The sequence below is a fragment of the Carboxylicivirga sp. M1479 genome, from assembly GCF_007097485.1.
Classification (GTDB): Bacteria; Bacteroidota; Bacteroidia; order Bacteroidales; family Marinilabiliaceae; genus Carboxylicivirga.
In genome coordinates this window covers 1-57,671 of sequence record NZ_VKDE01000008.1, presented here as the reverse complement: position 1 = coordinate 57,671, position 57,671 = coordinate 1, and the positions used below count along the sequence as shown (strand labels likewise).

The following is a 57,671-nucleotide window of genomic DNA, read 5'->3' as shown; positions in this document are numbered from 1 at the left end:
CAGAATCCTATATTTTTGTTTCGACAAAAAAACTTAAATAATATGGGACTCTTCAGGCGAAATAAAAATACCAATAAACCAATAATCCGACAAATACTGGATTTAGTACCACCTTGGCTGTTTAAAAGTTGTACCAATACTTACAAAACCGACAAGGGCGTTAGTAAATACCGCACGTACGACCAATTTGTTGCTTTAACTTTCGGACAGCTTAATAAGTGCCAGGGTTTGAGCGATATATCATCAGACATAGGTGTAAGTGAGATTTTTATTCAAGACCTTGGGTTAAGCCAAAGCCCTGCACGCTCAACTATGAGTGATGGTAATAAGAACCGTGACTGGCACGTATTTGAGAGTTTGTATTATCGTTTATTAAGTCATTACAAATCAGTACTAAAACAACACCATAATACCCACATCATAAAGGAGATTAAAGGCAAGGTGGTTAAACTGGTAGATAGCTCAACCATATCCTTGTGCTTGTCTATGTTTGATTGGGCAGAGTTTCGGACGGCAAAAGGAGGTATCAAATTACATACAAGCTGGGATTACAATTTAATGATACCTGATGTGGTAAATATTACAGGAGCAAAGGTCCACGACAGATATGGCTTAGAGCAACTAATCTATCCTAAAGATACTATTGTGGTTGAAGATAGAGCCTATTTTGATTTTGCTTTAATGCTCAACCGAATAAAGGCAGAAAACGTATTTGTTACCCGGATCAAAACAAACACCTTGTACAAAACAGTTGAAGAATTGGAGTTGCCAGAAAATATCGACCAAAACATATTAAAAGATGAAATAATCCAGCTTACTTCCGCAAAGGCAATAGAGACTGGTATTTCAGAGCATAAATTAAGATTGGTACATGTTTATAAAGAAGACGAAAACAAAGTTATAGCCGTTATTACAAACCAATTAGATTGGGAGTATAATACGATTGCAGAGTTGTACAAGAAACGTTGGGATATTGAATTGTTCTTTAAGGCGCTAAAGCAAAATCTACAAGTCAAAACTTTCTGGGGAACAAGTGAAAATGCAGTAAAGTCACAGATTTTTGTGGCTCTTATAAACTATCTACTATTAGAACTCATAAAACGAACAATTTCGAAAATATCAGTTGCTTTTTCAAATTTATCAGAGAAAATAAGATTCTGTCTGTATCACTATCTATCATTGGATTATGTATGCAACCAAGTCAGGGAGGGTGTCCGCAAAGTTAAACCGCCGAATCAAATGAAAATGACCTTTGAGCAAAACTTATTTTCTGGATAATCTTTGTTTTTTAACCTAAACATTGGGCTTCTACTATGTTTTTGTACGTTTTATTAAAACTTTCGGAGGCTAGTGATTTTATGTGATCCGCTCCTGTTGTCTCTTAAAAATAATGCTTTCGTAAATGCTATCATATAAATTCCATTTGCTAGCATTGTTACCACCAAATTCTTGATGAATTGTGGTCACTTGTGTTGGCACATGAACCAGCTCATCCACACTAAACTTCTTCATTTTAGGATTATAAAAAAACACCCATAGCAAGTACTCATCCATATATTGTCCATCAATTAAGTTGATGTCACACTGCCCATCAGGACGCAATGCAGCATTTATTTTCCACTCCCAATAGCCGTGCGTAACATTGCGCAAGACCCAAATTACCTGACTATCAACATCCGATAAGGCACTCATATTTCCAGGATGCCAACACAATGAAAAATGATTGGAGCTTCGCTCAATTGTAACAGATCGTACTCCTGCTCTACTGCCCCTTGACCAATGCAGGTTCTCATACACTTTTTTCGCATCAAGCCTGGCCAATCGAATGAATTGCTTGTGAAGGCCTATAAAGGCATTGTGTGAGTTCTTATAGCTGGGTGTTCCTTTGTAACAAAACTGCCTTAAAACTTTGGTTTGAGCACTAATCAAATTCAACTCTCTATGCAAGTTACGGTCTTGTACCTGCTTTTCTGTTTTAGGGTCTTTAGGCTTTGTATAACTTTTAACACGCATTTGCTCACCTGTCAAATTAAAAATAACATTGCCATCGCGCCCCACATTAATGTGTGTTAAACACTTGTGTTTTCTCATTTTGTTTCGCTTTTAATTCGTAAACACAAGTTAATACCGCAATCAGGCGTTTCAAAATCTCTGAATACGAGTGGCCTTAAGCCGATTAAATACGGCTGATTTTCGTTCGGCAATGTTCGGCAGAATTTTCAATCAAAAAAGTTTTATGATATCCTTTTCGGGCAATATTAAATAATGGCTTAAAACACCTTCAAATGGTTTATTTGCTTTTTTCGGCATTATCCAACAATCAACAGATACGCTTTTTATTGACTTAGCTAGCGACCTGCTCCCTACCAACCAGGGGACTGCTGCGGCTTAAGCTCGCTGGGAGCGTTGTTGTACCGATGCAGGTACGAAGAAGACTCGGAGAAGACACGAAGCCATGTCGAAGAAGATGCGAAGAAAGATCAGATAAAAGCCGAACAATAGACTGTAGACTCACTGCCACTCACTTGCATTAACTAATTATTTTCTTAATTTTAAGAACGTAAAACACCCAAACCAAACTTGTTATGATGAAACGACCAACGAAATGTAGCATCCGATATTTATACAAAAAAAGATGACAACATTTACTTGGAAGTTCCATCTGATAAAAAAATAACCTTAAACAGATGAGATACCCTTGTTTAAAACACCTGCTCCTACATTTAACCTGTCTTTTACTACTGTCCTTTGATGGCCCTATTACCTTAACCATCAATATTACTCAGCTCGAAAATAGCGATGGACACATCCTCTTGCAAGTAACAGATGCTGAGTCGAACGCCGTTGCCGAATCAATTCAGGCCATCGATAATAAAACATGCACCATTGTGTTTGACAAACTCAAGCCAGGTAACTATTCCTATAAATACTTCCACGATGCCAACGGCAACAAAGAACTAGACACAAACATGATTGGTATTCCCAAAGAGGGTTATGGTTTTTCGAATAATGCCAAGGGTACTTTTGGTCCTCCCTCATTCGAGAAAACAGTATTTACCTTACAAAATGATACCACCCACAACTGTGTGATCACTTATTTCTAATACCTAAGCCTCATTTATGGAATTGACAGATGCCGTTAAAATAGACATAGAAGATCAGTCAATAAGGAGCATTGAAACCGTTCAACTCCTTTGGTCACAAACCTATAACACTGATGGTAAACCCGACTGGTCGCATATTTTACCATTTTACGATAACACGATACTTTTTCGGGACTCCATTCAGCAGCTGCAAGGCATGGATGATTTTAAGGCCATGACGGAGCGCCTCACCAAACGCTCATCAGATTTAAAAATGAACTTAACCCACTCCTTGTTGCAGGATAATATCGTATTTATTGAGTGGGAAATGACCATCGGCTTTAAAAAATACCCCAACTCCATAATGTATGGTGCATCACGCCTGACATTGAATCAGGCAGGCAAAATCATTGAGCAGCGCGATTACTATGATTTGTGGGGAGATATTTTTGACAACATCCCCCGTTTTGGAAAAGCCTATCGTCGCTTTATGAAAAAAAAATTCGGCTAATCATCAAGCGAATATACACCCTAAACCCTTAAGGTTATTTTATAAACTAATATTAAACTAAATCTCCTAAATCATCCACTATGAGAAAAACCCTTTTGACCATCTTAACACTGGTAAGCATTGCCTTAACCATAAAATCACAAGATAAAACCGGCATTCGATTCGGTATCAAAGGCGGTTATAACATTGCCACCCAATATGGCATTACCCCGCCTGATTTAACCTACGATGTTAGTTCTGATGCTCTCAATGGCTTTAGCGGTGGTATCATGCTACTTTTCCCTATTACCACATCCTTTGCGGTACAGCAAGAATTTATATACAGCAATAAAGGATCGGTACAAAACATTAGCATGACACTGTCTCCTGAAATGGGCAATACCTTGGTTAACACATCAACCGAGTACCAAATAAACTATTTTGAGATGCCTATCGTATTCCGTTACACTTTTGCACGCATTGGAAATGTCGGCATTTACGGCTGTAGTGGCTTTGCTCTATCCATGTTGTTGAATGGCGAATACACTTTGAATGTGGACACCAATACACCCACTTTCACCACCACCGATGGTATTAATTTTGAACCAGGCCCGGATGTAACAACAACACAGCAATCAACACAAGACATTGAAGGATTAGATGAGTTTGATTACAGCTTTATTTATGGCCTTGGAGCGCATTTTAAACTGCTCAAACAAAACTTTTTTATCGACTACCGACAAGTTATTGGTTGGAACACCTTACAAATGCCGGTAGCGCCAAATGAGCCAGACACAGCACCATTGAGAAACCAAAGCTACACCATTTCCTTGGGAATGTATTTTTGGTAGTCCATTAACCTGAGTTCGACGTGAAATTTTGAACTCAGAACGCTCAAAAATAGCAAGTTTCAAGTGTGTGTCGAAGAAATAATAGCGGGCTATTTTGAGTCGGCCACACGAAGAAAATTGCTGTTTAGTTCTTGTTTATTGCAACGCTCAACATAACGAAAGCAAACTTTATTTCTGTTTTCACTTAATGCAATAATTGTAAGTGGAATTATCAAGCTTTGAATAAAAAACTGATCTACTACGTCAAATTTTATAGAAATAGTTCACTATTCCAATAAAATTATTACTTGTATATCAGCTTTTTATTTCAATCTGAGTTTTAAAATTTAAATCGAACTCAGGTTATTATTCTGTTCTTTCAAAAAATTAAAACTAAGCATTAGAGGATTGATGAAAAACAAAAACTTTAAGAAATATTTTAAGCAATACGAGTTTTCTAATGTGTGGGCCATGCTTAAAAACAACCAGCGCGATCCGCATATCTGTAATGCCCATTTCAAGGATAAATTAGTGGTGATAACAGGTGCCACATCGGGTATTGGACGCATAACGGCACACAAATTTGCTTCACAAGGAGCCCATTTACTTTGCATTAACCGCAACCTACAAAAGTCGGAGCAGCTAAAGCAGGAGATAGAAGAACAACACATGGTTTCCTGTAGCTACAAAATTGCCGATCTCAGTATTCTTGCAGACATTCATCGGGTGGCCGATGAACTGGCACAGCTTAATAGCCCCATTGATGTGCTCATTCATAATGCTGGCGTTTATTTAACCAAGAAAGAAGTAACAGGCGATGGTCTGGAAAAGGTATTGGTGGTACACTACCTCTCTTCCTTTATCATCAATTATAAGCTACGACAAAAGTTAAAACAGCAAAAGCAAGCACGTATTATTTTAATCAATTCAGAAGGGCATCGTTTTGCCGCCTGGGGACTTCAAGTCTCGGATTTAAACTGGGATAAACGTCGATATTCGGGCCTTAAGAGTTATGGCTCTGCTAAGTTAGCCCAGCTACAGACCATGCTCCTTTTCAATGAGCAATTCAAAAACTCAGGCGTCAGCATTGTGGCCATGCATCCTGGTGCTGTTAAGTCTGATACGGGTCAGGAGAATGGTGTTATATATAAATGGTTTAAACGAAATATGCTCGACAAAACACTTAAGCCTACCAACATATCGGCTGAAGCCATTTATTATTTGGGAGTATCTGATGAACTTGATAATATGGGTGGAAAGTTCTTCAACCTTACCACGCAAGAAGAGCCCGCTCCTCCTGCTCTTGATTATGAGGAGGCTAAACGCTTATGGCCAATTAGTTTGAAACTGGCACAATTAGATGAAGACAGAACTGACAGTAGCATTCCTAAGTAAAAAAAGATGACACAAAATAAATATGATAGCATAGTGGTTGGCGGAGGCATTGCTGGCTTAACATCGGCCACCTATTTAGCACGCGCTGGTCAAAAAGTATTGCTCATTGAAAAAAACAAAGAAGTTGGTGGCTTGGTAAACACCTTTTCGCGCGATGGTTTTCAGTTTGAAGCAGGTGTTAGAGCCCTTGAAGATGCAGGTGTCATTTTTCCGATGCTGAAAGAATTAGGCATAGAGCTCGATTTTGTAAGAAGTCCTGTATCTGTGGGTGTTGAAAATGAAATCATCAACATCAAGGACATCAATAGTCTCAAGGACTACCAACAAATGCTTATCAAGCTTTTTCCCGACAATGAAGATGAGATTGACAATTTGATGGTCATCATTCACAAAGTAATGAAACACATGGAAGTGCTGTATGGGCTAGAAAACCCCGCCTTTAAAGATCTTAAAAACGACACCAACTATCTCTTTAAACAACTTCTACCGTGGTTACCTAAATTCATTTTTACCATGGGTAAAATCAACCGCATGAACATGCCTATTGAAGACTACCTAAAAGACATCCTCACCAATGCGTCGTTAAGAGATGTGCTGGCCCAGCATTTTTTTAAGAACACACCCACATTTTTTGCCCTTAGCTATTTCTCTTTATACCTCGATTATTTTTATCCTCTTGGTGGTGTGGGCAAACTGGCCGAAGCAATGCATAATAAGTATTTAGAATATGGAGGTGAATTATTAACGCAAACTAGCGTTATAAGCGTTGATGCTGGAGCAAATGAAATAACAGATAACACAGGGGCATGCTTTACCTATAAAAATTTGGTGTGGGCGGCAGACTTAAAAACCTTTTACCAACAAACAAATACCAATAAGCTAAGGCCCAAAGTAGTCCTCGCTTTTGAAAAGCAGAAAAACCCAATTTTAGCAAGCCGTGGAGGCGATTCAGTCTTTAGTTTATACCTGCAAATTGATGAACCACTCGACAGTTTTCGTCAAGTTGCTCACGGTCATTTCTTCTACACTCCTTCAAAGCAGGGCCTTGGCGATACCCATTGGGAAGAACTAAAAACGATGCTTAAACAGTGGACAGAAACCAGTAAGCAAGACGTATATAAATGGCTTGATAAATTCACGGCCTTAAACACCTATGAAATATCAATTCCGGGTTTAAAGGATGAAACCTTGGTTCCAGCAGGCAAAACAGGTATGATTGTTAGCTTCTTAGCCGATTACGACTTATTTGAACAGATTAAAAAAGATGGCTGGTACAATGAATTTAAAACAGAGTTAGAGAACAGAATGATACAGGTATTAAGCAATAGCATTTATCCAATGCTAGCTAACAAGGTAATGAAACAATTTTCCTTTACCCCACTTGGCATTAAAGAACGGGTTGGCAGTTCTGAAGGTGCCATTACCGGATGGTCGTTTCAAGAGGCCATTCCTGTGATGCATAAAATCCAATATTCCGACCGCTCCACCTTTACGCCTATTCCAAACATATTCCAAGCTGGTCAATGGGCTTTTAGTCCGGCTGGCGTACCCATGTCAATATTAACTGGTAAGCTAGCAGCCAACAATGTGATTAAGTATGTGAAAAAGAATAAGGCATAAGGCCTATAAAAGGATCAATTAACACAAAATATTCTAAAAACTTTTCGCACACCTTAAGTGTTAAACATTAGAACTAAATAATCATTAATAACCCATTAAAAAAATACTATGAATTATAAAACATTTATTCTCGCTGTTTTATATTACTTTCAACTTCATTTAACAGTTGGGCACAAGACAAACCCAATGTTGTCATAGTTTTCCTCGATAATTTCGGTTTTGGCGAACCAGGCTTTAATGGCGGAGGCATCTTAAGAGGTGCTGCCACGCCACGAATGGATCAATTGGCTAGTGAAGGATTGCGGCTAACAAACTTTAATATTGAAGTACAATGTACACCATCAAGATCAGCATTAATGACCGGAAGGTATGCTATCAGAAGTGGTAATGCTACAGTTCCATTAGGAGAAGGTGTTTACGGTTTAGTGCAATGGGAAGTGACCATGGCTGAGATGCTTTCTGACCGAGGCTATGCCACAGGAATGTTTGGCAAGTGGCACCTTGGCAGAACCAAGGGACGATTTCCAATAGATCAAGGTTTTGACGAGTGGTATGGCATTCCCAATTCAACGGATGAGTCGGTTTATTCTTCCGTTGAAGGATTTGCTGAAAGCAACCTACCAGAAACCTTTGTGATGGAAGGGTACAAAGGAAAAACACCTAAAAAGGTTCGTCCTTACCGACTAGATTATCGTCCATTAATAGATAGAGATTTAACCGATAAGGCCAAGGCCTTCATGGAAAAATCTGTTGATAAGAAAAAACCATTTTTTGTATACCTTCCCTACACAGCTACACACTTTCCAACCATGCCTCACCCCGATTTCAAAGATAAATCAGGCAATGGCTTATGGGCTGACCTACTAATGCAGATAGACAGCTATACTGGTGAGTTAATAGACAAAATTGATGAGCTAGGCGTGGCTGATAACACCATATTTATTTTTACGGCAGACAATGGCCCTGAAGCAAATCAGGCAGGTGGCACCAACTTTACTGTTGAGGCTGCTTTTCATGGTTCTGCAGGACCTTGGAGAGGTACTTTGTTTACTGGCTTTGAAGGTGCATTACGTGTACCTTTTGTTATCCGTTGGCCCAATAAAATACCAGCTGGTAAGTCAAGCGATGAAATAGTTCATGCCATGGACTTATATCCTACGCTGGCTAAACTAACTGGCGCCACAGTACCTAATGATAGAGTAATTGACGGTATTGATGTTAGTGATTTTATGCTTGGCAAGAAAGAAGAATCAGGGCGAGAAGGCTTTATCGTTTACATGGGCAACAGTATTTTTGGTGTTAAATGGCGAAACTGGAAGCTTCATTTTAAAGAGCAAGAAGCGTGGAATAGCGAAATGAATACTTATACAATGCCACGCATCTACAACTTGTATACCGATCCACAAGAACGCGACAATGTGCTCTTTCCGAATACATGGGTTCCTAAAGCTGCTTTAAAACAGTTGGTTGAACATAAAATATCATTACAGCAACATGCACCTATTAAGGCAGGTCAGGTAGATCCTTATCTGCCGAAATAAAGCTTCCTTTATTACTCACAGTTAAGATATTTTAGAATCGCACCTTATAGACCATTGAGCCTATAGGTGCGATTCTTTTTGTGAATTTGATAGAGTTAATACCGTTAAATTATTGCCTCTCTTTCAACTCCTTATATTTATGCTTGATTAGGTTTATAATCGTTTTTTTTAATCTCTGGATCAAGTATGCTCTTTTGAGCTCTATTATCCACCCTTTTCTTTATCTTTACTCAAAAGGTACAGCATGCACACAAAGCCACTATCTAACTATTTAATTAAAAAAGCCTCGGGCGATCAGGTCTACTTCGATGGACAAAAACTAGTGGATTCATTAATGCGCTCAGGTGCTGATGAAGCATTGGCTAATCAAATACTACAAGCCATTAGCATGGAATTACACGATGGCATGCTTACCAGCGACATTTACACCAAAGCCTATCGCATACTACAAAAACAAGAACGTAAAACAGCAGTTAATTACCGACTTAAACAGGCGGTATTGCAGTTGGGGCCATCGGGTTATCCTTTTGAGCAGTTTGTAGGCGAACTATTTAAAGCACGTGGTTTTGAGGTTGAAGTGGGGAAATTAGTAAATGGTTATAGTGTACGCCACGAGTTAGATGTAGTGGCCACCAGCGAGCACAAACATATTTTTGTTGAATGTAAGTTTCATAATTACCAAGGCACCAAAACCAATGTCAAAGTACCTATGTACATACGCTCACGCTTTGATGATTTAATTCGGGCACGCCATTTTAACAATGAACTGAAAGAAACCAATACACAGGGATGGATTGTGACCAATACACGCTTTACAAGCGATGCCATTAAATTTGGTCGTGATTACGGATTAACACTTTTAGGCTGGGACTATCCAAGTAAAGGAAATCTCAAAGACTGGATCGAATTGGAGAATTTACACCCGCTTACCTGTTTATCATCCATTACGCGTAAAGAAAAAAAACAACTATTAGAACGGGGCATTGTAATGTGTCATGATTTGTACAAACGAATTACTGAGCGCGAACATTTACCCATTAAGCCACGTAACCTGAGGGCTTGCAAGCGTGAATTAAGGGACTTTATTGAGTAAATAGGCTTATTTTCTTAGAGCTAATCGAAAGCGGTTTGAGCTTTCTTCCCTCTCGAACCCAATCTTATGTAAATACTTAATGTGCAATTTATTATCCGAAACACTTACCAAGTATTCAGTCCCTTTTTTAATTAATGTGCTACTAAATTTCTTTAGCAAGTGTTTACCGGTTTTATAATCGCGATATTGTGGTATCACGTAATCTAATAACACCTCACTCTCACCACCTTTGGGCTTTGTGGCAATCATAATTCCCGCTATCTTCATATCGCGCATGGCCATCAATACCATAACCTCATCCAATGCTGTGCGATTAAAATCTGGAAAAAACCTTTGTATATCCCTCCGATGGAAGGTTAAAAATTTTTGGGTGTAGGCATCTATATCATCCAGGTACAAACCATCGAACAACTCCTTTTTAAATACCAATGATCGCAAATAGTAAATATTAAAAAAGCAGATAACCAGGTTCATAATTCCCACCGGTAAGGCATCAATATAGAAGCCATAAAAAGAGAAAATGGCTGCCCCAATCAAGTTGTAAATTCGAAGTTTTACGATGGATGAAAGGCTTAATGAAATCAACACCAAGGTAGATGCTGCATAACCGATCCATTCAATTAAAGGTAAATCAAAATAGAGTGTAGACATGTTGGTATAGCTTTTGAGGTTCTTCAATCAAGCTGCAAAATAGCAATTCTTTGTTAGCTCTGGTCTTTTTCCAAAGAACGAAGAAATAAAAAGATGCTTGAGCCTGTGAGCACCATAAATATTAAGCCAATAATGATAAAGGCCTGACTCAAAGACAAGCGATCAGTCATGTAACCAAACAGCGGCGCTAAAATTGAAAAGTTAGCCCTGATAATTAAACTACGAATGGACAACACAGTCGCACGCATATCGGAGGCTGTAATACGGTTGATATAATCTTTGAGCACAGGCGTAGCAATTCCCCGCGAGAAATAAAAGAAGGCCAGCACTGGCAGCACGTACAGTGAGTGCAGCCAACCTGCCGCAATAAATGCACCTGTAATAACTAGGGTTGTTCCCCAAACAGTAGACTTGGGTCGTAACTTTCGCTCAATCTTATAAGCGAATAATGTGGTCATACCTACCACAAGATTCAAGGCCATACTCGCTGAACCAATGTGGATTTCTCGAAAACCAATTTCTTTGAGGTAAAGCGGATACACCCATGCCATGGTTAATGTTGCGGAGCCAATTATGGATGAGTAAATAATGTTATAGCGTAAACTTTTATTCTCCACCATGGCATATTTGATTACCCTAAAGATGTCGCCCCAAGTGGCCTTTTGTGTTCGTGTATACAACTGTGGTTCAACCAACATAAAAGCGGCCGGTATGGCAATAAAAGCAATTCCAGTTTGAAAAAAGAAGGGTGTACGTAAACTAATTTCGGCCAGAGCACCTCCCATAAGACCGGCAATGGCTTCGCTAAAGTTACCGACAGAAAAATTACGTCCTTCAAACTTGAGGTAATCATTCTCACGACCATCAGCTTTAAGGCTATCATACAACAAAGCTGAATCGGCACCACTAATAAAACTTTGTCCTATACCCAATATAAGTTCTGCTGCTAAAAAGGCGTAAAAACCCGATGTGGTGGAATAAATAGCAAAACCCAGGGTACCCAAAATACTTCCAATAATTAGTGTGCGTCGGCGTCCAAGAACATCGGCAGCATATCCCGAGGGAATTTCAAATACCACAATAGCAATACTGTAAATAGCTTTCAGCTGAAACGATTCCTCAACGGTAAAACCCAAGTCCTGAAAAAATAACATCAGAATAGGCATGGTAAGCATAAACCATTTGGCTATTTTAATCAGATAGAGCCTTGTTATATTGCCTGAATACATGGGTTTCTTACGTTTAATGTTTTTAGTGTTTACGAATTGTTTGTTTTACGGAAGTATTTTTCGGAGTAAATCATTAAGCCAATGGCCATTAGTAATAATATTACCCCTACCCCATAGGTAAAGCTAAAACCATACAACTCATACAGTTTAATACCTATAATGGGTGCAAACAAAGCCCTGAATCCGGTTAAGAACAGGTGTACCGATTGATAATCGGCTGCCTCGTGGGGTTTGCAAAAATAACTACTACCGATGCCCCACAATATGGGCATACTCCCCATAAAAACACCATTAAAAAACAGGGCTACTAAAAACAAGTAGTATAGTTTATAATTTCCTACTTCAAAATAAAAAGGATAGTACTCTGTTAAAGCCGTGAAAACAATAAACAGCATTAATGAACCAAAGGTTAAGATCCCAAAACGTCGGGGATCACGCTTACCTATTAACTTGCCAAACAAAGGCAATAAGAGGATGGCCACCACATTAAACAGTATATTATAAAGTGCTACCGTTGGGTAATTAACATCAAGAGCCTCTTTGTAAAAAATGGTTACCACTGCATGGGTACTCATCCATGCAAAACCATAAAGAATAAAGCCTATTTCCAAATGACGAAATGGTTGATTATTCTTTAAAATCTGCAGAATGCGGCGAAACGAATTGCCAACTGCATGCCAAACAGGTGTAGTTACCAACTCTGCCCTTTGTATGAAGTTAATTTTAGTGAGCTGATAAACAGAAACAACTCCCAGGACACCCACAACCGGATAAAACACCTTGTATGAGTTGGGGTTAAAATGCAATAATTCTCCCACCGCAAAGGTTGATATCAGTACAAATATTTTATTGAGCGTGGTCGAATAACCAAATAACTTACCAAATAACTCATGCCTGTAGTTCCCTTTTAGGTATTGATTGATGGAAGGAACAACGGCTATTTTAGAGGTGTGAAATAACAAGAATACAGCTAAGAATATAAGGTGGTAAGTGGAACTCAAACCATTGTCGCCAGTAACATTGGGAAAAAAGGCAAAACCCACCAAAGGTAAACGGGTAATAATACCAGTAATACGCAAAAAACGCTTTCGGTTGGTCAAGCGGCGCATCACCTCATTGGCCACCATGGCGAATAAAAACACCACCATGCTAAACTGGAACAAAAAAGCCAGCTGTACATTGGTTCCTTTCAACGACTTGATAAAGATAAACTCGTTAAGAATCAAGGCCCCGCTTGCAATCCCATCTATACTACTATAGAAAAGATGCAGTCGAAATGTGCGAGCTTCCTCCGATGTGAGCTTATCAAATATTTTCATCGCGCAAAGGTAAGTTTTTTGCACGTAAAGAAAGCTTGTGTATTTATGATTTACAAAAAACAACAAAGCGACGTAACTACCTAATTACGTCGCTTACTAATATTCTCTTACGGGTTGTGCTCCTAAAAATGAAAATAGAGAGAAAAGCTTAAGTCCGTGGCATCAAGTCCAAAAAATGATGTACTGATATCTTCTCTATTATCATCGTCGTAGTTGACACTATGAAAAGACAGGACAGGGGTGGCTGCTGCCAATGACCATTTGGGAGTAAACCAATACTGCACGCCAGGTCGTACCTGAATACGAAACTGACTTGAGTCATCATTACCTCCAAATGCGAGGGCTCCATCGCCAAAAAACTTAAAGTTATCTGTTACTCCCAGATAATACCTAAAGTAGGGTTCAACCATCCAATCGTCATCGGAAAATACCAGATTGGCTCCAACACCCATATTCTCATTAAACATCATGCCCCACTGCGGACTAAGGTTCCAACCATCGTTATCGCCTCCATGAAAGCCAATGCCACCACCAACCCACATGCCTTTACTTTCTTTCTCCTGCCCTACTGCCCCAATAGACAATACAGCCACCATTAGTAATAATAAAACTTTTCTCATTTTGTTTGAATTAGATTAAAATAAAAGTTTTGCACAAGCTACTGTACACATGCACACTAAGTTAAATGAAAAAATACGTAAAGGTCAACTTTTTAAAAACCAATATCACAAACTAAAAAAGCGCCACAATATAACTACTGTGACGCTTTATCATTTATTTCAACTCCAGGCTACTCTACCAAATCATAGCCGTAGTCTTTTCCTTTTTTAACAGCAGGTACACCATCGTGCATCCACACTGGCATAGGCTCACCCTTTAAGTAATGATTAAAAAACTGCATCATTCTAATGCTTAAATCCTTTGAGTTTGCTCGACGTGTAAGGTTGTGTTCTTCATCGTTATACACCAACATCCACACCGGTTTTTGCAAACGACGCAAGGCCATGTAATACTCAATACCCTGATACCAAGGTACCGCACCATCGTTATCGTTATGCATCATTAATAGTGGTGTTTCTACCTGAGGTGCAAAAAACACAGGTGAGTTTTCGATGTACTTGTTCGTTTTTTCCCATAGCGTTCCGCCAATACGACTTTGTGTTTTCTCATACTGAAACTGACGACTCATACCCGAGCCCCAGCGAATTCCACCGTAGGCACTGGTCATGTTACTTACTGGTGCTCCTGCCATACCCGCTTTAAACAAGTTAGTACGGGTAACCAAATGCGCCACTTGATAACCTCCCCAGCTTTGTCCTTGAATACCCATGTTCTCACGGTCAATAAAATCATGACGATCAGCCATAGCTAGACAACCACTTACAATAGCTTCGTAGGCACATAAACCAGGATCACCATCGCGATAAAATACATCTGGCACAAATATCACATAGCCATTGGAAGCATAAAAATTCCAGTTAACGGTTGATCGACTAGGTGCAGGCGATCGATAACCGTGTAAATTATCAGAATAACGCTCATAGAAATACGATACCATCGGGTACTTTTTGTTCGGATCAAGGTTTTCAGGTGTAATCAATAAGCCTTGATGAGTTAAGCCGTCGGACGCTACCCAATCAACCAATTTTATATCACCCCAAACATAGTTTTTTTGCTGAGGGTTGGTATTACTAATAACTTTCGAGTTATTGAATTTAAGGTCGCTCACTTGTAACTCAGCATACTCTTTATAGGTAGACTTACGCCACAATAACACATCGGCATCTTTCGCTTTCATAGGTGTATAAACGCTATAATCACCCATCATTATTTCGCCTAATTTCTGTGATTTTAATGTGGAGTAACCCGATTGCTTGTTAACATCGTTAAATGTTTTCAATAACAATTCCTGATTGAGATCGATGTACTTTTCTTCCTTATCTAACTTGACGTAACGATACTCCGTTGTGTTCTTTCGTCCTTGCTCCTGAGTTAAACAGATGGCTTGGGTTTTGCCACTCAAATCTAATTTCCAAATATCGTAACGGTCGTAAACTAAAACACTCTTCTTATCTGTAGAGAAGCCAACAACACCATAGGCACGAGCATCATTAGGTGTATCGTGCAATTCATCAGCAAAACTAACCGAAGTTCCTTTCGAAATTAGTTGGTGCGTTCCGCTTTTCACATTTACAGAATAATACTGGCCGTCTGTAGGTTGATAATAAACGCCCCATTGGCCATCCTCTGATATATCTCCTTCGCCCGACTGATCTTTAACTAACAGCGTTTTTTCACCTGTTAATACATCAATCTTATACACATCTGAAGTCCATTTTCCTGAATAAGTACGGGCCCAACGATAGGGTGTATTGTCATTACCAATAGCAATGTTTGAATTGCCTTTAGCCAATACTTCTACCGATTTTAGGTCCTTATCCTCAAGCTGCACAATGCGCTTTTTCTTAATGTGGTATACAAAGGTATAAGTCGGATCTTTTTCACGTCTGAGGTTCTTTTTTTGCATTGGCTGAATATCCAAGTCTTTCCAGTTCCAGATATCGACATGCATTTTCTCATCGGCCGTTAAAGTATCTTTTGGTTCCTCAGCAGGACGCTTGCCTGCATCAAAAAACAAACGTTGACCGTTCTCTGAAAAATTCAAACTGCCTTTAGTACGAACCGACCATTCAACAGGCATAGAAGCATGCATGGTGTCCACAATCATTTGTGGCGACTTCATCTTCATTCCCATATGATACAAGCGATAAACTTTCGTATCTGCCGTATCAGGCGAGAATAAAAAGGCACATTGAGCACCATCAAAAGCACTGGCTAATTTTTCAATTTTACCTATTTGCTTAAACAGAGTATCAACTGTAAAGGATTGTGGGTTGAACTTCAATACTTTTGATACCTCAGTAGTATCGCCTACACTTTGTACTATGTATGCAGCAGAACCGTTATCAGCTAATGAGTAATGCTTTACCTTTTCGATGTACAAGCTATCGCCGGTAACTGGTCTATAAAATACAAGAGGTTTTCCTTTGGACTTAAACGATTTTTTCTTGTCCTTCTTTTTATCTTTTTCTTCTTTTTTATCTTCCTTTTTCTCCACTTGAGCAGTGTCCTTCTTCTCTTCTTTTTTCTTCACTTCTTTCTCAAGCATATAGGCTAACCAATCGCCTCCCTTTTTGGGTGCACTCCATTTATTAAGATTGGCAACTGTTTTAGTTTCACCGCTTGACAAAGTGCGAATAAACAAGCTGTCTTTTGGCATCTTGTCTTTCTTAGTTTTCTTTAATTTCAACGCTCGTATAGAATCTGCCTGTGCAGCTACCCTAAAAGCAATAAATTCGTTGCTTTGCGAAAAAACAGGCGATTTACCGCGTGGAATAGAATCCAGTGATTCGGTTTTTACATTATACAAATAAAGGTAAGTATCTCCTTTTTGAGGTTTGATGACGTACGAAACAAAGCTAGCGTCATTTGAAATAACATACCCTCTGTCTATGGATTTCCATCCGTCATAAACGGATGCATCCAGGTTCTTTTTTCCATCGGCCAATGATGACTGTGCAAACATGCAGCATATCACCAGCGATAATGTGGTTCTGATTAAAGATTTATACATTGTTATAGAATTGTTTGAAGGCTTGAAGATAAATAATAGTAACGATAATATAACATAGATGCTCAATAACATGGATTTGATGTTTAGTTTAAATTCTAAAATAACTTGACTTTTATAAATATGAAATAAGATCAATGTTGTCCTATATAGTTTGATCAATTGGGCTATCCGCCCAAACTGGACTTCATTTCTTGCCTTGAAGCAAGAAACGAAAGCAAAGAAATTCAAGGCTGCTTTTTAAATTATACTCAAGCATAGTAGCTAATCAATGAATAATTGCCTCTAAACGCTCTAAACCTTTGCTTAATCAAAAATGCAACGCTTATACGATATATGTTTTTTAAGTTTGTATCTTATCGCTTGTAACCAGACTTATTGCATTTACCTGAGTGAATGCAAAAACCGTATATTTATGAACAAACCCCAACTATCAGGCAGTCGCCTTGCTGTGACTTTCTTATTGATTTTAATCTGTTTCCCCTGCACTTTTGCCAAGGCTCTGCCAGATGAGCAAGCTGCTAAAGCCATATATAACTCAATTTCCCAAGAGTTAAAAGACAATGCTGCGGACACCGCCAAAATGCGTGAAATATTGTTGAAGATTAGGCGAAAAAGACGAAAGTTAGAAAACAACTACCAACCCTTAATGGCTGATTTTATTGAATATTGTAAAGCGAACAACAACCAGCCAAGCCTGATGAAGAGTTTAGATTACATGGGTTTACAAGAGCGATATAATGAAAAATACAATTCTGCCTTTTTGTATCATCAACAATCCTTGACTATAGCACTTGACTTACAGGATAGTAATCAAATGTGCTACAACTACAACAACCTGGGTCAAGTATACCGAAAACAGGATTTATATACACTTGCCGTACCTTTCTTTTACAAAGCACTTGCCATTCAGGAACGACTGAAAGATACAAAAGGGGCTTCTTATACACACAATACTTTAGGTGCCACATATTTGGCACAGCAAGAGTATGCCAAGGCCTTATACCACTTGTCGGCATCCAATCAAATGGCACTTGAACGCAACGATAAGCGCACCATGTCGTTTAATCATGGATTGATAGGCGAAATACATTTGCAGCGCCTGCAGCCTGATTCAGCATTGGTTTATTTTCAGCTGGCCTTAGAACTAAAAAAGAAACTGAATTATGACAAAGGAATGGCCGTAACTTACCACCTAATGGGCATTGCTTATTATCAAAAGGAAGACTTCCAACAAGCCATTGACTTATTTGGTAAAGCCATTGAAATACATGAACGGTATAAAACCAAGCGATACCTATCGCTTTGCCACGCTTATATGGGTAAAATCAGCCTTAAAAAAAATGATTTATCAAAAGCTGAGGAAGAGTTAAAACTTGCTGAACAAATGGCTCAAGATGTGCATTCTATTGAGCAGTTGATAATAATAAATGAGGCATTAACCGAGTTATCGAAACTTCAGAGTAATTGGCAAAACGCCTATTTGTATCAACAGCAGACTAACCAATGGAAAGACAGCATCAATGCGGCGAAGTACCGTAAAGAAATTCAGAGTCTTGACATTAATTACCAAACAGAAAAGAAAGAGCAACAAATAAAGATTCTTTCAGCGGATAACGAAATCAAAAACCAACGGTTGCGCCTGGGCTTTGCGGTTATCTTCATCTTGATACTAATGCTCGCTTTTGTCTTGTTTATTCTAAAAGTACGCAAGAGAAATGCACACCAACAGCAAGAAAAGCTTCGTCAGCAATTATTAAAATCTTTAATGAACCCACATTTTATTTTTAACGCTTTGGGGAGCATCCAAAACTATATGTATAAAAATGAACCCAAAGCAGCCGCACGATACATGGGTAATTTTGCACGACTAACAAGGTCAATTCTTAACAACTCAAGCAATGATGAAGTAGCACTTATTGAAGAGATTGATACACTAAAAAACTATCTGGAATTGGAACAAATGAGAGTTAACAAGGCATTTGACTACTCCATCGACTACACGGAGGACTTGGAAACTGAATTTATTCAAGTACCTCCAATGTTGTTACAACCCTTTATAGAAAATGCTATTAAACATGGCGTTAAGCACCTAAGTGAAAATGGCCAAATCTCGTTACATCTTAACGAAGAGAACAATTATATATGTGCCATTATTAAAGACAATGGCATTGGCATTAATAGTACTTGCCAAACAAGCAACGAAGAGCACAAGTCTAAAGCAACTGAAATATTTAATCAGCGGATGGCTATAATAAAAAATGACATCCCAAATTTACCAGCACCGGAGATACTAGACCTTTCAGATATTGGAGGCCAAGGCACACAAGTAAAAGTTTACCTACCTATTTTAAACTAATATGATACAAGCAGTTATAATTGACGATGATCAGCAAATGCGTGAACTCAATAGCAGTTTATTGAAAGAAAATTTTCCTGAAATAAACATTGCTGGCGAAGCAGACTCTGTTGATTCGGGCATTGAATTGATAACCAACACAAACCCCGACCTTGTATTACTCGATATAGAGATTAAGGGAGGTACCGGTTTTAACATCCTGCAAAAGATTCGCCCTTATAACTTCAAATTGATATTTATTACGGGCTTTAACGATTTTGCCATTAAAGCATTTAAATTCAGTGCCATTGACTACATTCTGAAACCAGTTAACGAGTTTGAGTTTATCGATAGTATTAATAATGCTTTGGAACAGCTAAAAGAGCACAACACCGAGCAGCAGTATGGTAATTTTCTGGAACACTACGAAAAGAAGACACAAAACAAAAAGATTGTTTTGCGCACAGCTGAAGCCATGCATCTTGTTGATATTTCGCGCATAATGTATTGTAAAAGTGATAATAGCTACACCACTTTTATACTTGAAAACGCTCACGATATTATAGTATCAAAACCCATGAAAGAGTATGCTGGCTTGCTCGAGGAATTTAATTTTGTACGCCCACACCAGTCCTTCTTGGTCAATATTCAATATATCAGCAAAATAGATAAAAGCGATGGAGGCTTTGTTATTTTAAATAACGGCAAAGAAATTCCAGTATCAGCGCGCAAAAAACAAGCTCTGATCAATAGTCTGAGTTCAAGTTAAAAATCTATGCGAGTGTAAACCTATCGATAAATAAAAATGCAGATTCTGACAAAGGTAATACACATTCAAACTAATATCTGACACATTCAAGTACACCCGGCTTTGATCGCTATTCCACCTTATTTTTGGATTGTAATTAAAAGAATATCAAACTTAAACACGATTCAAAATGAAAAAGCTATTATTTATTGCCTGTTTTATCGCTTCAGCCACTTTTATGTCGGCTCAGGATTCAAAATTTATGGCTGGCGCTGGTCTTACTTACGCTACCGATATTGATAACATTGGTATTAATGTAAAAGGTTTATACCTCATTAATGAAACATGGGAAGCAGATGCCGGATTCACTTATTTCTTCGAGAAAAACAATGTAAATTACTCAGCACTTGACTTTAACGGACATTACGTATTTCTCAATAACGAGGGCAAATGTCTTTATGGTTTAGCGGGTATCAACATTACCTTTTATAAAATTGAAATTGATGGAATCGGTACGTCGGATTATGATGAGTATGATGACTACTACGGTGGCTCTAGCGAATACGAAGATTTTTATGGCGAAAACCCTTTTTCAAGCCTGGCTGATGCCATGGAATCAAAAGGCAGTGAATTTGGATTTAACCTTGGATTTGGAGGTCGTTTACCATTAACTGAAGCCTTGAACCTAACAGGCGAAATAAAATACATCTTAGGTGGTGCCAATTATTTTAGTATTGGTGCTGGTATTTTGTATCATTTTTAACTCATATTTAGTTTTTTTCAAAAGCCGCTCATTGTGATGATGAGCGGCTTTTTTTATGCTAAAATTCTAGAGTTTGAGCAATCTTTACCAATTGATCTTTTGACATATCTGGCACACCAGCAATGGAAATAAACATTTCATGCTGAGGATATTCGATAATTAAGGCGGTCCCATCTTCCTCCTCATCACTTCCGTAATAGCAAACTTTACCATCTATGGTAAATGCTTCGAAACCTACTTCCTCAATTCCTTCCATATTTTGCGTGGATGAGGCAATAATCATTACAGCACTCATGCCTTTCATAAAGGTAGATGCATGCATACCATCCATAGAGGTTGTTCCAGCGCAATTGTACCCTTCTATGGTACAGGCATCCATAACTTTTTTAAACTTTTCAAAAGAATACTTAACGGGAACAATCGTTTCACTATCATCATCAGTATCGTCATCTCCAAATTCTCCCATATCCATCCCACTCCACATGTCTTGCTGCATTTGACCTATTTGTTGGTATTTGACGTCGCTGGCGGGTGTAAACTTGCTAGAAGCAACCGATTTATTAGGTACAAACTCAGAGTATTTCTCATGCATTTTAATACCCATTACATTGGTTTCACTTTTAAGTGTTATGCCTTTATGTATCCACACTTTTGCTCCCATCATCTTATATACTTCACACAAATAGGCATCCACCTTTTCATTACCAAGCTTCTCGCCACCCATACTTGCTATCATGTTATCTGCCATGGCCTTTTTCTCCTCATCTGTAATGGATTCATAGGCCGAATACATCTCCTGATAAGCCGGTACTTCACCCTTGGTAGCTGTTCCATTGATGTAATCTCTCACCCAGAACTTTCCATCTTTCACAATTGTTAATGAATGCGTTTCCTCAACACTCTTAATACCAAACACCTTGGTAGTAGTTGTATATTTCATCAACTCAGAGCTTGATTGGCCATAATTATCCCACCATAACTCTTTTACACCAATTGAGTTGCCTGTTAGTTCTAGTTTAACATAGCCTGATTTTAAAAGAAACTGTTTGGCCTGTTGCGCTTGGGTGCCCACACTAATTAGCAGACACAAAAGCAATAATAAGTTTTTCATTTTTAAAGTATTAGGTGGTACAACAATGCCAGTGAAATTTCTATCACTGGCTTTAATTTTATAATGCAAATAAGCACCATTATTCATATCTGGTATTTTAAGATAAGTTACGTGTTTTCCGAACCATTTGCCACCAAGCATATTTTAAATCATCTCTTTTTAGAAAGCAAAATTTAAAATAGCTAATAAAGCCGGAATTCAGTTGACAACATCATTCCGGCTATTCCCGACTCTAGCAATCACTTCACCTATCCATGAGGTTAAAGTTAATCGTTGAGCAATCCTAATTGCTCTGCAGCCTTGTATAAGTCTGGTTGACTATTTGTGGCAGCTCTCAACTGTTCTGCTTCATTTCCTGTAATCAATTTAATCATGTAATGGTTTCTTGCAACAGATAATAATTCCGTTTTATCGTTACGAGCTTCTAGCATTTTTTTAATTTTTAATTGGTACACGTCTTCGTAATTATCGTAAACCAAAGCATACGTTCGCTGCATTAAGTTTTGCTTCATGGTATAGGAGATAAAAGGCAGTGGGTATTGATAGTAGCCATTTTTCCAATATACCAGAACAATTCCATTGTCGTACACATCCTGGGTTAATGCAGGAAAAATTGCATTGTAATCGGCCCATTTATACTCATTTGATGTTGTGTTCTGAGTCACTTTCCAATCCTCCGTTGTAACGGTTAATTTAAAGGTGCGCACATTGGCATTACCATCAGCACCTTTTAATACCAATCCAGGTCCCCACACGGTCTTACCTTTCATTTCAAGGGATTTTGCCTTAGGACCATAAAGCGTATAGGTTTCAATATCTAAATAAAAGTCGCCTAAATTACCAATGGTATTATCAGGCATACCTCCTCCAGCCAATATTTGACTTCCGTTTTTGCCATCAACACCATCGCTTCCATCCACGCCATCTTTACCATCTACTCCATCCTTTCCATCAATGCCATCAACACCATCCGTTCCATCTTTGCCATTTTCACCATCTTTTCCATCTGCACCATTGCTGCCCATCAGTGAAAACACACCAGAATCACTCCAACTTTCGTCGCTTGGCTTAGGTCCATAAATACTACCATTGCTGGCATCAAAGTAATAATCTCCTTTAAGTCCCGTTTCATCTAAAGGTACACCTTCACCGCTGTAAATTACCGATCCGTCGGCGCCAGCAGGTCCTACCATACCTTGCAGTCCAACTTGTCCTTGTGCGCCTTCTGGGCCAATTTCGCCATCATCACCACTACACGAAAAAAGAGCTACGCTAAGCAGTATTAAACAAGCTTTTACAATTCTGTCATTCATCTTTTTCATCATTTCAGTTTGATTAGTTTTATACATGTGTGAATATCATTCGTTATCAAAAAAATGGCTTCTCTCATTCACTTTTGACTCTATGATCATCACAAAAATATATGCCCCATTTTGTGAAGAAGCTTAACATTTGAAAGTGTAGTTAGGGAATTTGTATTCGTACTGAATTATGAAGAAACTGCATAATGTAGCGCTTACGGCGCGAACTGATCGGTAATAATTCTCCATTACGCATCAGCACCTTACAAACTGTAGCTTTGTGCACTCTGCTGATATGATTCACATTAATAATAAAGGATTGATGAATGCGCACAAAAAACAATTCATCGAGTAGTTTTTCTACCTTTTTTATGGAGCACGATACAGTTATTTCTTCGCCGTTTTCAAGGTAAAAGGTGGTAAAGCAATTGTTGCTTTTACAATACAAAATAGATTGTTCCTCAATAAAGAAGAAAGTGTTTTGAGTGGAAAGAATTATTTTGTGCTTTGGATAAGACATGCGAACGACTTAAGTAATTATCCAAAGCAAACCATTAAATTCAAAACGATGGGCATAAATTTGAAAAGCGATACGCTCTATTTGAATTCGTGGCAAAAAAAAGAGGCACCTCAATAGAGATGCCTCCGTATATGTAATTATTGTTTAATTACGAACCTAATGTAGCAACCATTACTGCTTTAATAGTGTGCATACGGTTTTCAGCCTGATCAAATACTATTGATGCTGGCGATTCAAATACATCTTCAGTTACTTCCATACCGTCTAAACCAAACTTCTGGAAAATTTCTTCTCCCACTTTAGTTTCGCGGTTGTGGAATGCTGGTAAACAATGTAAGAATTTACAGTTTGGATTGCCTGTTGCTTCCATTGCCGATGTATTTACCTGGTATGGTTTCAACAACTCAATGCGCTCTTTCCATACTTCGTCAGCTTCTCCCATTGAAACCCATACATCAGTATATAAGAAGTCACATCCTTCAACACCTGCTTTAACATCATCAGTAATGGTAATGTTAGCACCTGTTTCTTTAGCAATTTCTTCACATTTTTCAACCAAGTCAGCATCTGGCTGTAATGATTTAGGACCAACAATACGTACGTCCATTCCCATAATAGCACCTCCAACCATTAATGAGTTAGCCATGTTGTTACGAGCATCGCCAAGGTAAGCATATGATACCTGGTTTAATGGTACACTACTGTGCTCCATCATTGTTAAGAAATCAGCTAAGATTTGGGTTGGGTGAAACTCATCTGTTAAACCATTCCAAACAGGAACACCTGCATACTCAGCTAACTCTTCTACAATTGCCTGACCAAAACCACGGTACTCGATACCATCATACATACGACCTAATACACGAGCCGTATCTTTCATCGATTCTTTATTTCCAATCTGAGAACCTGAAGGTCCTAAATAAGTAACGTGAGCGCCTTGGTCAAGAGCTGCTACTTCAAAAGCACATCGTGTACGAGTCGATGACTTTTCAAAAATCAGAGCTATGTTTTTACCTGTCATACGTGGTTGCTCAATGCCTGCATATTTAGCAGCTTTTAAGTCCTGCGCCAGTTTTAGCATAAACTTTAATTCTTCCTGCGAAAAATCTAATAATTTAAGGAAGTTCCGATTTTTAAGATTGAATGCCATAATTCTTTGTTTTATATATTTATTTATTTGGTTGCATTAATGCCAGTAGCTTTCTACTCTACTTAGCGTACTTGTTTAAATCAGCTTCGTCGTACTCGGCAGTAATTTTGGTGCCATACGATTTATCAACCAATTTAGTTGCTTCGGTAATAACGCTCATATCTCCACCACCTTCAACAAACTGAAGAGCAGCGTTCATTTTTGGCGCCATACTACCTTCGGCAAAAGTGCCATTGCTCATGTATGATTTGGTATCCTCAATATTTAAGAATTCCAACTTTTTTTGATTTGGCTCGCCAAAGTTAGCATAAACAAATGGTACATCGGTTAAAATATAGAAACGATCTGCTTTAATTTGTCGTGCTAATAATGAGTTGGCTAAATCTTTGTCGATTACGGCTTCGGCTGGACGGATATCGCCTTTTTCATCGGTGTAAACAGGTACACCGCCACCACCAACTGCAATAACAATGGTTCCCTGACGTGCATTTTTCTCAATCACTTCCCAGTTACCCACTTCTTTAGGCTGCGGCGAAGGCACAACACGGCGGTATCCGCTAGTTGATTTCGTTTCTTCTTTAAATTCCCAACCTTTATCAGCATGAAGCTTATCAGCTTCTTCTTTGCTTACAATTTTACCAATTCGCTTGGTTGGATTTTTAAAAGCAGGATCGTTAGGATCGACCTCTACAGTAGTCATTAAGGTTAGTACATTGCGTTTAATACCATGTTTACGCAACACATTTTTTAATGATCGCTCAATCATGTAACCAATTCCGCCTTGCGAATCGGCCACACAAACATCTAATGGCATTTGCGGAATGTTATACATCTGCTCTCCGGCATCGTTACGCATAACAATGCTTCCTACTTGCGGTCCGTTTCCATGTGATAGAACAATGTCGTACCCCTCTTCCAGTAAGAATACGATGTTTTCAAGTGTATCGGTAGTATTTTGCTCTTGTTCTTCGATAGTACCAGTTTGGTTATCTCTCAAAAGAGCATTTCCTCCAAGTGCAATAACTGCTAATTTGCCCATGGCTTTTAGATTTAATTTATTTGGTTTATAATTAATAGGTCTTCGTTTTGCGATATAACAAACTTTTACCCATAATTTTTATGACTATTATCATTCATCTGTCATAAGCTGTTGTTTAGCATGTTTACATCAAGCTACAAACAGAAGTTCGCAGCAGTATTGTTAGTTCATTCTTCAACTTTACTATGCTAGTTTAAGGAGTAAATACATTTTCGTCAACAATTAAAACAACAACATATCATTAAATAGCTATCATCCAGTCATTATGTGCTGACAAAACACAAAGGAACAAGCGATATGTTCAAAAACCTGCTTATTTGAATGCACTGTTTTTTTTGACAAACCATGCATTTTAACCAACTAACGGTAATAGGCCTCATCTTTATATTTCCTATTTTTGATGCCTGATAAAACACTTTTTTATGCGTCGACTCTTATTCGTTTTTTTTTCATTTTTAGTATTAACCAGTTGCGTTAATATTCAACCAACAGAAATGGATGAGGGCGTTATTACCTACAAAATAATTTACCCTAACGAACTGGAGGATAAAAGCTATTCATCCTTATTACCCAGTAAAATGGTGAGCACCTTTAAAGGGAAAAATTACAAGCTGTCGATTAAAGGTGAATTAAGTTTGTATAACCTGGAGTATATTTCAAAAGCCGATGGCGATAGCTCTGCAACCCTTTTTCGCATATTCGACCAACGCCTATTTCATAAGCATGAGCAGGACGAACACCTGTTTTTATTTGAAAGACTGGAGAAAACAAATGTTGATTTTATAAGCAACGAAACAAAAGAGATAGCGGGTATATTGTGTAACAAGGCCATTGTACACTTCACTAACTCTGAATTGAAAAATATTACTGTTTATTATACCGAGGAAATTAAAATTAATCGCCCGAAAGAAAACAGTCCATTTGATGATATTCCAGGAGCCTTAATGGAGTTTCAAGTTAGCTTTCAGGATCTGGAATTGCAGTTTAGTGCTCAAGATGTGGACATTAAAAAGGTAAAGAACAGTTCATTTGATATTCCTAAAAACTACAAACACAGTGAACGCGGTGAAATAGACGAAATTGTGGCCTCATTAATACAATTATAAGCATTGGCTTAGCCCCTCACTTTCAGCTCAATTACATCTTCTTTCCAAAAACTAGCTTTGGTTTGATTCTATTGGTTGTTGTTTTATTATTTTTGTCAGTAAACAAGACCTCTGACAACACATAAGCATATGGCCCAAAAGAAGACCAAGAAAAATAAACCAAAAACCAATGCCCTCCAGGCAGCTATTAATGCTTGGCAGAAGAACTTCAAAGATTTTAAATTCCGTTTTATATCTGGTTTAGTTACCATTGGTATAGCCTTTTATTTTCTGTTAGCTTTTTTCTCTTTTCTGTTTACTGGCTTTGCTGATAAAAGCATTTTTGACATTAACAGATGGGAGCTTTTTAAAAGTTCAGATGTGGTTGTGCAAAACTGGACCGGTCATCGGGGCGCCTTATTAGCTGATATTTTTATCAACCAAGGAATTGGCATCGCCGCTTTTTCAGTCGTGCTTATTCTTTTTGTAATTGGTTTTAGACTGTTGGGTGCACGCATATTGCCATTGCGTAAAACTATGGTTCACTGCTTTGTGGCTTCGGTATGGCTATCTGTTGCTCTGGGTTTTATTTTCATTAGTTCCATTAACGATCAATACCTGCTATTGGGTGGAGCACATGGTTTTTTCATGAGTAAATGGCTAACGGCTGCTATTGGAGGTGTTGGAACGGTTATTTTACTAATTGTAAGTTTAGTAGCCTATCTCTCTGTTACCTTTGAGTCGTTTTACCGATTTGTTAATCGCCCTCTTAATAAAGACAAAGAGACACAAACTGCTGACAAAACAAATGAACAAACAACTACCGACACCAGCGTAGCCAATGAAGTTGCAACGCCTACTTACACTGAAGATATTGATGAAGACGATCAACCATCGTTTGACAAAGAAATAGAAATTGACATAGCTGGCATTGAAGAATCTATTGAGCAAGAATCTGAAACCCTAAAGGAGGAAATAGTTGCTGAAGCAGAAAAAGGTTCAACCATGGAGTTCTCTCCTACCGTTGATGCACCTGTTGACGATGACATAAACCTTGATTTAACCATTGAAAAGCACGAGGAAGAAGAAGTTCTGAGTTCTTCTGATAATGCTCCTCTTGGTGATTACGATCCAACACTTGATTTATCATCGTACCAACTACCTAATTATGAATTATTGGATGACCACAGTGCCGACAATGCTGAGGTATCTATGGAAGAGTTGGAATCCAATAAAAACAAAATTGTTAAAACACTGGAGGATTATAAAATCCAGATTAAAAACATAAAAGCCACTGTTGGACCAACAGTTACCTTGTATGAGATAGTGCCCGCTCCAGGTGTTCGTATTTCAAAAATTAAAAACCTGGAAGATGACATTGCCTTATCACTGGCAGCACTCGGTATTCGTATTATAGCGCCAATACCAGGTAGAGGTACCATTGGTATTGAAGTACCTAACTCTGATCCTGAGGTAGTTTCGATGCGTTCAATTATTAATGCCAAAAAGTTTCAAAACACCAAGTACGAATTGCCAATTGCATTGGGTAAAACCATTTCGAACGAAACCTTTGTAATTGACTTGGCTAAAGCTCCACACATGTTGGTGGCAGGTGCTACAGGTCAGGGTAAGTCGGTAGGATTGAACGCCATTATCTCATCTTTGCTTTATAAGAAACATCCATCGCAATTAAAATTTGTGATGGTAGATCCTAAAAAGGTAGAATTAAACATCTACTCAAAGATAGAGCGACACTTTTTGGCCAAAATGCCCGATGAGGAAGATCCGATTATTACCGATGTTCAGAAAGTGGTTAACACACTTAACTCATTGGCCATTGAAATGGACAGCCGCTACGAACTATTAAAGACAGCACATGCTCGTAACATAAAAGAATACAACCATAAGTTTGTTAAGCGACAGCTCAACCCTGAGAACGGCCACCGCTTTTTACCATACATTGTGGTTATAATTGATGAGTTTGCCGATTTGATAATGACGGCTGGTAAAGAAGTTGAGTTGCCAATTGCCCGTATAGCCCAGCTGGCACGTGCCGTTGGTATTCACATGATTGTGGCCACACAGCGTCCGTCGGCCAATATTATTACTGGTGTTATTAAGGCTAACTTCCCTACTCGTGTAGCCTTTAAGGTGGCTTCGATGATTGATTCGCGTACAATATTAGATTCGCCTGGTGCCAACCAGTTAATTGGCCGTGGTGATATGCTTATTTCGCAAGGAAGTGACCTGGTTCGTGTGCAATGTGCCTTTGTTGACACTCCTGAAGTGGAGAGAATCAATGATTTTATCGGCTCTCAACGTGGTTACACATCGGCCTTTTTATTACCGGAATATGTGGGTGAAGGAAATGGTGAACCTGCCGCTGGCGATGTTGATTTAAGTAAGCGCGATCAAATGTTTGAAGACGCAGCAAGGGTGGTTGTTGCCAACCAAAGTGGCTCTACATCATTAATACAAAGACGTTTCTCGATAGGATACAACCGTGCAGGCCGTATTATTGACCAATTGGAAGCTGCCGGTATTGTGGGACCATTCGAAGGAAGTAAGGCACGTCAGGTATTAATACAAGATGAATTGGAATTAGAAAAACATTTAGCACAATTTAATTAAGACTTGTTTTTTGGAATAGTTATTGATTGATTCGGGTACATCTAAACGCATAAAAATGAAAAAAACATATAACATGAAATACGTATTTACACTTCTACTGGCTTTCATAAGCCTAATGGGCTTCGCCCAATCGCAAGAAAAAGCCAAAGCCATACTTGATCAGGTATCGGCAAAAACTAAAAGCTATCCTTCCATTGTTGCCGACTTTTCGTTTACACTAGAAAATCTGCAGGAAGAAATATCGGAAACATATGATGGTGACATCATTTTAAAAGGCAACAAATATAAGGTTAACCTAATGGATGTTGATTCTTATTTTGATGGCAAAGTGCTATATACCCACATGCTAGATGCCTACGAGGTTAACATTACCATTCCTGATTTGGATGACGAAGAAACATTAAACCCAGCAACCATTTTTACTATTTACGAAGAGGGTTATACCTACAATTATGTAGCCGAGGGCTCAATTAATGGAAAGCCATGTCATGAGATTGATTTGTACCCGATTAATCGCGACAAACCTTTTTCGCGTATCAAATTACTGGTTCTGAAAGATAATCTTCAGATATACTCTATCCGACAGGTTGGCAAAGACGGTAACAACTACACCGTGATTGTAAAAAACATGCAGACAACGAAACAAATTGACGATAAAACCTTTGTTTTTGACCCATCAGCTCATCCAGATGTTGATGTCATTGACATGAGGTAAGAGAAAATATCAATACCATAGTGAAGCCTGGCAGTAGTCAGGCTTTTTTGTTATTTCGTTTTACGTTAAACCCGCATTATGTATTAGAATGTCGTTATGAACATTGAAAGTGCAATAAAACAAGGTTTTATCGAAACGAGGCATAGCATCGTTCTGGTGAGTTGAGATGAAACAACGGTGTGACTTGTTTTGAAGCAATTTCAATGTGTAATAGATTTTCTAATGCATATTGCGGGTTAAAGCCTAATATCGATAATCTTTTATTTTTCTCTCGATACAAACTGTATCGACTCACTTAAGAGTAAAAAGCACAAAAATCAATGGTATTTAGCCTTTTTGGTTCTTAGACTCATAAATACAAATGGTATCGGCACTTTTTACTACTAAAACAGACAAATACCAACAGTATCGGGCATTTTAGTCGTTGTTTTCCAAAATATCGTTTGATATCGGCACATTTTAGTCTTTCGCTAACAAAAAACAACAGTAAACTACCTGTCAGCGAATACCCACAACCTAGCTCAGTAGTGATTGACAAATTACGCACACTGTTATTTACACAATTGTTTATAATCCTCCCCTCTCTACTTCTTCAGTTTCAGCACCAAATAGAGCTTCTAAAATGAAGCACCAGACTACAATGGTAAAGTGTTAAGTAAGATCACCACCACAATGCCCCTCATAAAAGTAAAGGCTTTATACATTATTAATTGTTTAACAAACTTAGCAGCCAAGGGTATTATCGTGAAAATAATAACCTTCACTTGGTTTGTATAACTATCTCTCATTCTAATCAAGATTCAATAATATGCCAACCTTATGGCCTCTATTTTAAATAGCTTTCGTTTTGTTGAAAACTTTAGGGAGACCGGAAAGTTCCGAACTTGATTCGGAAATCATCCGGCCGAACTTAAGTTTGAGATAAATAAGAAAACTATTTAAAAAGTAGCCTTGATCTTTTTTCCTTAGTTTTTGTGATCAAGAACAAAAAGTAAGTCCGGTTTGGGCGGATAGCCCAATAGATGAAATTAATACGCACATTATTCCTTTTAAATAGGCATTATTCCCACTTTTCACCTGAACATTTAGCCTTTGAAAAGGTTATAATTGGCGAATAGAGAATAAAAGATGTTTAAGTACAATTCAAGCATAAATACCAATTCTGAAGCCTTTATTAAAAACCAACAGTTGAATCAATCTTTAGCTGACGAATACTTTCAAAAGCTACAACACATTCAACAAGGAGGAGGTAATAAAGCGCTGCAGAAACACATGGCCAAAGGGAAATTACCAGTACGTCAGCGAATCGACTATTTACTGGATAAAGATTCCTACTTTTTAGAATTATCGGCATTGGCTGCTAACGGTCTGTACGATGATGCTTTTCCGGCAGCAGGTATTATTACCGGCATTGGCATGGTACACGGTCGCAGGGTAATGGTAATTGCCAACGACGCCACCGTTAAAGGAGGCACGTACATTAGCGAAACCATAAAAAAACACCTGCGAGCACAAGAGATAGCACAGCAAAATAATCTGCCCTGCATATACATGGTGGATAGTGGCGGTGTATTTCTGCCACAACAAGCTGAGGTATTTCCCGATCGTGATGATTTTGGACGCATATTCTTTAATCAATCACGCATGTCGGCACAAGGCATCGCACAAATAGCCATTGTAATGGGCTCCTGCACCGCTGGTGGAGCTTACGTTCCAGCCATGAGTGACGAAACAATAATTGTTAAAGAGCAGGGCACTATATTTTTGGCTGGTCCCCCATTGGTTAAAGCAGCAACGGGCGAAGAAGTAAGTGCTGAAGAATTAGGAGGCGGTGCTGTTCATACGCAAATATCGGGTGTGGCAGATCATCTGGCCGATAACGATGAGCACGCCTTGCACATTTGCAGAAACATTATTGAAACACTCCCACAGCAGAATGACGTTCAAGAAAATAACTTTCAAGCACCTAAATATGCAACTAAAGAGTTGCTTGGCCTCATTCCCGAATCAGGCAAACCCTTTCCGAATGTACATGAAATTATTGCCCGTTTGGTTGATGACAGTGCGTTCCATGAGTTTAAAAGTGAATATGGCACAACACTCGTAACAGCCTTTGCCCAAATAGAAGGCAAAAAAGTGGGCATATTGGCTAACAATGGCATCCTGTTTTCTGAATCGGCTCTAAAAGGCACGCACTTTATACAGTTGTGCAACGAGCGCAATATACCCATGCTATTTCTGCAGAACATTACTGGGTTTATGGTGGGTAAAAACTACGAACACAAGGGCATTGCTAAAGACGGGGCCAAAATGGTAAATGCATTGGCCAATTCCAAAGTACCGTATTTCACAATTTTAATGGGTGGCTCCTATGGGGCAGGTAACTATGCCATGGCCGGACGGGCTTACGATCCCCGCTTCCTGTTCATGTGGCCCAATGCGCGCATCTCAGTGATGGGCGCCAAGCAGGCCGCACAAGTATTAACTACCATTAAACGTGATCAGGCAACGGCACTTAATAAAGAGGTAAATGAACAGGACTTAGCTCAAATTGAAGCATCTATCATTAAAAAATACGAAGCAGAGGGCTCGCCTTATTATAGTACAAGTCGCCTTTGGGACGATGGAATAATCATACCTGAGTCGAGCCGACAAATAGCAGGATTAGTATTAAATATTATTAGTAAAGAACAAAAAGACGATACAAAATATGGCATCTTCAGAATGTAACGATAATCTATTGGTTCAGTTAAACCAATCACATGGCATCAGTCGCATTCTACTCAACGATACGACTCGAAAAAATGCACTTTCGAAATGCATGCTTAAAAAGCTAATAAATGTTTTGGATACGATTGCTACAGATCCCAAACAAAAAGTAGTGGTGATGAGAGGTGCAGGAGGTGTATTTTGCTCGGGTGCCGATTTGCAATGGATGAAAGATGGACTTCATCAAAGCGAAGAAGAGAATAAGGCAGATGCTGGCTTATTTTACGAGCTCTTTACAAAGCTTAACTCTTTTCCCAAGCCACTAATTATGTGGGTAGAAAAATATGCCATGGGCGGTGCTTTGGGTCTATTGGCATGTGCCGATTATGTGATTGCCGAGAAGGATGTTCAATTGGCTTTTTCGGAAGTTAAACTAGGCCTTGTACCAGCAACCATTGCCCCTTTCGTTATTCAAAAAATAGGCCATTCACAGGCGAGGGCCTTAATGCTAAGTGCCGAAGTATTTACAGCTAAAAAAGCCAAAAGAATAGGCTTGATACACGAGGTAGCTCACAGTAAAGAAATACAAACACGGGTTGACAAGCTATGCCAACAATTTAAAAACAACAGTGCACAGGCTATGGAATCGACCAAGCAACTCATCAGTCAATTATCCAAGAACTTAGATTCTCATGAGCAGGAAACACTATGCATCAACAAAATAGCGGAAGCACGCAACAGTGAAGAAGGACAAGAAGGCGTCACGGCCTTTTTTGAGAAGCGACAGCCTAAGTGGTACATAAAGTAAGCCAATGATGAGGAAAGTATTGATACCCAACAGGGGCGAAATTGCCGTGCGCATCATAAAAGCAGCTCATGAACTCGAACTGTCTACGCTTGTTCTTTTATCTGAATTGGAGAAAGACACGCTTCCTGCACAGCTCAGTGATGAAGTGCACTTTTTTAAAGATGGTCCTTTCGAAGATAACTATTTGAACATCCCCCTAATTATTGAATTAGCCAAACAATATGATGCCGATAGCATACATCCAGGATATGGATTTTTATCGGAAAGCCACCTCTTAGCAAAAGCTTGCTTGGCCAATAAACTCATATTCATCGGCCCCTCTGTTATTAATTTGCAACAAATGGGCGACAAGCAAGTGGCCCGCACCATTGCCAGAGAAGCTGGCATCCCACTTACCCAATCGTGGCAAGGCAAACTACAAACGATTTTATCGGAGGCCGATTCATTGTCCTACCCTGTGCTGGTTAAGGCGGCCATGGGAGGCGGTGGCAAAGGCATGCAGGTTTGCAACAGCAAAGATGACTTAGTTTTACAGCTACCTATTCTTAGTAAGCAGGCCCAACGCTATTTTGGCGACGATCGCCTTTATGTTGAGCAATACATAGCAAAAGCACGGCACATAGAGGTGCAGGTATTGGCTGACCATACTGGAAAAACAATTCATTTGTATGAGCGTGAATGCTCTATCCAAAGACGTTTTCAGAAGATTATTGAAGAAGCTCCTGCTCATAACCTACCAGATGCCATTAAGCAGCGTTTATATGCCGATGCGCTCAAAATTTGCCAAACAATTGGCTATAAAAGTGCTGGCACCATAGAATTTTTAGTGGATGAAAAAGGTCAGCACTACTTTTTGGAGATGAATACCCGCATTCAAGTAGAACATTGTGTTACCGAGGAAGTAACGGGCATTGACTTGGTCAAATGGCAGTTCCTCATTGCCAACCAAAAACCATTAACTCTTCAGCAAGAAGATGTTCCGCTCCTTGGCCATGCCATTGAGCTGCGTATTTGTGCCGAAGATCCCAATAACAACTTCCAACCCAAGCCTGGGAAAATACAAGCTTTACTTTTGCCCAAAAGCAATGAAGCACGTATTGAAATTGGTTTTCTGGAGGCTATTGAGATTCATTCTCAGTTCGATCCTATGTTGGCCAAAATAATTGTGCATGCCTCAAACAGAGATAAGGCCGTTGAAAAAGCACTCAAAGCCAACCATCAATTAATCATCCAAGGATTAAAGACCAATGCTGGCTTTATCAATAACATCCTTAAGCATAAAACATTTAGTAAGGCAGCGGTCGACACTCGCTTTTGTGAGAATAATTTGGATGAACTCACAAGCAACAACGATCATTCAAGTCTTATTGCAATGGCCTACCTGGCTTATCGGCATAAAAAATTACAAAATCGTTTTTGGCGACAATTGCAACAGTTTCGATTTTCCTTAAGTGCTAAGGAGCTATCTGCTTCTGTTAGCCAACATGGAGAAGAAATAAGTATTCTTCTACAAAATCAAACATATGATTTGAATGGAATTACCCTGTCAAATCATACACTTGAATTCACTTACAAGCAACAAGTACATCAATTTTACTGCTTTGAGGAAGATGACAAGGTGGAGATCATCCATCAGAATAATTCAAATATTGTAACGGTGCATGACTGGTTGCCCCCTTACAAACCTGCCGAAAATAAAGAATCAACATTCAACGGTAATAAATACCTGGCTCCAATTCCATCGCAGGTAATGAAGGTAAACATTGAAAATGGACAGAAAGTTAAAAAAGGCGATTTGCTGCTGGTATTGGAAGCCATGAAAACGGAAAACCATATTAAAGCATGGAAAGATGGCACCATTAAAGCGGTGTACATCGCCGCTGGTCAACAAGTAAAACTCAATCAAACATTACTAAAATACCAATAGAATTATGATCAACCAGAATATGCGCAAACATGCATAAAACCAAAAGGACTAGTTTGAAACATTGAGTCTCAGTCTTTATCATCAAACGAGAAAAAAGCACAGTTACAAATACCATAGAACGATAAAAATAAGCCATAAAATATGTCAATACTTAGTACAGAAAAGCACGAACAATTCAGATTAAAAGTAAGAGATTTCGCAGAAAAAGAAATAGCACCACTTGCTGCCGAATTGGATGAACACGAAACATTCTCGGTAGAATTATCAAAAAAGATGGGACAAGCAGGTTTATACGGTATTGACCTACCCACTGAATTTGGGGGACAAGGTCTGGATACCTTATCATACATTATTGCAGTTGAAGAGTTAGCGCGGGTAGACAGCTCACAGGCCGCTACCATGGCTGCCCATAACAGTCTTGGCCTCGCTCCGATTTATAACTTTGGCACTGATGCACAACGCCAGAAATACGTCCCTCAACTCACATCAGGAGACGCACTTTGGGCTTTTGGATTAACCGAGGTAACGGCTGGCTCCGATGCCCAGGGCGTGCAAAGCATTGCCCAGGATAATGGCGACCACTGGTTAGTAAATGGTAACAAAAGGTACATTACCAACGGTAGCAACGAATTAATGATAGGTACAACAGTACTCGCCGTAAGCAATGAGGAGAATGGAAAGAAACGGTTTTCAACCATTTTGGTAGATAGAGAAAGTGAAGGCTTTGAAACAAAACGCATGTATGGCAAAATGATGTGGCGTGCTTCTGATACAGCAGAATTAACATTCAAAGATATTAAAGTAGCCAAAGACCAATTGCTAGGTAAAAAGGACAAAGGTTTAGGCCAAATGCTTAAAACACTCGATTCTGGTCGTTTATCAATTGCAGCCATGGGACTTGGCCTGGCACAAGGAGCCTTTGAAATGGCCATGGATTATGCCAAAAAGCGCGAACAGTTTGGAAAGAAGATATCGCAATACCAAGTCACGTCATTTAAGCTGGCTGATATGGCTTTGAAGCTGGAGTTAGCTCGTAATACCTTGTACAATGCATGTGCATTAAAAGATGCAGGCAAACCATTTGGCAAAGAAGCAGCCATGGCAAAATTATATTGCAGCGATATTGCCAAGGAAATTTCCGATGAAGCAGTGCAAATATTCTCTGGTCAAGGTTTATTGAAGTCCTCAGCTATAGAACGCTTCTATCGCGACCAACGCATTTTGCAGATAGGCGAAGGAACTTCTGAAATTTTACGCATTGTTATCAGCAAGCATTTGGGAATAGAATAAGTTCAGCTTATTTTTACCCTTATTAAACAAAAAGGAATGGAAGACAGGAAACGCGACCATATTGATTTAGCCTTTAGTTCGAAATTAGATGGCAAGTATGTTGATAAACGCTTTGATTATGAGCCTTTATTTGGCACCCATGAGCAACAAGAGCAATCCTATACGTTTTTAGGTAAAAAAATGCAGATGCCATTGTGGGTCTCGAGCATGACTGGCGGCACCAAGCGAGCGGGCACCATTAATAAAAATCTGGCGCAAGCATGTGCCGAATTTGGCTTGGGCATGGGATTGGGTTCCTGTCGTATATTATTAGATTCACCTGAACATTTCAATGACTTTAATGTGCGCCCCATAATGGGTGATGAAGCTCCTTTGCTTGCCAACATAGGCATTTGTCAGTTGGAAGCCATGCTAGAAGATCAATCAACCGATAAATTGGGTGAGCTGGTTGAAAAGTTAGATGCCGATGGTTTAATCATACACATTAACCCCTTACAGGAAGCTTTTCAACCCGAAGGTGACATCATAAAAAGACCTGCAATAGAGTTATTGCAAGATTTTCTTGAGCGCACTTCACTAAAACTGGTGGTGAAAGAGGTTGGGCAAGGATTTGGACAAAATAGCCTGCGTCAGTTATTGCAGCTACCCATTGAAGCCATTGAATTTTCGGCCATGGGAGGCACTAATTTTTCATTGGTAGAGCTTAACCGTTCCAATGCCATCTCTGCTGAAGTTTTTAATCCCTTTATACATGTTGGACATACCGCAGAGGACATGACACGCATGGTTAATCAGCTTGTTGACGAACTACCTGAAGAGCAATTAAAAGTTAAGCAATTGATTATTTCGGGTGGCATCAGCAATTTACTAGATGGTTACTACCTAACGTCTATTTCTAAAATACCAGCTATTTATGGTATGGGTTCTGCCTTTTTGCGCCATGCTATGGGCGACTATGAAAAGCTTCAGATTTATATAGAGACTTTAAAAGACGGCTGGCACTTGGCGAATAACTTTTTAAAAGTAAAATAAGCTTATATGCAATCACTCATAAAAGGATTTTCAAAACTGAGTCGTGAGGAAAAAGTAAAGGTCCTTATAGAGCAACAAAACCTGGCTCCCGAGTACGAAAATGCCTTTCAAGACTTTCTCCATAAAGAGAAGCAACATTTATTTAACGATATTTCAGAGAACATCATCTCTAATTATTATTTGCCATTCAGCATTGCGCCCAATTTTCTTATTAACGATGAGTTATACATGGTGCCAATGGTTATTGAAGAGAGTTCGGTGGTGGCAGCCGCATCAAAAGCAGCAAGTTTTTGGGCTAAAAACGGCGGTTTCAAAACAAAAATAATCGACACCCTTAAAAACGGTCAAATATTCTTCAATTGGAAGGGCTCAATTCAACAACTCGAAAACTATAAGCATGAGATACTAGAATTGATTCATTCGCTAACGGATGACATCACATTTAAGATGCGCCAACGCGGGGGAGGTATTGTTGGCCTTGAGTTTAAATCGGTGCCTAATATGGAAAACACCCATCAGGCATTGATACAGTTTCGAACAGCCGATTCAATGGGAGCTAATTTCATCAACACTTGTCTGGAAGCCATCGCCCCTCATTTGGTCAATTTTATCAATCAACACAAGGAGCTTAAAGCCAATGAAGAGGCGAGCGTTATCATGTCGATACTGAGCAATTACACACCCGAGTGTTTGGTTGAATGCACTGTAAAATGCGAAATTGAAAACCTCTTACCTTATGCAGGCAACTTTACACCATTAGAGTTTGCTCAACGATTTAAAACAGCCGTTGACATAGCTATTAACGACCCGTATAGAGCCGTTACTCACAACAAAGGAATTTTTAATGGCATTGATGCCGTTGTATTGGCCACAGGCAACGATTTCAGAGCCATTGAAGCAGGTGCGCAGGCCTATGCATCAAAAGACAAAACCTATTCTTCGCTCACTACAATACAGCTTAGCGAAACACATTTTGAATACACCCTTAAAGTACCATTGGCGATGGGAACCGTAGGCGGACTAACCAATACGCATCCTCTTGCAAAAGCGGCCATGCAAATACTTAAGAAGCCATCTGCCGAACAATTAATGGCCATTAGCGCAGCAGCAGGATTAGCCAACAACTTTGGTGCTGTAGCTTCATTGGTAACAACTGGCATACAAAAAGGCCATATGAAACTGCATTTAAGCAATGTACTAAATGCATTGGATGCCTCGGCTGATGAAAAAATACTGGCCACCAAACATTTTAAAGATAGCGTGGTTAGTTACACAACGGTTGAGAATTTTTTGAATGAACAAAGGGGATAAATGCAAAACGAAACAATAGAATCATATTACGCACACGGAAAGTTACTACTCTCAGCTGAATATCTGGTTTTGGCAGGCGCTAAAGCACTGGCACTCCCACTTAAATACGGTCAATCACTAAAAGTTGAGAGTAATCAAACGCCCTTTCTAACTTGGCAGGCATCTAACAAACTAGGACATTGGTTTACCGCTGAATATGACGAAACACTTCAAATTATTAAGACAGACAATACAAAACTGGCTCAAAAACTGGCATCCATATTAAAAACATGTGTTAATTACCGACCAGATGTTAAAGACATTATGGCCCATAAAAAGGTAGAAACACATCTTGAATTTAACCCTGACTGGGGTTGGGGAAGCAGCTCTACCTTAATCTCTTTATTATCTCAATGGTTGGGGGTTCAGCCCTATTTCTTATTGGAAGATACATTTGGTGGTTCTGGTTACGACATTGCCTGTGCCACGGCCAACTCCCCCATTACTTATCAATTAATTTATGGCGCTCCCAAAGTAGAGCAGATCAATTTTTCTCCATTGTTTGCTAACAACATATATTTCATCTACACTGGCAACAAACAAAGTAGTAAAAACGAAATTAGTCGCTTTAATCAACTAGAGGTCAATCCCAAGGACATCCAACAAATTAACCACCTCACAGATAAAATGATTGTATGTGAAGCTTTAGATGATTTTGGACAGCTGATCGAAGAACATGAAAAAATTGTAGCCAACAAGGTTGATTTAAAAGCGATTAAACCTGATCGTTATAATGATTTTAAAGGTTACGTTAAATCATTAGGTGCCTGGGGAGGCGATTTTATGATGGTGGTTTCCAAGGAAGATGAAGCATACATCAACTCCTACTTCGGCAATAAGGGCTGCTCGCCTGTTTTTAAGTTTAATGAGCTAAAAATTCAATAACATGAATTCATCTGTAACGAATACTTCTTTTACTGCAGCATCCAGCGCCCCCTCAAACATCGCTATTGTAAAGTACTGGGGAAAACAAGCAATTCAAGAACCTGTTAATCCAAGCATCAGCTTTACCCTTTCGCAAGCACTAACCAACACAAACATTAAATATACGGCAGGAACAGGGGCCTTAACAATTGAGTTTCTATTCGAAGGCCAAAGCAAAAGTTCATTTGTACCCAAATTACAAACACTTGTTAATCGGCTACATGAATATTTACCGTTCCTAAAAACAGGTCACTTACGTATTGAGAGCGCCAATACTTTTCCTCATTCCAGTGGTATCGCATCGTCAGCCAGCTCAATGGCTTCCATTGCTAAAGCACTTTATGATATTCAAATGCAAATTGATGCCAATGCTATTCATCAAGCTAAAGAGGAGTTAACATCAATTATGGCTCGCTTAGGTTCAGGCAGCGCTTGTCGTTCAACCCAGGCAGGGTGGGCTCTTTGGGGAGAAACACCCTTAAATAAGCAAGCGAGTAACCAATACGGTATCTCCATACAAGCGGATATTCATTCTACATTTAAGGATTTACAGGACTCGATATTGGTTATTCGAAAGGGTGCCAAATCGGTAAGCAGTACAGTTGGTCATCAACTAATGGAGAAACACCCTTACCGCGAAGGACGCATACAACAAGCCAATAAAAACACAGAACTTCTATTAAAGGCCTTAAAAACAGGCGATTTTGATGCTTTCGCTACCATTTGTGAAGAAGAAGCTTTGAGTTTACATGGTCTGATGATGAGCTCATCACCAGCTTATACACTGATGGCACCTGAGACGCTAAGAGCCATCAAGCGCATTAAAAAGTTTAGAGAACATCATCACATACCATTGACATTTACCTTGGATGCCGGCCCTAATATCCACCTCATTTACCCATCATCACAAAGCAAGATCATTAAACCATTTATACAAGAACACCTAAAGGTTCTATGTGAAAATGGCGAGGTTATTTATGATCACATCTCGAAGGATTAAACCAAGAATACAAAGCATGCAAAGCGAACAAAAGAAAGAAATATATTATTCAAAAGTAATGCTCTTTGGCGAGTACAGCATTATTATGGGTTCAATGGGCTTAACCATTCCGTACTCCCACTTCAACGGCGAATTACGCTTTATTAACCACAATAGCTACACCAACCTCAACTTTGCAAAACACTCTAATTTGCAGCTTAAAGAGTTATTTGAGTACATCTCAATTTTAGAAAAAAGCAACCAATTGGTGGCCGATATTGATACAAGCCGATTGGCAAGCGATATTGAAAAGGGTTTGTACTTTGAATCATCAATACCAGAAGGTTATGGATTAGGAAGTAGCGGCGCATTGGTTGCCGCTCTTTACCATGAGTATGCCAACAAGGCAATTGAGGCTAGTGCGGGCATGAGCGATGATGATCTGTTTCAATTAAAAAAGGCCTTTGCTCAAATTGAATCGTTTTATCATGGTACCAGTTCAGGCATTGACCCCTTAATTTGCTACTTAAAACACCCTATTGTACTTGAAAATGCCCAGCATATTTCATCGGTTAGTATTCCAAGAAGAGATATACTAAACGAAGATGCAATCTTTTTGGTTGATGCCGAAACAACTGGCAAAACAGGGCCATTGGTAAAGCTATTCATGGATAAAACAAAGGATATAAAATTCAAAGAGAAAATTAATACACAACTCATTCCACTTACCAATCAATGCATAAAATCGATGCTTAATGGACAGTTAGATATGATGTTCAATAATTTAATACCCCTCTCAAGATTTCAATTGAAAAACTTCAATGAGATGATTCCTCAACACATTCAATCCTTATGGAGTGAAGGACTGAACAACCAGCTTTACACGCTTAAACTATGCGGATCGGGCGGTGGAGGTTTCTTTTTAGGTTTCACACGAAATTACACTGCTACTAAAGACTTTTTTGCACAGCGCGTCAAAGATATCATACCTGTTTATCAGGAAGTGTAATTACTGGATAGCAACAAGTTACAATGCAATAAAGGAGATATGAGAAATGGGCTTATTGCCTTTTAGAAACGAAAAGGACTTGTAATTTTCTGCCAAACCATACCCAAGAAACGACCGCCCAAGGTAGCCAAGCGTTTCATAGTACCTGACTGAGCGTTTTCTGGTTTAAAAATCCTCTCTTTGATAAATTCAAGCTTAGCTGCTATTCCCTTTTGATTCTTTAATCGTTCAAAGGCAATTTCGTAACCATATTCGGTACTACTCTCAAGTTCATTATTGATAAAATAAATCATTCGTTTCTGAACGTTTCTAATAGTCTTTGACGAAACATTGTACTCTATAAACGAGAATGAATGATCAAAAAGCTTTTCCGTAGTATACAAAACCGCCAATACGGGATCCGCACACTTTAAATCCCTAAGTACTCGCATAAAATCTCCTTGACACTGCATAAATTCATCGGATTGACTATAAATTATAAAGTCATACAACCAGGATAAGCGGATTCCCCCTTGACGTACAGTATAATACAGATGCAAGCATAGGTATATCAAATTAATGTGCGGATGTATTCGAAGACTTCCATTATTATCAATTGCTTTACTCCAAATAAACTCCGATGGTATATTAAAACTAGCGTCAGCGGGCAAAATACCTCGATGTAACTCAATATATACTCCTTTATAACTCAGTCCTGGCAGGTGATGATCACTTGTGTCGTCTTTTGCCACGTAATGAGGTTCAGATGTAACAGCCCCCATTTCAAGCATTGTCAAGTACATTTTTTCGGCATGCTCCGGCAACATTAGTACATCAATATCACTCATGGCGCGCAAAGTCATATCATCGTAAATATACTGCGATAAAAAAATGCCTTTTAATGGAATGTATCGATAGTGTTTATCGGCAAATACATGTATTAACTCTTGCCACACACTACTAATGGTCATATTTCTGACCATGTTTGAGAAATAGGCCTTTTTCAACTGTTCTTTCAACTCAGAAGTAAAGTCAAGCTTCTTCTCATTTATCATTTGAAAAAGCACAGCCGCTAAACCATTCTTCACTGCCGACTCCACAAGAACATCCACATCATAAAGCTCTGTTAAGGCAGGTCGTTTGCCGCTCAAGGCATCTATAATCCACTGCTTCTCGTTATTTTCAATCAAGCGTTTATTCATTGACCTCAATTGTATTGTTTTTTAGTTGCTCTATTTTTGTTCTTTATGGCAATACGCCATAATCAATCATCTCTCTTTATGTCAAAGAATTACTGTAGCCTATTTCAACTTACCTTATAGTGACGCCTGGCTTTTATAAAAAACAAAAATAATGCTAAAACTCCACCTATTAAACCTAAACTAAAACCAAGAGAAGTATCCATTGCAAAGCCTCCATTTTTAAAAGGTGCTACCAAAAGGTAAGACAAACATACCACAGTCATAAATACAGCTGGTAGTGATAAGTACCAGTGTGCTTTTTTAACTTTTACCAAATACATAGCTCCAGTCCAGAGTACCACGACGGCTAAAATTTGATTGGACAAGCCCAAATACTTCCAGATAGTTGCAAACTCCAATTGTGATAACACAAAACCAACGGCGAAAAGCGGAACGCTTATAATTAGTCTTCGTTTGATGGTCGATTGATCAAATTTAAATACATCGGCTATCGTTAGGCGTGCACTTCTAAAAGCTGTGTCACCTGTTGTTATAGGACAAGCTATAACACCAATTATGGCGAAAATCGCTCCTACACTCCCAAGCCAGGCAACACTAATTTCGTTCACTACCCAGGCAGGGTTATGACCATCTATCTGCATGGTCGCATTTAATCCATTGGCATCCCCAAAGAATGTCATGGCAGCGGTGGCCCATATAATTGCCACTATCCCCTCGGCGATCATAGCCCCATAAAATACATACCTACCATAGCTTTCTTTTTTTATCGTACGCGCCATCATAGGAGCTTGAGTACTATGAAATCCACTTAATGCACCACAGGAAATAACAATAAACATCATCGGAAACAAGATGTTTTCACTTGGATTATGGTGCCAATTCGCAAAACTAGAAATTGATAATTCGGGCATTTCAACAGTACCTGAAATACCACCCAACAACATGGCAACTGCAATAGCAAGGGCCATAATAATTAATGCTGCTCCAAAAAGAGGATATATTTTACCTATAATCTTATTAATAGGCAAAAGAGTTGCGACCAGGTAATAAGCGAAAATAACATACAACCAAATCGTTAAGCCTCCACCTGTAAGGTTGGCCAGCAGTCCTGCCGGACCAGACACAAAAGCAACCCCAACAAATACTAGTAGCAACAAGGTGAATACCCGTAAGAAATTCTGAAACCCTTTTCCCAGATACTTACCTACAATTTCAGGAATACTCGCTCCTCCATGCCTTATGGATAACATACCCGAAAAATAATCGTGAGTGGCCCCCATAAATATACAGCCAAAAACAATCCATAAATAGGCCATTGGACCGTACATTGCGCCTAATATTGCGCCAAAAATAGGCCCCAAACCTGCTATATTTAAAAACTGTATAGTAAATACTTTCCAGGTGGGCATGGGTGAAAAGTCTACCCCATCGTTGTGTTTAATAGCTGGTGTTGGACGACTATCATCAGCACCAAAGAAACGCTCAATAAATCTTCCGTAAAAGATAAAGCCAAGTATTAAGGCTACAATGGCCCCAATAAAAGTCCACATAACTGTTGTTTTTTTATGGTTTGATAAACAAATCTAATGCTTTAAGAAACGCGAACAAGGTAAATGAAGAATATTTAAGTCATGGCGCTTATTTCATGCCACACAAAGCTTGATTAATTAAGGGTAATTACTAAATTCGATCATTCACAGATAATTCTGACAAGCATGAGAACCCTCGTCTTATTCCTTATTTTATTAATTACTCCCAATAGCTTTGCAGCCGATTTACATGATTATTTATTGCCCTTACCCCAAACCATTACATTAAATAATGGAAAACTAATGTCTCAAAAGGGCGACATTTTTATTCAAAGCAAGGCCTCACAACTTAACAAGCCATTACTAAAGATCCTTTATTCACTAGAACAAACAGGAATTAAAGCACAGCTAACACCATTATCTATCGCCATTAAGCCAAGCATATTAAAGGCATCAATAAACGATTCATTAAAACAACAAGCCTATCAACTCAGCATCACTACTAATGGCATCATTATTCAAGGAGGTAGTGCACAAGGATTATATTATGGCTTGCTTAGCTTACAGCAAATAGGCCAGTTTGCCGAAGTTGTTGGTTACTGGCCAACTTTAATAATTAGCGATGAACCCGATTTTGAACGACGTGGAGTTATGCTCGATATCAGCCGAGATAAAGTGCCAAGTATGCAAACATTGTATTCGATTATTGATAAGTTGGCATCGTGGAAAATAAACGAAATACAACTTTATACTGAACATACTTTTGCCTATCAAAATCATAAAACGGTATGGAAAGATGCTAGTCCGATGACGGCAGAGCAAATCAAAGAATTAGATCACTATTGCAGCGAACGTTTTATAGATCTGGTGCCCAATCAGAATTCATTTGGCCACATGAAGCGCTGGCTAAAGCATCAGGAATATGAACATTTGGCTGAACTACCAAAGCCAGGAAAAACCATTTGGGGCATGATGTCGCGCACAAGCTTAAGTCCTGTTGAAACTGGATCGTTTGAATTGATGAGTGAATTATACAGCGAGTTACTACCAAATTTCACTAGTCAATATTTTAACATTGGATGCGATGAAACTGTAGAATTAGGTGTAGGAAAATCAAAAGCTTTATGTAATGAAATAGGAAAAGGAAGAGTATACCTCGACTTTGTAATGAAATTAAAAAAGGAAGTTGACACTTATGGTAAAACTACTCAGTTTTGGGGAGATATTATTTTACATCATCCCGAATTAATTCCAGAATTACCCAAAGATATGGTGGCGCTGATATGGGGTTATGAAGCAAATTATCCCTTTGATAAACACTGTCCCAAGTTTAAAGAAGCTGGCTTACCTTATTATGTTTGCCCTGGCACGTCAACCTGGAATACCATTATCGGTAGGAACAGCAATGGTTTTGCCAACCTAAAAAATGCAGCCATCAATGGCAAAAAGCATGGGGCAAGGGGCTTTTTAAACACCAATTGGGGCGATCAGGGGCATTGGCAACCGCTTTCGGTGTGTTACCCGGCTTTATTATATGGCGCAGCTTTAAGTTGGAATGTTGAGAACAATAGCAACATAAACATTGCTCAACAAGTATCAATTCAGGTATTTAATGATCGTACTAATTACAGTGGTCAAGCGCTTGTGAACCTAGGTAATGCCTACCTAAAGATGGGTGCGATCACCGACAACAGCAACATCTTTCACCAATTGCTAAAACGCAACAAGCGTTCAATTAAAACCGATCGATGGTTAAAACGTACCACTAGCCATAAAACTACTCTTACCATCAACTATATTCAAGAACAAATGGCACTTCTCAGTAGAGCCGAATTAGCATGCCCCGATTCAGAAATCGTTTTGCAGGGAATAAACCAAGCCAGCCAATTGGCACTTCATTCCTGTAAATTAGCTTTGGCCAAACTGAATACAGAGGATGGTAATTTTTCAAGCATTCCAGAAATCGAAAAAGAACTATTGAGAAATGAGCTAAGTGAGCTAATTAAGTCGCACCAAACAATTTGGCTATTACGAAATCGTGAAGGAGGCCTAAAAGATTCAGCTGCAAAAATGCAAGCAGTACTTCGCACTTACAATTAATCTATTTGCGGAGCAACAAGCACTTATAATGTATTCAAAAGCAAAACTTTGTAGATAGTTCATTAGCGATCTAGTGCTACAATCTCAACTTTATGGCAACAAATAATTACTAGTTCAAAATATTTTTTAACGCCACTTAACACAAAAACTGCTTATTTTTGCGCTCAATCTTTGGCGACTTTTAAACATCAACGACCAAACGTTCAAAGCTTCTCACCTTGAAGCCCAAAACAATGTTTTGCAAGCCTTGAATTTTGCAGGTGTTTAAAAGGGCAAGGTCTCGCCCAATGGTACATCAAAATATAATTTACACGTATTATGAAACGATATTGGCGTTTGTTTCGACCTCATTATGCCGAAACTCAAAAGCTTGCTTTGCCTGTAATTATTGCGCAAATTGGGCAAATAACGGTTGGACTGATTGATAACATGATGATTGGACAACTTGGCAAAACCGAATTAGCTGCCGCTTCATTTGCCAACACCTTGTTTGCTTTACCTTTAATATTTGGGATGGGTTTTGCTATGGCTATTACACCTTTAATTGGTAAAGCCTATGGTAATGGCAACAGTAGCGAACTAAAGGCTTTACAAAAAGCGGCATTTATCACCAATTTTATAATGGCCTTAATATTAATAGCGGTATGTATAGCTATTTATGTTTTTATGCCTTTAATGGGGCAACCCAAAAACATACTCTTCCAATCGCAATCCTTTTTTAGTATTATTAGCTTATCCATACTGCCGCTAATGATCTTTTTAAGTGGCAAACAAGTTGCAGAGGGGCTTTCCAATACACGCCTAGCAATGGTTATAACATTGGGTGCCAATATCATTAACATTGCCGGCAATTACCTGCTTATTTTTGGCAAATTTGGAGCTCCTGAATTGGGTTTATATGGCGCAGGCTGGTCTACCTTGCTCGCCAGGCTAATAATGGCAATAGCCATACTCATCTCCATTCGAAAACTCAAAGTACTTACGATAGAGCACATTATCACATCAACAAAAACCCTTATCCAATCCACTGGGAAAATTATTAAGCTAGGCATTCCCATGGGATTACACTTATTCTCTGAAGCCTCAGCCTTTATTGTTGCAGGTATAATGATTGGTTGGATTAGCGAAACAGGGCTAGCAGCCCACCAAATTGTATTAAGTATATCCACATTGGGCTTTATGCTCTATCAAGGTATTGGATCAGGCACAACCATTCGTATCAGTCAGTTTTCGGCACGACAGGTTCCAACACTAATGCGACAGGCATCTACGGCCTCGCTACAAATAGTGATAATAATGGTTGTAATTATTTCTGCAGGGCTTATCTTGATGAGAAACAAGCTTCCATTGCTTTTTTCAACAGATCCAGAAGTTATAGAAATGGCGTCGAAAATGATAATTGTATTGGTTATTTTCCAATTGTTCGATGCGATACAAATTATTTATTCAAGCATATTAAGAGGCATGGCAGATGCTACAGTTCCCGGTATTCTAACAATCATCTCATACTTCTTTATTGCTATACCATTCAGCTATTGGGCTGCCTTTGTAGGCGGGTATGGCGAAATTGGTATTTGGTTAGGCTTTCCACTTGGTTTGGGAATATGCGCCCTCTTGTTTCATTTCAGAGTAATGAAACTACACAGAAAAGCAGCCTTACTTTCAACTTAGAAGCAAAAAGTATTAAAAAGTATTAATTATAAATACACCCTGTGAATTTTGAATAGAATCGATACTTTTTAAAACTAAATACAACACCCCCCCTTAAAAACAAAGAACAAACGCTTTTATTTTATAATTTATCATCACAACACCCCCTTCAGACACACCACAAAATCACTTTAAAATCAACTTTTTCACATACACACCCCTATAATTAATGGTTATTTTGTAATTATTTAACACTTTTAACCTTGTCAACCCCAAAATAATCTCCATCTTTGTAATGGATTTTTTCATAAAAACTTGGATTTAGTTAGCTGATTTAAGGGTAAGGACAGATAAACGTATCTGTCCTACTTTTTTTTAAAGACGTTTCCGATTAAAAAATCCTCACCGCATATAACGCTAAGTGCTCATTCCACATTGCATTGTAATACAACAGCACTACCCAAATTCTTCTTAGCCCTTACATTATTATTTCTCAACTATACCTCTTCCCAATTTGAGTAAAGAATTTACATAGGCAAGTACAATTTATATCAGTCTGCAAGTAAAAGCGCTATTTTACTTTAAAATACATACACCCCCTACTCATTTTAATACAATTCAATATATTTTAAAAAAACACAAGCCATTACCCCCTCTAAAAATAAAAATCATTAGTAATTATTATACTTTCTCAGACACCACCCCTTCTTTAGTGGGTATTAACTTAAGTTTTACCACACTTTTCAATCATCAACCCCCAATTTATTGATCATTTTACAATTATTTAACACAATTACACTTGCATACCCCAAAATAATCTTCATCTTTGTAATGGATTTTTTCATAAAAACTTGGATTTAGTTAGCTGATTTAAGGGTAAGGACAGGTAAACGTATCTGTCCTACTTTTTTTTTTACAACACATCACTACTAAAACAAAAAAACCAACACATATCTGCATTGGTTTTACCACTATCCTATCCTTATAAAGTCCCTATTCTTTACTTTCTCTTCATAAACAAATGATCACTCACTAATTATCTCTACTCAAATACTGTCGTATCGCCAAGATAACACCATTATCATCATTACTCAAAGCCTCAAACCTAGCAACCTCTTTTATCTGAGGGTGGGCATTTTCCATAGCATAACTATACTTTGCCCTTTGAAGCATCTCTAAATCATTTAGGTAATCACCAAACACCATGGTCTCCTCAGGTGTGATGTCCCAATCATCTTGCAACCTTTCAATGGCCTTTCCTTTATTAATTCCTGTAGCCATTACATCGAGCCAGATCGGACTTGAAGTACTGATTTGAAATCTATCACCAAAATTCTTAAGCAAATTAGGGTATACTTCTTGCTCCAAGGCGTCAAAATGATTAACTGCAATTTTAAGTATCTTGTCTTTCACTTCTAGCAAATCATCAACCACACTATAACGCGCATAATACTTTATCAACTCTGTCATAAATTCATCCGATGCTCCACGCTGAATATAAGCTCCTTCTGCGCCACACAACACCACATTCGCACCTTCATTAGCCAGCAAGCTTTTAACCAATGGCTTCATTTCCATCTCGTCAAGCGACTTAACCACCAATTTTTGATTATCATGGTCTATAAAGCCTCCATTCTCAGCAATAAAAGAAATATCATGTTTTAAGTGATCAAATTCATCAACCAAAGTATAATACTGACGACCACTAGCAACTACAAAACGTATTTTTGCATCTTGCATCATCCTATACACTTCGGTAAAATCACCTGGCAGTTGCTTTTTTGAATTTAGCAAGGTTCCATCCATGTCAGATACAATCATCTTCACCATATTCCTATTATTTTTGTTTTTATGAGAACAAATGTAGCCTTATAAACAAGTCTCTTCTAACTTTTAATGTTAACAATCACTAAGCAACAAACAACACTTCGTTTAAAGGCATAAAAAAACCCGCAAAAAGCGGGTTTCAAATATCATTTTAAATCTCAATTACTTTACTTGAAATTCAAATTCCACATCAGTTGGTGGCAAACATGTTTCATTATCGCAACACATAAATGTCAAATACCCTTTTACTGTTGCTGGTCGATTTGTAATACGCACATTATGAGTAAGTGTAGCCTCATGCTTAAAATAAGGAACCTCCATATCAAATACTTCATCGTGCTTTACTGTTGGCTTAGTTACCTCAACTGGCTTTTTAATTTCTTTAGCATTAACCATGTCTTCGAAAGTAAACTCCGTTGCAACCGGACCACCTTCAGGTACATTCAAGCCATAAGTCTTCCATCCATCTTCTACAGTTGCATGAGCCACAACCTGCACTTCATACTGATTAACTTCTTTAATTTCAAACTTCCACTTTACAGGCTCTTGCATTTGAGCACTCACGCCTACCGCCCCAAATATTAGGAGCATCATCAAGGCAAAAATGTTTTTCTTCATCATTTTGCTTAAGTTTTTAAGTCTCGAACTAGTTTCCCAGCACACATTTAAATTGAATGGTAAATATACGACCAAAAAGCGATTCGCAATACTCGATCCGCACATCGGTACAAATATCATGTTTATATAAGACACTTATTTTCATAATTAGGGTGACATGAATATCGTTAAAGATGTTAAGCACTTGTTAAAGCCGATTAACACACTACAATTAATTCAGTATTTGTAATTCTCATTACAATGTAAATATGTAGTTTTGATTACAACAATTAACTTAAACAACTAAATTAAATCACACCATGAAAAAGACCTTAAGTTTACTATTTGTTGCAATCGCACTCATTGCTTGCAACTCGTCACAAAAGAAAACAAGCGAATCGGACCAAAACACAATCAAATCTGTATCTGTTGATAAACTATTAGGTCAGGCAGAAACTCTAGTCGATCAAACTATTAAAGTAAAAGGACACGTTACTCACACTTGTAAGCACTCTGGCAAACGATGCTTTCTAGTTGGCGACAATGAGCAATTTACAATCAGAGTTGAAGCAGGTGGTAAAATCACAGGCTTCAACCGCGATCTTGTTGGTAATACAATTGAAGTGGAAGGCATATTAAAAGAGAGACGCTTATCCAAAGAGTACATTGACCAAATGGAACATGAGGTTAATGAAAAAGCAAAAGAAGATGGAACCGCTGAAACCTGCGCCACAGAGATGAACAACATAAACGACATGCGTAGCTGGATGAAGTCCAACAACAAAGACCACTACTCTATATATTTTATTGAAGGCACTAATTATGAAATGGTCAAGTAAAACAAGAAAATGGCTGCGCATCATCCATAGAGATCTTGGCTACCTAATGGTTGGCATCACCATTATTTATGGCATTTCAGGCTATATACTTAACCATATGGAAAGTACCGACCCAGCCTATGAAACCATAGAAGGAACATTTCAAATAGAAGCTCATCTTGACAAAACGACACTTATAAAATCATTGCAAAACCAAAACAACTTCCCAGAGGTTAAACGCATCCTCCCCATTGACGAAGAACATTACAGATTAATGCTCGATGGCGGAATTGGTGTTTATCAAAGTTCCAATGGCGAAGTTGTTTATGAAGAGCATCGCAAGAAACCGTTCATCTATTTCATAAATAAACTACATTATAACAAAGCTGGAGGTTGGACAATAATTGGAGATATCTTTGCCTTTTCACTTATTTTCTTTGCATTATCTGGCTTGTTTTTAGCGAAAGGTAAAAACGGACTCAGAAAACGTGGCAAATGGTACCTCATGGCAGGACTTATCATTCCACTTATATTTGCCTTCTTAATGTAAAACATCTCACAAAGCCCTATAACTTACAAATAGGGCTTTTTTATTTACCTTAGTATTACCTAAAACAACAATCATGAAACGTGTATTATTATTTCTTTGTCAGGGATTTGAGGAACTTGAAGCAGCAGTTTTTACCGATGTTATTGGCTGGACAAGACTAGAAGGCAACGAACCTGTCGAATTAACAACTGCCGGACTAAGGTCAAAAATAAAGTGCACCTGGAACATGACTGTTGAACCGGAGATTAGCTTTGACAAAATAAACGTCGACGATTACGATGCACTTGCCATTCCAGGTGGTTTTGACGAAGCCGGGTTTTATGATGATGCTTACGACGAACGTTTTCTAGAGCTAATTCGCTCCTTTGATCAAAAGAATAAAATAATCGCATCAGTATGCGTTGGAGCCATGCCAATAGGCAAAAGCGGCATTCTCAAAAATCGTACTGCCACAACGTATGATTTATCAGGAGGACACAGAAGAAAGCAATTAAGCGAAATGGGCATTAAAGTATTGGATCAAAGCATTGTTGTAGATGGGAATGTCATTACCTCCACCGGGCCTGCCACTGGTTTAGACGTTGCATTCCTATTACTGAAGAAACTAACATCTCACGAAACAATGATGGAGATTAAAAAACACATGCGCTTTATATAAATCACCAATTATTGCGCATTAAAAAACCCCGTAAGTATTGACTTACAGGGTTTTTCTTAGAATTTCTTTCGCTATCAGCGGAGAGAGAGGGAACTGAAAATTTGCTTTAAGTGCCCTATTCTCAATATTTTACGAATTCATTATTTTAAGTCCTCTGTAAGTCCACCAAAATTGGCTAAAAAATACCCGTTTCAAATGCGTTTTAATGAACTCATTTCCCTCCAAATGTAGCAAAAAGGAACCGAACCTAAAAATGGAGTTATGACAAGTTTTATAAATGAAAACTACACTTTCTAGTTTGCTATACACTAGATGTACCAAGAATTAAAATTTCTTGACCCAAGCACAGATTGCTTCACGGGACTTAATCAAAAATAATTAATTACCACTTGTAAACATCGATTTCTAGTGAAATATTGGCTTGATAGAACTTGTAGTAATGTCGCAAGCATTCCTAAGAAACAATATTTAAAGGTTGTCTGAGTCATCTACATATCATACCTAGCAGCTCTTTGAGCGTTCTTGGTTCTCAATAATTTACCTTGACACCATATTCGTATCTCTTTTGTTAAAATATGCTATTTTAGAAGACTTAAATGGTTAAGCTCGAATCACTGTTAGCCTGATAATAGCTGTCACTGTCAGCAATCACATAATTATAACCTGAAATATTACTTCTAACCTTGTCTTTTCATATGATTATTAATCAACTTCTATTTTTTAGGTTGAACCAACTTGTAATCCTTATCATATTTACTAATCTGATTTTTTCTCCAATTAGGCCCTTCTTTAAACCATTCATGTGGACGAGTAACATCCCAATCACCTAATTTTTTAAGCATGCTAATTACTCGTTCAGGATGCTGAGCTGCTAAATCATTTAACTCCGAAGGATCTTCTTTTAAATTATATAGCATTGGCAAGCGGTCTGGTAAGCGAATCAACTTCCAATCACCTTCCCTCATGGTAGCACTAATTGTAAAACGCCATTTGAGATCATCATGAGGAGCATTGGCAATATCACCACTAACATAAGGAAGTAGATTTATCCCATCTAGTTCGTCTGCCTCTGTAATTTCACCTCCTGCCATACTAACAAATGTAGGTGTTAGATCCAAACTTGTGACAGGTTCTTTAAAGGTAATGCCAGATGGGTCACTTTTAGTGAATTTAATGGTGTAAGGAACGCGTACACCTCCTTCTAATAGAATTCCTTTTTGTCCTCGATATGGCGCATTGATAGAGGCATTGGAGTCACAAGGACCACCGTTATCACTTAAGAAAACTATCACGGTGTTATCGTAAATTTTGTTTTTTTCCAATTCCTTAACTATACGTCCGATATTTACATCCAGTCGATGAACCATGGCACAGTAGGTGCGCCTTTTTTTGTTTTCAACATGTAGATATAGTTCAATGTCATCCTCCGTTGCTTGCATAGGAGTATGTGGCGCATTGAAGGAAGCATAAAGAAAGAAGGGCTCATCTTTATGTCTTTTGATAAAATCCACACACTCATCCCCTTTATCATCCGTCAAATAAGTTATTGCCTGCGGTTCTTTATAGTTACTCTCCAATGGAGCTAGATAGCCTCTGCCATCAGGTTTAGATTTGAAATAATCGTGTCCTCCTACCGGGTAGGTCCAAACCTCCTGAAATCCTCTTTTTGTTGGATGAAAATGCTCCTGATCTCCTAAATGCCATTTACCAATCAATCCCGTTACATAACCTAAATCTTCCAATCGGTTGGCTATGGTTTTTTCGTTAAGGGGTAAACCACTATTTTCTTTTTTGTACTGTGGTAATGTACTAACAGGTAAGTTATTATCAAAGCCAAAATTAACTTGGTTACGTCCTGTCATCAAACCCGCTCGGGAAGGTGCACAAACAGCAGAAGATACGTAACCTTGCTCAAAAATAACACCATCACTTGCCAACCTATCAATATGTGGTGTTTTAATTTGTGTACTCCCCGTGAAACCAACATCCCCATACCCAAGGTCATCAGCCAAAATGATAATAAAATTTGGTTGATTGCTTTTTTCTTTGGCATTTACAATTGAAAACGCAACTTGAATAAGTATCGAGATCGTAAAAATAAATAACCTGCTTAATATAATTCGTTTCATCTTTGTTTATTATTAATTTGATACTGCATTAAGTTTCATTCAGCCAGAATACCAAACTCAGCACCTCCTGCAAAGTCCTGTCCGTTCTGTGAGCTTTTAGCTGTAAAACGGACAAAGCGCGCTTTCACTGGTTTATTAAGCAAGATACGCTTCTCTTTTTTATCCTTAGAGAACTGACCTTCATGTACTGGTTCACCCCAGTTTTCACCATCCATGCTGACATGAATGGTATAGTCCTTTATATCACCGTTTCTACCTCTCTGACGAGGCAAATACGTAAAGCCCTTGATGGACTTAGCTTCCCCACAATCAAAATCGACCCAGTGCGGAAATTGCGCTACCGTGACTGAATACATGGTGTGCCAGGTCGTTGATGGATCGCCATCCACCAGGTTTTTAGCAGAAGTGCCTGAACCCGGCTCTTCACTACTTACAAAGACAACAGTTGTCTCAATCTTTTCAATTTTATTGAAGGTCATGGTCACCTCAGAAGCTTTGTTGCCTTTGAACCAGGCTTTAATGGTGCCTGCATCACGCATAGAAAACGTACTACTGTAATCTCTTGCTTTTCCTCCATTTATTGAATATAGATATTGAGCATCCTCATTAATTGATGAGATTTCAATCATACCATTAGCTGAACGCGTAATCGTAACAGGTACTTCGCCTGATGGAGTCACATGTGCAATTTGATCTAAATCTTTACCGGCAGGACGAATGATAAAACCAAAATCGTTTTGACCGGCATACACACGGTCATGCTTGAGCGGACCACCTTGTCCACAACTGGCACCACCAAGGCCTGTCACTTTCATATCCAAATGAAGAGTTATATCTCCTGCTTCCGGTAATTCATAAATATGAGCCGCTGTTGCTATGTCTTGTGCCGTGTAAGGTAGTGCGCTAACAACCATCTCATCTGCAGCTACAAATACAGCCCCGCTTAAACTGTTATTGGTTAAAGCACACCAACGCGTTTCCTCGTGGTTAGCCATATCCTGTGGTTTCGGGAAATTAACAAACTCTTCTGTTACCCTTGTTGTGTATTTCTCAATATTCTGAGCGGTCTTACGGTCGTTATAGTTACCAATCGGGCCACGCCCATAATACGTCAGGTTTTCGTAGGCCTTTGGAAGCGTCATTGAGTAACCCAGGCGTGGCAACACAAATTGCGCATCATTAGTAGTGATGCTTGACTGCAGCTCAACTGAGCCATCCTGGTAAACTGTCCATATCTGGTTCGTCACGAAACGGAAGTCATCTTCACCAAATTTCTCCTCTGAAAGTTCTTCAACAGTTATAAAGTTGTCACGCGAACCGTGTATAATTGCACCATTAGGCGCTTGCGAAACCACTGTAAAAGCCAGAGTTACCGTTCCGTCAGCATTAGTTCTGATTTTAGAATCAATGGCTTTATGTTTCAGGTTATGAAGACCATTTTTATACCAATTATTATAGGTCCATACATCATTATTCACATAGGCACGGAAGGCGTCCAATTTTGGACCATTACCGTCGGTGATAATCGCTTGTCCATTGTAAACTAATCCATATAATGAACCATCTGCCAGGTTAAATTTAGCGGTGAAGTTTTGACCACTCACCACCTTGATATTATCATCGGCATCACTGAGCTTCACTTTACCGCCTGCTGCTTTAGCCACTTCGGCCATAGTTGGCACTTCTGTTTTTGCTTTTAGTAAGAACTGCTCTTCGGCCTCTACATAACCTTTATCCGCCCATGGCTGATTGTCTTTCAGTGTCAACTGAAGCTTGATAAAGTATTCTGATCCGGCTTTTAAATTGGCAAAATCATAAGGCAACTTGACTGTTGTTTTCGTTCTTGCTGCGATTGGCTCAAAAGCCAGCTGACCGTTTTTAATCTCTGATCCATTTTCCCAAAGCGACCAGCTTAAATTATAATCAGACAATGACTTGAAGTAATACTTATTGAAAATTTCAATAGTAGCTTCTTGAATATCCAAAGCTTTGAAACCAATGTGCTGATACACTTTTTTTACTTCATAATACTGAGGTTTCAGGTCACGCTCGGCAAACAAAATTCCATTCATTACAAACTGACCACTGTTGGGTTTGTCGCCAAAGTCACCTCCATAGGCCAGATAACGCGTACCATCTTCACGGTAGTTATAAACCGCCTGGTCAATCCAATCCCAAATGGCGCCACCACAAAAGAAGTTAGTCGACTCAATGGCATTCCAGTAATCAATCAGGTTACCACAGGCATTACCCATAGAATGCGCATATTCTGAGATATGGAACGGATATTTAATATTCATTTCTCCGGTTACGGCATTATT

The 57,671-nt window shown here is 38.7% G+C and carries 45 protein-coding genes; 28 read left to right on the top strand and 17 right to left on the bottom strand.

The genetic code is table 11. From position 1 onward, the window contains the following. Positions 1 to 42: 42 nt before the first annotated feature. Positions 43 to 1,278: an IS4 family transposase gene (locus FNN09_RS06975; RefSeq protein ID WP_143300867.1), complete on the top strand. Its 1,236-nt coding sequence runs from the start codon at positions 43 to 45 to the stop codon at positions 1,276 to 1,278. A 78-nt stretch (positions 1,279 to 1,356) separates the two neighbouring features. Here FNN09_RS06975 and FNN09_RS06970 read toward each other — a convergent pair whose 3' ends face one another. Next, a complete protein-coding gene (locus FNN09_RS06970) occupies positions 1,357 to 2,091 on the bottom strand; it encodes a hypothetical protein (protein WP_143300865.1) in 735 nt (244 codons plus the stop codon). A gap of 596 nt (positions 2,092 to 2,687) precedes the next feature. Between FNN09_RS06970 and FNN09_RS06965 the strand changes: the two genes are divergently transcribed. The 7 genes from FNN09_RS06965 to FNN09_RS06935 all read left to right on the top strand — a co-directional run bounded on the left by FNN09_RS06965 (position 2,688) and on the right by FNN09_RS06935 (position 10,052). Then, positions 2,688 to 3,104, top strand: a complete 417-nt coding sequence (locus tag FNN09_RS06965) for a DUF2141 domain-containing protein (RefSeq protein ID WP_143300863.1) — start codon at positions 2,688 to 2,690, stop codon at positions 3,102 to 3,104. Between the two features lie 16 nt (positions 3,105 to 3,120). After that, complete coding sequence (locus FNN09_RS06960; protein WP_143300861.1) at positions 3,121 to 3,594, top strand: nuclear transport factor 2 family protein; 474 nt, start codon at positions 3,121 to 3,123, stop codon at positions 3,592 to 3,594. 80 nt (positions 3,595 to 3,674) lie between these two features. Further along, the gene (locus tag FNN09_RS06955; RefSeq protein WP_143300859.1) at positions 3,675 to 4,424 is read left to right on the top strand and encodes a porin family protein; all 750 of its coding nucleotides are present in this window, start codon (positions 3,675 to 3,677) and stop codon (positions 4,422 to 4,424) included. A gap of 390 nt (positions 4,425 to 4,814) precedes the next feature. After that, positions 4,815 to 5,798 carry an SDR family NAD(P)-dependent oxidoreductase gene (locus tag FNN09_RS06950; protein WP_143300857.1) on the top strand — a complete coding sequence of 328 codons (984 nt, stop codon included), beginning with the start codon at positions 4,815 to 4,817 and terminating at the stop codon, positions 5,796 to 5,798. 6 nt (positions 5,799 to 5,804) lie between these two features. Further along, the gene (locus FNN09_RS06945) at positions 5,805 to 7,418 is read left to right on the top strand and encodes an NAD(P)/FAD-dependent oxidoreductase (RefSeq protein ID WP_143300855.1); all 1,614 of its coding nucleotides are present in this window, start codon (positions 5,805 to 5,807) and stop codon (positions 7,416 to 7,418) included. A 122-nt stretch (positions 7,419 to 7,540) separates the two neighbouring features. Next, on the top strand, positions 7,541 to 8,959 hold the full coding sequence (locus FNN09_RS06940; protein ID WP_143300853.1) for an arylsulfatase: 1,419 nt from the start codon (positions 7,541 to 7,543) through the stop codon (positions 8,957 to 8,959). A 244-nt stretch (positions 8,960 to 9,203) separates the two neighbouring features. Beyond that, a complete protein-coding gene (locus tag FNN09_RS06935; protein ID WP_143300851.1) occupies positions 9,204 to 10,052 on the top strand; it encodes a restriction endonuclease in 849 nt (282 codons plus the stop codon). A 6-nt stretch (positions 10,053 to 10,058) separates the two neighbouring features. On the opposite strand, the gene FNN09_RS06930 is transcribed toward FNN09_RS06935, so the two are convergent. From FNN09_RS06930 to FNN09_RS06910, 5 genes are all read right to left on the bottom strand, one after another. Beyond that, complete coding sequence (locus tag FNN09_RS06930) at positions 10,059 to 10,703, bottom strand: hypothetical protein (protein ID WP_143300849.1); 645 nt, start codon at positions 10,701 to 10,703, stop codon at positions 10,059 to 10,061. A 53-nt stretch (positions 10,704 to 10,756) separates the two neighbouring features. Then, positions 10,757 to 11,932: an MFS transporter gene (locus tag FNN09_RS06925; protein WP_143300847.1), complete on the bottom strand. Its 1,176-nt coding sequence runs from the start codon at positions 11,930 to 11,932 to the stop codon at positions 10,757 to 10,759. Positions 11,933 to 11,961: 29 nt separating this feature from the next. Next, entirely contained in the window at positions 11,962 to 13,251 is a 1,290-nt protein-coding gene (locus FNN09_RS06920) for an MFS transporter (protein WP_143300846.1), read from the bottom strand. 122 nt (positions 13,252 to 13,373) lie between these two features. Next, positions 13,374 to 13,871: an outer membrane beta-barrel protein gene (locus FNN09_RS06915; RefSeq protein ID WP_143300844.1), complete on the bottom strand. Its 498-nt coding sequence runs from the start codon at positions 13,869 to 13,871 to the stop codon at positions 13,374 to 13,376. A gap of 170 nt (positions 13,872 to 14,041) precedes the next feature. Beyond that, positions 14,042 to 16,885, bottom strand: coding sequence for a prolyl oligopeptidase family serine peptidase (locus FNN09_RS06910; RefSeq protein WP_185968915.1), 2,844 nt, complete (start codon positions 16,883 to 16,885; stop codon positions 14,042 to 14,044). A 412-nt stretch (positions 16,886 to 17,297) separates the two neighbouring features. On the opposite strand from FNN09_RS06910, the gene FNN09_RS06905 reads away from it, so the two are divergent. From FNN09_RS06905 to FNN09_RS06895, 3 genes are all read left to right on the top strand, one after another. Beyond that, entirely contained in the window at positions 17,298 to 19,241 is a 1,944-nt protein-coding gene (locus FNN09_RS06905; RefSeq protein ID WP_185968914.1) for a tetratricopeptide repeat protein, read from the top strand. 1 nt (position 19,242) lies between these two features. Then, positions 19,243 to 19,989 (top strand): LytTR family DNA-binding domain-containing protein, encoded by a 747-nt coding sequence (locus FNN09_RS06900; RefSeq protein ID WP_143300838.1) that lies wholly within the window; start codon positions 19,243 to 19,245, stop codon positions 19,987 to 19,989. 169 nt (positions 19,990 to 20,158) lie between these two features. Continuing rightward, the gene (locus tag FNN09_RS06895; protein ID WP_143300835.1) at positions 20,159 to 20,731 is read left to right on the top strand and encodes a hypothetical protein; all 573 of its coding nucleotides are present in this window, start codon (positions 20,159 to 20,161) and stop codon (positions 20,729 to 20,731) included. Positions 20,732 to 20,789: 58 nt separating this feature from the next. Here FNN09_RS06895 and FNN09_RS06890 read toward each other — a convergent pair whose 3' ends face one another. The 5 genes from FNN09_RS06890 to arcC all read right to left on the bottom strand — a co-directional run bounded on the left by FNN09_RS06890 (position 20,790) and on the right by arcC (position 25,852). Continuing rightward, positions 20,790 to 21,983, bottom strand: coding sequence for a hypothetical protein (locus FNN09_RS06890; protein WP_143300833.1), 1,194 nt, complete (start codon positions 21,981 to 21,983; stop codon positions 20,790 to 20,792). A 125-nt stretch (positions 21,984 to 22,108) separates the two neighbouring features. Then, complete coding sequence (locus FNN09_RS06885) at positions 22,109 to 23,164, bottom strand: hypothetical protein (RefSeq protein ID WP_221932439.1); 1,056 nt, start codon at positions 23,162 to 23,164, stop codon at positions 22,109 to 22,111. A gap of 142 nt (positions 23,165 to 23,306) precedes the next feature. Further along, positions 23,307 to 23,663, bottom strand: a complete 357-nt coding sequence (locus FNN09_RS06880) for a LytTR family DNA-binding domain-containing protein (RefSeq protein ID WP_143300829.1) — start codon at positions 23,661 to 23,663, stop codon at positions 23,307 to 23,309. Positions 23,664 to 23,811: 148 nt separating this feature from the next. Beyond that, positions 23,812 to 24,813 (bottom strand): ornithine carbamoyltransferase, encoded by a 1,002-nt coding sequence (locus tag FNN09_RS06875; protein WP_143300828.1) that lies wholly within the window; start codon positions 24,811 to 24,813, stop codon positions 23,812 to 23,814. 58 nt (positions 24,814 to 24,871) lie between these two features. Next, positions 24,872 to 25,852, bottom strand: coding sequence for a carbamate kinase (gene arcC, locus FNN09_RS06870; RefSeq protein WP_143300826.1), 981 nt, complete (start codon positions 25,850 to 25,852; stop codon positions 24,872 to 24,874). A gap of 422 nt (positions 25,853 to 26,274) precedes the next feature. Between arcC and FNN09_RS06865 the strand changes: the two genes are divergently transcribed. The 12 genes from FNN09_RS06865 to FNN09_RS06810 all read left to right on the top strand — a co-directional run bounded on the left by FNN09_RS06865 (position 26,275) and on the right by FNN09_RS06810 (position 42,311). Then, positions 26,275 to 26,958, top strand: coding sequence for a hypothetical protein (locus FNN09_RS06865; protein WP_143300824.1), 684 nt, complete (start codon positions 26,275 to 26,277; stop codon positions 26,956 to 26,958). Between the two features lie 129 nt (positions 26,959 to 27,087). Then, on the top strand, positions 27,088 to 29,568 hold the full coding sequence (locus FNN09_RS06860; protein ID WP_143300822.1) for a DNA translocase FtsK: 2,481 nt from the start codon (positions 27,088 to 27,090) through the stop codon (positions 29,566 to 29,568). Between the two features lie 55 nt (positions 29,569 to 29,623). After that, positions 29,624 to 30,283 (top strand): outer membrane lipoprotein carrier protein LolA, encoded by a 660-nt coding sequence (locus FNN09_RS06855; protein ID WP_143300821.1) that lies wholly within the window; start codon positions 29,624 to 29,626, stop codon positions 30,281 to 30,283. Between the two features lie 1,128 nt (positions 30,284 to 31,411). Continuing rightward, complete coding sequence (locus FNN09_RS06850) at positions 31,412 to 33,013, top strand: carboxyl transferase domain-containing protein (protein ID WP_143300819.1); 1,602 nt, start codon at positions 31,412 to 31,414, stop codon at positions 33,011 to 33,013. Beyond that, entirely contained in the window at positions 32,994 to 33,800 is an 807-nt protein-coding gene (locus FNN09_RS06845; RefSeq protein WP_143300817.1) for an enoyl-CoA hydratase/isomerase family protein, read from the top strand. The genes FNN09_RS06850 and FNN09_RS06845 overlap by 20 nt, the downstream gene beginning before the upstream one ends. A gap of 7 nt (positions 33,801 to 33,807) precedes the next feature. Next, entirely contained in the window at positions 33,808 to 35,727 is a 1,920-nt protein-coding gene (locus FNN09_RS06840) for a biotin carboxylase N-terminal domain-containing protein (RefSeq protein ID WP_185968912.1), read from the top strand. A 141-nt stretch (positions 35,728 to 35,868) separates the two neighbouring features. Further along, complete coding sequence (locus FNN09_RS06835) at positions 35,869 to 37,017, top strand: acyl-CoA dehydrogenase family protein (protein WP_143300813.1); 1,149 nt, start codon at positions 35,869 to 35,871, stop codon at positions 37,015 to 37,017. A gap of 36 nt (positions 37,018 to 37,053) precedes the next feature. Then, a complete protein-coding gene (locus FNN09_RS06830) occupies positions 37,054 to 38,049 on the top strand; it encodes a type 2 isopentenyl-diphosphate Delta-isomerase (protein WP_143300811.1) in 996 nt (331 codons plus the stop codon). A gap of 6 nt (positions 38,050 to 38,055) precedes the next feature. Then, a complete protein-coding gene (locus FNN09_RS06825) occupies positions 38,056 to 39,360 on the top strand; it encodes a hydroxymethylglutaryl-CoA reductase (protein ID WP_143300809.1) in 1,305 nt (434 codons plus the stop codon). After that, positions 39,361 to 40,284 (top strand): GYDIA family GHMP kinase, encoded by a 924-nt coding sequence (locus tag FNN09_RS06820; protein WP_143300807.1) that lies wholly within the window; start codon positions 39,361 to 39,363, stop codon positions 40,282 to 40,284. Between the two features lies 1 nt (position 40,285). Then, positions 40,286 to 41,323: a diphosphomevalonate/mevalonate 3,5-bisphosphate decarboxylase family protein gene (locus tag FNN09_RS06815; protein WP_143300805.1), complete on the top strand. Its 1,038-nt coding sequence runs from the start codon at positions 40,286 to 40,288 to the stop codon at positions 41,321 to 41,323. 16 nt (positions 41,324 to 41,339) lie between these two features. After that, positions 41,340 to 42,311, top strand: a complete 972-nt coding sequence (locus FNN09_RS06810) for a mevalonate kinase (RefSeq protein WP_143300803.1) — start codon at positions 41,340 to 41,342, stop codon at positions 42,309 to 42,311. Positions 42,312 to 42,373: 62 nt separating this feature from the next. On the opposite strand, the gene FNN09_RS06805 is transcribed toward FNN09_RS06810, so the two are convergent. Both FNN09_RS06805 and FNN09_RS06800 read right to left on the bottom strand, forming a co-directional pair. Further along, positions 42,374 to 43,492, bottom strand: coding sequence for a nucleotidyltransferase family protein (locus tag FNN09_RS06805; protein ID WP_143300801.1), 1,119 nt, complete (start codon positions 43,490 to 43,492; stop codon positions 42,374 to 42,376). Positions 43,493 to 43,596: 104 nt separating this feature from the next. Beyond that, positions 43,597 to 45,042, bottom strand: coding sequence for a carbon starvation protein A (locus FNN09_RS06800; protein ID WP_143300799.1), 1,446 nt, complete (start codon positions 45,040 to 45,042; stop codon positions 43,597 to 43,599). Positions 45,043 to 45,207: 165 nt separating this feature from the next. On the opposite strand from FNN09_RS06800, the gene FNN09_RS06795 reads away from it, so the two are divergent. Continuing rightward, positions 45,208 to 47,121 carry a family 20 glycosylhydrolase gene (locus FNN09_RS06795; protein WP_143300797.1) on the top strand — a complete coding sequence of 638 codons (1,914 nt, stop codon included), beginning with the start codon at positions 45,208 to 45,210 and terminating at the stop codon, positions 47,119 to 47,121. A gap of 318 nt (positions 47,122 to 47,439) precedes the next feature. Beyond that, positions 47,440 to 48,792 (top strand): MATE family efflux transporter, encoded by a 1,353-nt coding sequence (locus tag FNN09_RS06790; RefSeq protein ID WP_143300795.1) that lies wholly within the window; start codon positions 47,440 to 47,442, stop codon positions 48,790 to 48,792. A gap of 1,011 nt (positions 48,793 to 49,803) precedes the next feature. On the opposite strand, the gene FNN09_RS06785 is transcribed toward FNN09_RS06790, so the two are convergent. Both FNN09_RS06785 and FNN09_RS06780 read right to left on the bottom strand, forming a co-directional pair. Beyond that, entirely contained in the window at positions 49,804 to 50,601 is a 798-nt protein-coding gene (locus tag FNN09_RS06785) for an HAD family hydrolase (protein WP_143300793.1), read from the bottom strand. A 159-nt stretch (positions 50,602 to 50,760) separates the two neighbouring features. Beyond that, positions 50,761 to 51,219 carry a protein-disulfide reductase DsbD domain-containing protein gene (locus tag FNN09_RS06780; protein ID WP_185968911.1) on the bottom strand — a complete coding sequence of 153 codons (459 nt, stop codon included), beginning with the start codon at positions 51,217 to 51,219 and terminating at the stop codon, positions 50,761 to 50,763. Between the two features lie 296 nt (positions 51,220 to 51,515). Here FNN09_RS06780 and FNN09_RS06775 point away from each other — a divergent pair, with 296 nt between their 5' ends. The 3 genes from FNN09_RS06775 to FNN09_RS06765 all read left to right on the top strand — a co-directional run bounded on the left by FNN09_RS06775 (position 51,516) and on the right by FNN09_RS06765 (position 53,221). Beyond that, entirely contained in the window at positions 51,516 to 52,034 is a 519-nt protein-coding gene (locus FNN09_RS06775) for a hypothetical protein (RefSeq protein WP_143300790.1), read from the top strand. Next, a complete protein-coding gene (locus FNN09_RS06770; protein ID WP_221932438.1) occupies positions 52,018 to 52,563 on the top strand; it encodes a PepSY-associated TM helix domain-containing protein in 546 nt (181 codons plus the stop codon). The genes FNN09_RS06775 and FNN09_RS06770 overlap by 17 nt, the downstream gene beginning before the upstream one ends. A 73-nt stretch (positions 52,564 to 52,636) precedes the next feature. Then, positions 52,637 to 53,221 carry a DJ-1/PfpI family protein gene (locus FNN09_RS06765; RefSeq protein WP_143300788.1) on the top strand — a complete coding sequence of 195 codons (585 nt, stop codon included), beginning with the start codon at positions 52,637 to 52,639 and terminating at the stop codon, positions 53,219 to 53,221. A 713-nt stretch (positions 53,222 to 53,934) separates the two neighbouring features. On the opposite strand, the gene FNN09_RS06760 is transcribed toward FNN09_RS06765, so the two are convergent. Further along, positions 53,935 to 55,350, bottom strand: a complete 1,416-nt coding sequence (locus tag FNN09_RS06760; RefSeq protein WP_143300786.1) for a sulfatase-like hydrolase/transferase — start codon at positions 55,348 to 55,350, stop codon at positions 53,935 to 53,937. A 35-nt stretch (positions 55,351 to 55,385) separates the two neighbouring features. After that, positions 55,386 to 57,671, bottom strand: a 2,286-nt coding sequence (locus tag FNN09_RS06755) for a discoidin domain-containing protein (protein WP_143300784.1), incomplete at its 5' end; no start/stop codon positions are given.

Bases quoted from the DNA above. Each gene is read 5' to 3' on its own strand.
- FNN09_RS06890 (WP_143300833.1), bottom strand. From the start codon at position 21,983: ATGCTTGGTGGCAAATGGTTCGGAAAACACGTAACTTATCTTAAAATA.
- FNN09_RS06815 (WP_143300805.1), top strand. From the start codon at position 40,286: ATGAATTCATCTGTAACGAATACTTCTTTTACTGCAGCATCCAGCGCC.
- FNN09_RS06860 (WP_143300822.1), top strand. From the start codon at position 27,088: ATGGCCCAAAAGAAGACCAAGAAAAATAAACCAAAAACCAATGCCCTC.
- arcC (WP_143300826.1), bottom strand. From the start codon at position 25,852: ATGGGCAAATTAGCAGTTATTGCACTTGGAGGAAATGCTCTTTTGAGA.
- FNN09_RS06770 (WP_221932438.1), top strand. From the start codon at position 52,018: ATGAAATGGTCAAGTAAAACAAGAAAATGGCTGCGCATCATCCATAGA.
- FNN09_RS06835 (WP_143300813.1), top strand. From the start codon at position 35,869: ATGTCAATACTTAGTACAGAAAAGCACGAACAATTCAGATTAAAAGTA.
- FNN09_RS06875 (WP_143300828.1), bottom strand. From the start codon at position 24,813: ATGGCATTCAATCTTAAAAATCGGAACTTCCTTAAATTATTAGATTTT.
- FNN09_RS06960 (WP_143300861.1), top strand. From the start codon at position 3,121: ATGGAATTGACAGATGCCGTTAAAATAGACATAGAAGATCAGTCAATA.
- FNN09_RS06905 (WP_185968914.1), top strand. From the start codon at position 17,298: ATGAACAAACCCCAACTATCAGGCAGTCGCCTTGCTGTGACTTTCTTA.
- FNN09_RS06970 (WP_143300865.1), bottom strand. From the start codon at position 2,091: ATGAGAAAACACAAGTGTTTAACACACATTAATGTGGGGCGCGATGGC.
- FNN09_RS06800 (WP_143300799.1), bottom strand. From the start codon at position 45,042: ATGTGGACTTTTATTGGGGCCATTGTAGCCTTAATACTTGGCTTTATC.
- FNN09_RS06855 (WP_143300821.1), top strand. From the start codon at position 29,624: ATGAAAAAAACATATAACATGAAATACGTATTTACACTTCTACTGGCT.
- FNN09_RS06845 (WP_143300817.1), top strand. From the start codon at position 32,994: ATGGCATCTTCAGAATGTAACGATAATCTATTGGTTCAGTTAAACCAA.
- FNN09_RS06920 (WP_143300846.1), bottom strand. From the start codon at position 13,251: ATGAAAATATTTGATAAGCTCACATCGGAGGAAGCTCGCACATTTCGA.
- FNN09_RS06935 (WP_143300851.1), top strand. From the start codon at position 9,204: ATGCACACAAAGCCACTATCTAACTATTTAATTAAAAAAGCCTCGGGC.
- FNN09_RS06810 (WP_143300803.1), top strand. From the start codon at position 41,340: ATGCAAAGCGAACAAAAGAAAGAAATATATTATTCAAAAGTAATGCTC.
- FNN09_RS06840 (WP_185968912.1), top strand. From the start codon at position 33,808: ATGAGGAAAGTATTGATACCCAACAGGGGCGAAATTGCCGTGCGCATC.
- FNN09_RS06785 (WP_143300793.1), bottom strand. From the start codon at position 50,601: ATGGTGAAGATGATTGTATCTGACATGGATGGAACCTTGCTAAATTCA.
- FNN09_RS06955 (WP_143300859.1), top strand. From the start codon at position 3,675: ATGAGAAAAACCCTTTTGACCATCTTAACACTGGTAAGCATTGCCTTA.
- FNN09_RS06760 (WP_143300786.1), bottom strand. From the start codon at position 55,350: ATGAAACGAATTATATTAAGCAGGTTATTTATTTTTACGATCTCGATA.
- FNN09_RS06825 (WP_143300809.1), top strand. From the start codon at position 38,056: ATGCAATCACTCATAAAAGGATTTTCAAAACTGAGTCGTGAGGAAAAA.
- FNN09_RS06880 (WP_143300829.1), bottom strand. From the start codon at position 23,663: ATGTCTTATCCAAAGCACAAAATAATTCTTTCCACTCAAAACACTTTC.
- FNN09_RS06820 (WP_143300807.1), top strand. From the start codon at position 39,361: ATGCAAAACGAAACAATAGAATCATATTACGCACACGGAAAGTTACTA.
- FNN09_RS06915 (WP_143300844.1), bottom strand. From the start codon at position 13,871: ATGAGAAAAGTTTTATTATTACTAATGGTGGCTGTATTGTCTATTGGG.
- FNN09_RS06805 (WP_143300801.1), bottom strand. From the start codon at position 43,492: ATGAATAAACGCTTGATTGAAAATAACGAGAAGCAGTGGATTATAGAT.
- FNN09_RS06780 (WP_185968911.1), bottom strand. From the start codon at position 51,219: ATGATGAAGAAAAACATTTTTGCCTTGATGATGCTCCTAATATTTGGG.
- FNN09_RS06910 (WP_185968915.1), bottom strand. From the start codon at position 16,885: ATGTATAAATCTTTAATCAGAACCACATTATCGCTGGTGATATGCTGC.
- FNN09_RS06930 (WP_143300849.1), bottom strand. From the start codon at position 10,703: ATGTCTACACTCTATTTTGATTTACCTTTAATTGAATGGATCGGTTAT.
- FNN09_RS06850 (WP_143300819.1), top strand. From the start codon at position 31,412: ATGTTTAAGTACAATTCAAGCATAAATACCAATTCTGAAGCCTTTATT.
- FNN09_RS06830 (WP_143300811.1), top strand. From the start codon at position 37,054: ATGGAAGACAGGAAACGCGACCATATTGATTTAGCCTTTAGTTCGAAA.
- FNN09_RS06765 (WP_143300788.1), top strand. From the start codon at position 52,637: ATGAAACGTGTATTATTATTTCTTTGTCAGGGATTTGAGGAACTTGAA.
- FNN09_RS06925 (WP_143300847.1), bottom strand. From the start codon at position 11,932: ATGTATTCAGGCAATATAACAAGGCTCTATCTGATTAAAATAGCCAAA.
- FNN09_RS06950 (WP_143300857.1), top strand. From the start codon at position 4,815: ATGAAAAACAAAAACTTTAAGAAATATTTTAAGCAATACGAGTTTTCT.
- FNN09_RS06900 (WP_143300838.1), top strand. From the start codon at position 19,243: ATGATACAAGCAGTTATAATTGACGATGATCAGCAAATGCGTGAACTC.
- FNN09_RS06775 (WP_143300790.1), top strand. From the start codon at position 51,516: ATGAAAAAGACCTTAAGTTTACTATTTGTTGCAATCGCACTCATTGCT.
- FNN09_RS06865 (WP_143300824.1), top strand. From the start codon at position 26,275: ATGCGTCGACTCTTATTCGTTTTTTTTTCATTTTTAGTATTAACCAGT.
- FNN09_RS06895 (WP_143300835.1), top strand. From the start codon at position 20,159: ATGAAAAAGCTATTATTTATTGCCTGTTTTATCGCTTCAGCCACTTTT.
- FNN09_RS06945 (WP_143300855.1), top strand. From the start codon at position 5,805: ATGACACAAAATAAATATGATAGCATAGTGGTTGGCGGAGGCATTGCT.
- FNN09_RS06795 (WP_143300797.1), top strand. From the start codon at position 45,208: ATGAGAACCCTCGTCTTATTCCTTATTTTATTAATTACTCCCAATAGC.
- FNN09_RS06790 (WP_143300795.1), top strand. From the start codon at position 47,440: ATGAAACGATATTGGCGTTTGTTTCGACCTCATTATGCCGAAACTCAA.
- FNN09_RS06965 (WP_143300863.1), top strand. From the start codon at position 2,688: ATGAGATACCCTTGTTTAAAACACCTGCTCCTACATTTAACCTGTCTT.
- FNN09_RS06885 (WP_221932439.1), bottom strand. From the start codon at position 23,164: ATGAAAAAGATGAATGACAGAATTGTAAAAGCTTGTTTAATACTGCTT.
- FNN09_RS06975 (WP_143300867.1), top strand. From the start codon at position 43: ATGGGACTCTTCAGGCGAAATAAAAATACCAATAAACCAATAATCCGA.